Raw genomic sequence first — 57,671 nt, forward strand, 5'->3', positions numbered from 1 at the left:
GAATCCCCCAACCCCCACCCACACAGCACTTTTGGAACGATGGTGCGGAAATTGCTATCACTGTGATGTCGGGCCGCGACCGGTAACGGTGCACGGCCATACCTCATATCCGCCGCTTCACAAGGACTCCACGATGAAAAAAGCATGGCTGACGCTTTCCGCTGTTGCTCTGTGTCTGGCTGCCGGCAGTACCTTCGCCAAGGAATACAAAGAGCTGCGCTTCGGCGTCGATCCTTCCTATGCACCCTTCGAGTCCAAGGCCGCCGATGGTAGCCTGGTGGGCTTCGATATCGACCTGGGCAACGCGATCTGCAAGGAACTCAAGGTCACCTGCAAATGGGTCGAGAGCGATTTCGACGGCATGATCCCGGGCCTGAAGGCCAACAAGTTCGACGGTGTGATCTCGTCGATGACCGTCACTCCGGCCCGGCAGAAGGCCATCGACTTCTCCGAAGAGCTGTTCAGCGGCCCGACCTCGCTGGTCTACAAGAAAGGTTCCGGCCTGAGCGCCGACCCCGCCTCGCTCAAGGGCAAGAGCGTCGGCTACGAGCAAGGCACCATCCAGGAGGCCTACGCCAAGGCCGTGCTGGACAAGGCCGGGGTCAAGACCGTGGCCTACCAGAACCAGGACCAGGTCTACGCCGACCTGCTGTCGGGCCGCCTCGATGCCTCGATCCAGGACATGCTGCAAGCCGAACTGGGCTTCCTCAAGTCCGAAAAAGGCGCCGGCTATGAGGTGAGCGAGCCGGTGGACAGCGAACTGCTGCCTTCCAAGACCGCCATCGGCATCCGCAAAGGTAACACCGAGCTGAAGGAACTCCTGAACAAAGGTATCAAAGCGTTACACGACGACGGCACCTACGCCGAAATCCAGAAGAAACACTTCGGTGAGCTGAACCTCTACAGCGGTAAATAACCGTTGAAACAGTGCCCGCCTCACAAGGGCGGGCATTTTTATTTCTGCCTCGGGGTTCGCCTCCATGCTCGACCAATTCCTCGCCCTGCTCGGGCTTTCCGCTTTCAGCCTGCGGGGCTTCGGCCCGCTGCTCTGGCAAGGCACCCTGATGACCGTGCAACTGGCGTTCATGTCCCTGCTGGTGGCGGTCGCCATCGGCCTGGTCGGCGCCAGCGCCAAGCTTTCGCCGATCCGCATGCTGCGCCTGCCGGCCCAGCTCTACACCACGCTGATCCGCGGCGTGCCGGACCTGGTGCTGATGCTGCTGATCTTCTACAGCCTGCAAACCTGGCTCACCAGCCTCACCGACTACATGGAATGGGAATACATCGAGATCGACCCGTTCGCCGCCGGGGTCATCACCCTCGGTTTCATCTACGGCGCCTATTTCACCGAGACCTTCCGCGGCGCCATCCTTGCCGTCCCCCGGGGCCAGGTGGAAGCCGCCACGGCCTATGGCCTCAAGCGCATGCAGCGCTTTCGCTTCGTGGTCTTCCCGCAGATGATGCGCTTCGCCCTGCCGGGCATCGGCAACAACTGGATGGTCATGCTCAAGGCCACCGCGCTGGTCTCGATCATCGGCCTCGCCGACCTGGTCAAGGCCGCCCAGGACGCTGGCAAGAGCAGCTACCAACTGTTCTTCTTCCTGGTGGTCGCGGCGCTGATCTACCTGGCCATCACCAGCACCTCGAACCTGGTCCTGCGCTGGCTGGAACGGCGCTATAACGTCGGCACCCGGGAGGCGCTGCGATGATCGAACTGCTCCAGGAATACTGGCGGGCCTTCCTCTACACCGACGGCACGCATATCACCGGGCTGGCGATGACGATGTGGCTGCTTAGCGCCTCGCTGCTGATCGGCTTCCTCGTTTCCATCCCGCTGTCCATCGCCCGGGTCTCGCGCAAGCTCTGGGTGCGCTGGCCGGTGCAGTTCTACACCTACCTGTTCCGCGGCACGCCGCTGTATATCCAGTTGCTGATCTGCTACACCGGGATCTACAGCATCGCCGCAGTGCGCGAGCAACCGCTGCTGGATGCGTTCTTCCGCGATGCGATGAACTGCACCATCCTCGCCTTCGCCCTGAACACCTGCGCCTACACCACGGAGATCTTCGCCGGGGCGATCCGCAGCATGCACCACGGTGAAATCGAGGCGGCCCGCGCCTATGGCCTGCACGGCTGGAAACTCTATGCTTACATCATCATGCCGTCGGCGCTGCGCCGCTCGCTGCCGTTCTACAGCAACGAGGTGATCCTGATGCTGCACTCGACAACGGTGGCCTTTACCGCCACGGTGCCGGATATCCTCAAGGTCGCCCGGGACGCCAACTCGGCGACCTTCATGACCTTCCAGTCGTTCGGCATCGCGGCGCTGATCTACCTGTGCATCACCTTTACCCTGGTCGGCCTGTTCCGCCTCGCCGAACGGCGCTGGCTGGCCTTCCTCGGCCCCGCTCACTAGGACTGACTTGCAATGCACCACAAGACCCATGACCTGCTGGCCCCGGTGCCCGGTATCGCCCGGCAGATCCACAGCTTCCACTTCGGCCCGCGGGCCGGCGGCAAGATCTATATCCAGGCCTCGCTGCATGCCGACGAACTGCCCGGCATGCTGGTGGCCTGGCACCTGAAACAGCGCCTGGCCGACCTCGAAACCCGCGGCCTGCTGCGCAAGGAGATCGTCCTGGTGCCGGTGGCCAATCCGGTGGGCCTGGAGCAGGTGCTGATGGACGTGCCCCTGGGCCGCTACGAGCTGCAGAGCGGCGAGAACTTCAACCGCCGCTTCGTCGACCTCAGCGACCAGATCGGTGACCAGATCGAAGGCCACCTGCGCCAGGACCCGCAGCACAACCTGGCGCTGATCCGCGAGTACCTGCGCCGTGGCCTCGACGCCCACCCGGCCAATACCCCGCTGCAATCCCAGCGCCTGACCCTGCAACGCCTGGCCTGCGACGCCGACATGGTCCTCGACCTGCATTGCGACTTCGAGGCGGTCGAGCACCTCTACACCACGCCGGAAGCCTGGGCCCAGGTCGAACCGCTGTCACGCTACCTCGGGGTGCAGGCCAGCCTGCTGGCCACCGACTCCGGCGGGCAGTCGTTCGACGAGTGCTTCACCCTGGTCTGGTGGCAGTTGCAACAGCGCTTCGGCAAGCAGTTCCCGATCCCCATGGGCAGCTTCTCGGTGACCGTCGAATTGCGCGGCCAGGGCGATGTCAGCCACCCGCTGGCCGAGGCCGACTGCGAGGCGATCATCCAGTACCTGACCCGCTTCGGCGCCATCGAAGGCGAGCCGGCGCCGCTGCCTCCGCTGCTCTACCCGGCCACGCCACTGGCCGCCGTGGAGCCGGTCGCCACGCCGATGGGCGGCCTGCTGGTGTTCCATGTCACTCCAGGCCAGTACCTGGAAGCCGGGCAACTGGTGGCCGAGGTGATCGACCCGCTCAACGACCGGGTCACCCCGGTGCGCAATGTCCAGGCCGGTTTGCTCTATGCCCGCTCACTGCGGCGCATGGCAACCGCCGGGATGGTCATCGCCCATGTCGCCGGCCGCGAGGCCTACCGTAGCGGCTACCTGCTGTCGCCTTGAGGAATTGCGTGTGTACAAACTGACCATCGAAGACCTGCACAAGAGTTACGGCGAGCACAAGGTGCTCAAGGGCGTGTCCCTGAAGGCGAAGACCGGCGACGTGATCAGCCTGATCGGCGCCAGCGGCTCGGGCAAGAGCACCTTCCTGCGCTGCATCAACTTCCTCGAACAGCCCGACGACGGGCGCATGACCCTGGATGGCAAGGACATCCGCATGGTCCACGACCGCCACGGCATGCACGTGGCCGACGCCGACGAGCTGCAACGCCTGCGCACGCGCCTGGCCATGGTGTTCCAGCACTTCAACCTGTGGAGCCACCTCAGCGTGCTGGAAAACATCTGCATGGCCCCGCGCCGGGTGCTGGGGATCAGCAAGCAGGAAGCCGAGGAACGGGCGCGGCGCTACCTGGACAAGGTCGGCCTGGCGCCACGAGTGGCCGAGCAGTACCCGGCCTTCCTCTCCGGCGGCCAGCAACAGCGGGTGGCCATCGCCCGGGCCCTGGCGATGGAGCCGGAAGTGCTGCTGTTCGACGAACCGACCTCGGCCCTCGACCCGGAACTGGTGGGCGAAGTGCTGAAGGTGATCCAGGGCCTGGCCGAGGAAGGCCGGACCATGATCATGGTCACCCACGAAATGGCCTTTGCCCGCCAGGTGTCGAGCCAGGTGATGTTCCTGCACCAGGGGCTGGTGGAGGAGCAAGGTACGCCGGCAGACGTGCTCGGCCAGCCAAAAAGCGAACGCCTGCAACAATTCCTGCGCGGCAATCTGAAATAAAACCAACCCGGGCGGCCGGCGGTCTGTAGAGACACAGCCCTTGCCGAGCCGCCCATGCCCGCCTCTCCCAACCTTGCCGATGCCTGGTTCGCCACCCGTGGCTGGACACCGTTCGCCTTCCAGCGTCAGGTCTGGGCGGCGGTCGGGCGTGGCGAGTCCGGCCTGCTCCACGCCAGCACCGGGGCGGGCAAGACCTATGCGGTGTGGCTCGCCGCCCTGCGCGCCTTCGCCAGCCAGGGCGCGCAGCCTGCGCCCTTGCAGGTGCTGTGGATCACGCCCATGCGTGCCCTCGCGGCCGATACCGCCCGGGCCCTGCAAGCACCGCTGGAGGATCTCGAACTGCCCTGGACCGTCGGCGTGCGCAGCGGCGACACCTCCAGCGCCGAACGCGCCCGCCAGGCCCGGCGCCTGCCTTCGACCCTGATCACCACTCCGGAAAGCCTGACCCTGCTGCTGACCCGCGCTTCGGCGCACAACGACTTCGCCAGCCTGCGCATAGTGGTGGTCGACGAATGGCACGAGCTGCTCGGCAACAAGCGCGGCGTGCAGTTGCAATTGGCCCTGGCGCGCTTGCGCCGGTGGAATCCCGGGCTGGTGGTCTGGGGGCTGTCGGCGACCCTGGGCAATCTCACTCATGCCCTGGAGGTGCTGCTGCCCGAGGGCGGCCGGCTGATCGAAGGCAAACAGGACAAGAAGCTGCTGGTGGATTGCCTGCTGCCCAGGGCCATCGAGCGCTTCCCCTGGGCTGGACACATGGGCCTGAGCCAGTTGGAGCAGGTCGCCGGCGAGATCGATGCCTGTCACAGCTGCCTGGTCTTCACCAATACCCGGGCCCAGGCCGAGCGCTGGTACCAGGGCTTGCTGGAAGTACGACCGGAGTGGGCCGGATTGATCGCCCTGCACCATGCGTCGCTGGCTCGCAGTACCCGGGACTGGGTCGAGCGCAGTCTCAAGGACGGCGGGCTGAAGGCCGTGGTCTGTACGTCCAGCCTCGATCTCGGGGTGGATTTCCTGCCGGTGGAGCGGGTGCTGCAGATCGGCTCGGCCAAGGGCGTGGCGCGCCTGATGCAGCGGGCCGGACGCTCCGGACACGCGCCAGGGCGGGCCTCGCGGATCACCCTGGTGCCGACCCATAGCCTGGAGCTGGTGGAAGCGGCGGCAGCGCGTCAGGCCCTGGCAGCCGGGCAGATCGAGGCAAGGCAGTCGCCCCGGCTGTGCCTGGATGTGCTGGTCCAGCATCTGGTCAGCATGGCGTTGGGGGCGGGCTTTCGACCCGAAGAACTGCTGGCGGAAGTCCGCAGCACCTGGGCGTTTCGTGATCTGCGCGACAGCCAGTGGCAATGGGCGCTGGATTTCGTCCGGCATGGTGGCAGCTCGCTGACCGCCTACCCCGATTACCAGCGGGTCGAGCCGGGCGAGGATGGCGTCTGGCGGGTGGTCAGCGAACGTCTGGCCCGCCGCCACCGCATGGGCATCGGCACCATCGTCAGCGATGCCAGCATCCAGTTGAAGTTCTGGAGCAAGGGCGGTGGTGGCGCCAACCTCGGCAGCGTCGAGGAGGCCTTTATCGCCCGGCTGCGTCCGGACGATGCTTTCGTTTTCGCCGGCCGGGTGCTGGAACTGGTGCGGGTGGAGAACATGACCGCCTATGTGCGCCGCAGCACCTCGCGCAAGGCCGCGCTGGCGCGCTGGAATGGCGGGCGCATGCCGCTTTCCAGCGAGCTGGCGGACGCCCTGGTGGCGCAACTGGATGCCGCGGCCCACGGGCGCTTCGACGGCCCGGAAATGCGCGCCGTGCGGCCACTGCTGGACGTGCAGGCCGAGTGGTCGGCGTTGCCCACCCAAGCCAGCCTGCTGGCCGAGACCTGGCATTCGCGCCAGGGCTGGCATCTGTTTCTCTATCCGTTCGCCGGGCGCATGGCCAACCTCGGCCTGGCCAGCCTGATCGCCTGGCGGGCCAGCCGGGTGCGGCCGCTGAGCGCATCCATTGCGGTCAACGACTACGGTTTCGAATTGCTGACACCCACGGCGGTGGACTGGGCTGCCCTGCTGCCGGAAGCGCTGAGCCCGGACAACCTTCTGGAGGACGTGCTCGCCAGCCTCAACGCCGGGGAAATGGCCCAACGGCGCTTTCGCGAGATCGCGCAGATTTCCGGGCTGGTGTTTGGCGGCTATCCGGCGGCACAAAAAAGTACCCGACAGATCCAGGCCTCCAGCGGATTGTTCTTCGAGGTATTCCGTCGCCATGACGCGGACAATCTGCTGCTGGGCCAGGCCCGGGACGAGGTGCTGCGCGAGGAACTGGAGATCGAGCGCCTGCAGCGCCAGTTGCTGAAGATGAATGCGCTGCGCCTCGACCTGCACGACCTGCGCCGCCCGGGCCCGCTGGCGTTCGCCCTGGTGGTCGAGGGCATGCGCGAGACCCTGAGCACGGAAAAGCTGGCGGACCGCATCGCGCGGATGGTCGCCGATCTGGAACAGGTTGCCGACGGGAGGCCGCGCCGTGCCCGCTCACGTTGAGATCGAACTCTGCGGGGAACGCCTGTGGCTGCTGGCGGACCGCGCCCTGTACTGGCCCGCGCGCAAGGCGTTGCTGGTGGCGGACGTGCATATCGGCAAGGCGGCCAGCTATCGCGCGCTCCACCAGCCGGTGCCGCGCGGCACCACGGCCGCGACCCTGGAGCGGCTGGACAGCCTGCTGGGGGCTTATCCGTGCGAACAGATGATCGTCCTGGGAGATTTCATTCACGCCCGTTCAGGGCGCGCACCGGCGACCCTGGCCTTGCTCACGGCCTGGCGCGAACGTCATGCGGGGGTGCATTTCCGCCTGATTCGCGGCAATCACGACCGCCATGCGGGTGATCCTCCGGCGCAACTGGGTATCGAGGTGCTCGACGAGCCCTGGGTCATGGACCCCTTCGCCCTGCAGCACGAGCCCCAGGTGCATCCGTCACGGCCGGTGCTGGCCGGGCATGTACACCCGGTCTGCGTGCTGCGCGGGCGGGCGCGGCAACGGCTACGCCTGCCGTGCTTCGTGATCGACGAGCAGGTCAGCCTGCTGCCGGCCTTCGGCGAGTTTACCGGGGGCTGGGAGGTGAAGCCTGATGCGCCAGCGCGCCTGTACCTGGCGGGCGACGGCCAGGTCTGGCCGCTGGCGCCCTGAATTCAGGCTACCGGAGCAGGTGGTGGTTCATCGGGAAGGGTGGGTTCACCGGGCTCCATCGGCGGGTTTTCACCCGGCTGAGGCGGTTGCGGAGTGTCCGGATCCGGCTGCCCGGGTACACCACCGGCATGCAGCGGAGGATGGGCCAGCAACGACCACGCCAGCAGCCCGATCTGGTTGGGCTGCAGGATGGCAAGCTTGGCGCTGATGGTGGGGTCCAGTTTCATCGGCTGCTCCTGACGAGAGGTTTCAATCTCTTGGAGTGCCAAACGCCGGGGGAATTCCCCCGGCTCGTCGGATCAGGTGCGCGGCAGGGTGACGCCGCGCTGGCCCTGGTACTTGCCGCCACGATCCTTGTAGGACACTTCGCATTCTTCATCGGATTCGAGGAAGAGCATCTGTGCCACGCCTTCATTGGCGTAGATCTTCGCCGGCAGCGTGGTGGTGTTGGAGAACTCCAGGGTCACGTGGCCTTCCCACTCCGGTTCCAGCGGGGTGACGTTGACGATGATGCCGCAGCGCGCGTAGGTGCTCTTGCCCAGGCAGATGGTCAGGACGTTGCGCGGAATGCGGAAGTACTCGACGGTACGGGCCAGGGCGAAGGAGTTCGGCGGGATGATGCACACGTCGCTCTTGACGTCGACGAAGCTGCCGGCATCGAAGTTCTTGGGATCGACGGTGGCCGAATTGATGTTGGTGAACACCTTGAATTCGTCGGCGCAGCGCACGTCGTAGCCATAGCTGGAGACACCGAAGGAGATCAGCTTGTCATTGCCGTCGTTGCGCACCTGGCGCTCGACGAACGGTTCGATCATGCCGTGTTCCTGCGCCATGCGGCGAATCCACTTGTCCGATTTGATGCTCATGGCGGGGTATCCTGAAATAGCGGGGTGAAAAAGGTGACGCGCATCTTACCGGGACGAGCGCCCGCTTCAAAGATTTAGCCTGCATCCATTTGCCGGACGGAGCCCTGCAGGCCACGAACGGCGCCGTCAGTCATGATTTGTGCAAAAGCCCCACGAGACCATTGGCACGTTGGGGAAAAAGGGTTAAGGTGCCGCCACTGTGCTGCACGTTGTCACTGAGAATCTCTACTTGATGCAAGATTTCGATCGCCCATCCATGAATTTTCTGTCTTTTTGCACTCAGTCCCGGCCAGGGCGTTTCCTGAGCCGTTAACTACTTTGTCCAAGGAGACAGACCATGTCCAATCGCCAAACCGGTACCGTTAAGTGGTTCAACGATGAGAAAGGCTTCGGCTTCATCACCCCACAATCCGGTGACGACCTGTTCGTACACTTCAAAGCCATCAAGGCTGACGGCTTCAAGAGCCTGAAAGAAGGCCAACAGGTTTCTTTCATCGCTACCCGCGGTCAGAAAGGCATGCAAGCTGAAGAAGTCGAAGTTATCTAACTTCTGCTGATTCGCTTACATAGCGTTCAAAAAAACCCGCCTCACGGCGGGTTTTTTTATGCCTGGGTTTTGTGGTGTGGCTACTGGCCCCATCGCTGGCAAGCCAGCTCCCACAGGGATCGCGTGCACCGCTGAACCTGTGGGAGGCCAGTACAGGCTCAATCGTCGCTAATGGTGATATTCGGCATCGCCGGCGCCGCCGCTTCCTGCAACACCAACCGCGCGCCCACCGACCGCGCCAGTTCCTGGTAGACCATGGCTATCTGGCTTTCCGGCTCGGCAATCGCCGTCGGCTTGCCGTTATCAGCCTGCTCGCGGATCAGCATCGACAGCGGCAGCGAGGCCAGTAGCTCGACCCCGTACTGCGACGCCAGCTTCTCGCCACCGCCCTCGCCGAACAGATGCTCGGCATGCCCGCAGTTCGAACAGATATGCACGGCCATGTTCTCGACCACGCCCAGCACCGGGATATTCACCTTGCGGAACATCTCCACGCCCTTCTTCGCGTCGAGCAAGGCCAGGTCCTGCGGCGTGGTGACGATCACCGAGCCGGCCACCGGGACCTTCTGCGCCAGGGTCAACTGGATGTCGCCGGTGCCTGGCGGCATGTCGATCACCAGGTAGTCGAGGTTGTCCCAGGCGGTCTGGGTCACCAGTTGCAGCAGCGCCCCGGAAACCATCGGGCCACGCCAGACCATCGGCGTGTTGTCATCGGTGAGGAAGGCCATGGACATGACTTCCACGCCATGGGCCTTGATCGGCACGAACCACTTCTGCTCCTTGACCTGCGGCCGGGTGCCCTCGGCGATGCCGAACATCACGCCCTGGCTCGGGCCATAGATATCCGCGTCGAGAATGCCCACCCGCGCGCCCTCGCGGGCCAGGGCCAGGGCCAGGTTGGCGGCGGTGGTGGACTTGCCCACGCCGCCCTTGCCGGAGGCCACGGCGATGATGTTCTTCACATTGGCCAGGCCGGGAATCTGCGCCTGGGCCTTGTGCGGCTCGATCACGCAGTCGATGGTCACCTTCGCCGCGCTGACGCCGTCCAGCCCTTCGATGGCGGTTTTCAACACCTGGGCCCAGCCGTTCTTGAACAGGCCGGCGGCATAGCCCAGTTGCAGCAGCACGCCAACCCGGTCGTCCTCGATGACGATGGCGCGCACGCAGCCGGCGCTGACCGGGTCCTGGTTCAGGTACGGATCGGTGTATTGACGAAGGACGGCTTCAACCGCTGCGCGAGTGACGGCGCTCATGGAGACTCCCGATAAAAGACTGGTCTGGATAGCCCGCTATGCTAACCCGTGTGTCAGCGACGGGACGTCCACGGGGTGAAATATATTTCCCGGCGCTTTATAGTGGCCGATCATCGTTTTCCCCTGAATAGCCGAATTAAGTAGCCGAGCCCCCATGTCCGAGCCACGCCAGATCCTCGTTACCAGTGCCCTGCCCTATGCCAATGGTTCCATCCACCTTGGCCACATGCTCGAGTACATCCAGACCGACATGTGGGTGCGTTTCCAGAAGCACCGTGGCAACCAGTGCATCTACGTCTGCGCTGACGACGCACACGGCTCGGCGATCATGCTGCGCGCGGAAAAGGAAGGCATCACCCCGGAACAACTGATCGACGGCGTACAGAAGGAACATGCCGGCGATTTCGCCGACTTCCTCGTCGATTTCGACAATTTCCATTCGACCCACGCCGAGGAAAACCGCACGCTGTCCAGCAGCATCTACCTGGCGCTGCGCGATGCCGGCCATATCGCCACCCGTTCGGTGACCCAGTACTTCGACCCGGACAAGAAAATGTTCCTGGCCGACCGCTTCATCAAGGGCACCTGCCCGAAATGCGCGGCCGAAGACCAGTACGGCGACAACTGCGAGAAATGCGGCGCCACCTACGCCCCGACCGAACTGAAGAACCCGAAGTCGGCGATCTCCGGCGCCACCCCGGTGCTCAAGGATTCCCAGCACTTCTTCTTCAAGCTGCCTGACTTCCAGGCCATGCTCCAGGAATGGACCCGCAGCGGCACCCTGCAGGACGCCGTGGCCAACAAGCTGGCCGAATGGCTGGACTCCGGCCTGCAGGAGTGGGACATCTCCCGCGATGCGCCGTACTTCGGCTTCGAGATCCCGGACGCGCCGGGCAAGTACTTCTACGTCTGGCTGGACGCGCCGATCGGCTACATGGCCAGCTTCAAGAACCTCTGCGCACGCCGCCCGGAACTGGACTTCGACGCCTTCTGGAACAAGGACTCCACGGCCGAGCTGTACCACTTCATCGGCAAGGACATCGTCAACTTCCACGCCCTGTTCTGGCCCGCCATGCTCCAGGGCGCCGGCTACCGCAAGCCGACCGCGATCAACGTGCACGGCTACCTGACCGTCAACGGCCAGAAGATGTCCAAGTCCCGCGGCACCTTCATCAAGGCGCGCACCTACCTGGACCACCTGCCGCCGGAATACCTGCGCTACTACTACGCCTCCAAGCTGGGCCGCGGCGTCGACGACCTCGACCTGAACCTCGAGGACTTCGTGCAGAAGGTCAACTCCGACCTGGTCGGCAAGGTGGTCAACATCGCCAGCCGCTGCGCCGGGTTCCTCCATAAAGGCAACGACGGCGTAATGGTCGCCGGCGATGCCGCGCCAGAGCTGACCGAAGCCTTCCGCGCCGCCGCACCGAGCATCGCCGACGCCTACGAGGCCCGCGACTTCTCCCGTGCCATGCGCGAAATCATGGCCCTGGCCGACCGCGCCAACGCCTGGATCGCCGACAAGGCGCCATGGTCGCTGAACAAGCAGGAAGGCAAGCAGGACGAAGTCCAGGCCATCTGCGCCCAGGGCATCAACCTGTTCCGCCAGCTGGTGATCTTCCTCAAGCCGGTGCTGCCGGTGCTGGCGGCGGAGGCCGAAGCTTTCCTCAATGTCGCGCCACTGACCTGGAACGACCACCAGACCCGCCTGGAAAACCACAAGCTGAACCCGTTCAAGGCGCTGATGACGCGGATCGAGATGGCCAAGGTGGAAGCCATGGTCGAAGCCTCCAAGGAAGACCTGGCCGCCAGCCAGGGCGCGCCTGCGGCCCCGGCCGGCAATGGCGAGCTGGCCAAGGACCCGCTGTCGCCGGAAATCGAATTCGATGCCTTCGCCGCGGTGGACCTGCGGGTCGCCCTGATCGTCAAGGCCGAAGCCGTGGAGGGTGCCGACAAGCTGCTGCGCCTGACCCTGGATATCGGTGACGAACAGCGCAACGTGTTCTCCGGGATCAAGTCGGCGTATCCGGACCCGGCCAGGCTGGAAGGTCGCCTGACCATGATGATCGCCAACCTGAAGCCACGTAAAATGCGCTTCGGCGTATCCGAGGGCATGGTCATGGCCGCCGGTCCTGGCGGTGAAGAGATCTACCTGCTCAGCCCTGACAGCGGCGCCAAGCCGGGCCAGCGCATCAAGTAACCCCGTCGCCCCGGCCTTACCCGCCGGGGCGTTTTCATTGCATGGTCGGTGCCGGATGCCATGACCGAACTGATCCTCGCCCTGATCGGCGCCGCGCTGGTCAATAACATTGCTTTGCAGCACCTGCTGGCGATCGATCCCCTGCTGCGCCGCGGACCCTGTGGGAGCTGGCTTGCCAGCGATGACGATGGTGGGCTCACCATCGCAATCGCTGCGGTTCGGCGGTCCGACAAGCCAGCTCCCACAGGGTTCGCGTCGCGTCTGAGAGTGCATGCATTGGGGCTGGCGACGCTGGTGGCGATGCTGCTGGTCAGCGTGCTTGGCCAGTTGCTTTATCGCTACGCCCTGCAACCTCTGCAACTCGACTACCTGCGTCTGTTCGTTTTCCTTCCGCTGTGCATGCTGAGTCCCGCCCCCATTCTCGCTGGCCTGCAACGCTGGCTGAAAGACTGGCCATTCAGCAACCTTCAGCCCCTTTTGACCGGCAACGCCGCCCTGCTTGGCCTGTGCCTGCAACTGAGCGACGAGCATCAAGGCGTGCTGCACGCCGCCATGGTCGGCCTCGGCAGCGGCCTGGGTTTCTGGCTGGTACTCGCGCTGTTCGACGATCTGCGCCAGCGCAGCCAGCATGAAGATGTTCCCCAGGCCTTTCGCGGTCTCCCCATCGAACTGATGGGCGCCGGGATCATGGCCATGGCGTTTCTTGGCTGGAACGGATTGTTCGCCTCATGAACACCGACCCGCGCCTGCGTAATGCCATGCAACAGGTGCTGCTGGCCTGCCTGCCCGGGGTGCTGGTGCTGTTCTGGGTGTATGGCTGGGGCGTGCTGTTCACTCTTCTGCTCAGCGCAACCGCCGCCTTGCTGACCGAAGCGGCATTGCTGCGCCTGCGCGGGCTTCCTGTGCTGCCTGCATTGAACGATGGCAGCGCGCTGGTCAGCGCCTCCCTGCTGGCGATCGCCCTGCCCGCCTATGCGCCCTGGTGGATACCGGTGATCGCGGCGAGCAGCGCCATCGCCCTGGGCAAGCAGCTGTATGGCGGGGTCGGGCGCAACCCGTTCAATCCGGCGATGCTCGGCTATGCCGTGGTCCTGCTGTCATTCCCGCTGCACATGACCCATTGGCCGGCGCCCCAGGCGCTGGACCTGGGCCATGCTCTCGACGCCGTGTTCGGCCTGGGCGAACAACCGGATGCCTGGGTCCAGGCCACGGTGCTGGACGGCCTGCGGCAGAATCGCAGCCTGACCATCGACGAGCTGTTCGCCAGCCATCCCGGCTTCGGCCAACTGGCCGGACGCGGCAGCGAATGGGCCAGCCTGGCCTTTCTGGCGGGCGGGCTGTTTCTCCTGCAACGCAAGGTGATCAGTTGGCAGGCTCCGGTGGCCATGCTCGGCAGCCTGTTCCTGATCAGCCTGCTGTGCTGGAACGGTTCGGGCTCGGACTCCAACGGCTCGCCACTCCTGCACCTGCTGGCCGGCTCGACCTTGCTGAGCGCCTTCTTCATCGTCACCGAGCCGGTCAGCGGGCCGAAAACCCCGTGGGGCCGGCTGGTGTTCGGCGCAATGGTGGGTGTGCTGATCTACCTGATCCGCACCTGGGGCAACTACCCCGACGGCGCGGCCTTTGCGGTGCTGCTGATGAACCTCTGCGTGCCAGCGCTGGATCGCTGGGCACAACGTCGGCGTCCGGAGGCGGCATGAACGCACGCGGACTGCTTGTCGTGGGCCTGCTGGCGGTGATCGGCAGCGGCGCCAGCATCGCCTGGCAGCACTACTGCGCGCCGCGGATCGCCGCTGCCGAACAGGATCAAAAGGCCCGGGCCTGGCTCGCGGTGTTGCCTGAAGCGAGCTATGACAACCAGCCACTGCAACGACCGGTCGCCCTGCCGGATCCTGACCTGCCCCATAGCCGCATCCAGGCCGGCTACCTTGCTACCTTGCATGGCCAGCCCAGCGCTGTGCTGCTGCTGAGCCGTTTCCCGGGCTACGCCGGGCCGGTCGACCTGCTGATCGCCATCGACCGCGACGGCCGGGTGATCGCCAGTCGCGTGCTGCAACAGCAGGAAACCCCCGGTCTGGGCGCACGCATCGCGGAGCCGGGCAATACCTGGCTGCAAGGCTTCAACGGCCACGGCCAGGGCAACACTGCGCAAAGCGCCTGGGCGCTGAAGCGCGATAATGGCCAGTTCGACCAGTTGGCCGGCGCGAGCATCACCTCCCGCGCCGTGATCCACGCGATCCAGGACGCCTTGCGCTACTTCGACCAGCATGCGCCGCAATGGCTGCAGGAGGCCCCGGCCCATGAATAGATCCTCGCTGGCCGCCCTCAGCCTGGCGCCACTGCTGGGCGCCAGCCAGACGCTATTGCAAGCCACGACCATGGCAGCGCTGAGCATCATGGCAATCGTCGTGCACCGGGCCCTGATGCTGCCGCTGCGCCGGCAACTGGATGCCACCTGCACGGTGATCGCCAGCGTACTGCTCGCCGCCACGGTGGTGACCTGCCAGACCCTGGCCCTGCACGCCTGGGCGCTGGAGCTGCGCCAGGCCCTGGGCATCTATCCGGAATTGATCGCCGTGTCCTGCCTGCTGGTCGAGCAACGTCTCGGCGCGCCCACCCAGTGGCGTCGCCTGGGGCTGCTCCTCGCCGGCTACGGCGCCCTGTTTCTGCTGCTCGGTGCCTGCCGCGAATTGCTCGCCAACGGCTCCCTGCGCCTCGCCAGCCTGGCACCGGGAGCACTGATGCTGCTCGGTGTGCTGCTGGCCCTGATCAAACGAGCCTGTCCGAAACAGGCCGCTCCGACCGTGAAGGAAACCGCTGAAAGATGAATGCCACCAAACGCCTGGAGATTTTTCGCCGGCTGCATGAAGACAATCCCGAACCCAAGACCGAACTGGCCTACGACTCGCCCTTCGAACTGTTGATCGCCGTGATTCTGTCGGCCCAGGCCACTGACGTCGGGGTCAACAAGGCCACGGCGAAACTCTTCCCGGTGGCCAACACCCCGGCGACCATTCATGCCCTGGGTGTGGAAGGGTTATCGGAATACATCAAGACCATCGGCCTGTACAACAGCAAGGCGAAGAACGTTATCGAGACCTGCCGCATCCTCGTCGAACAGCATGGCGGCGAGGTGCCGGAAACCCGCGAAGCGCTGGAAGCCCTGCCTGGAGTCGGACGCAAGACCGCCAACGTGGTGCTCAACACCGCCTTCCGCCAATTGACCATGGCGGTGGACACCCATATTTTCCGCGTCAGCAACCGCACCGGCATCGCCCCCGGGAAGAATGTGCTGGACGTGGAAAAGGCCCTGCTCAAGTTCGTGCCCAAGGCCTATCTGCTGGATGCCCATCATTGGCTGATCCTGCACGGGCGCTATGTTTGCCAGGCGCGCAAACCCCGTTGTGGAAGTTGCCGGATCGAGGATTTGTGCGAGTACAAGCACAAGACCTCCGACGATTGAAGAAATAGGGAAATCCAGCCGCTCCGATTGAAAAAATCTTTTTTACCAGTCTCTGGAATATCGATATAAGGGGCGCCAATGGCCCTCTTGGAACGGAGTGACACATGAGCACTGATAAAGAAGACCTGGATATCGACGATGACTCCCCCGCGGCCGAAGAGTTTGTCAGCGACAACACGGCGCAGGCCGCGAAAACCAACCTGATCAAGCGCCGCACCATCGATAACCTGCTGGAAGAACGCCGTCTGCAAAGGCAATTGGCGGACTACGATTTCGATCTTTGAAGCCTGCCGGACTGAAAAAACAAAAGCCTCCTTTTTATCGGAGGCTTTTTGCGTTATGCAGCAGGATCAGACCAGGCCGTTGCGCTGCGCCAGTTCGATCAGGTCGACGAGAGAGCGGGCATTGAGCTTGAGCAACAGGCGGGTCTTGTAGGTACTGACCGTCTTGTTGCTGAGAAACATGCTGTCGGCGATTTCCTTGTTGGACTTGCCTTTGGCCAGTTGTTGCAGAACCATCATTTCCCGCCCCGACAGACGCCCGACCATATCCGCCTCGCTGGAGCCCCCGAGGTTGGTGCGCACCGAGTGCAGGGCCTGGTTGGGGAAGTAGCTGTAGCCGGACAATACCGCCTTGATGGCGCTGAGCAGCTCGGTGAGGTCCTGTTGCTTGCTGACATAACCGGCGGCCCCCGCCTGCATGCAGCGCATGGAAAAATGCCCGGGCGCCTGGGACGTCAGGACCAGCACCTTGATCACGATGCCGTTGGCCGTCAGCCGCCCGATGACCTCCAGGCCATCGAGCTTGGGAATCCCGATATCGAGGATGACGATGTCCGGCAAATGCTCCCGGGCCAGCTGCAACGCATCCACGCCGTTGTCCGTTTCCCCAATCACTTCATAACCATGCCGGTCCATCAGCATGCGCACGGCCAAGCGAATGACAGGATGGTCATCGACGATCAGCACTTTATTCATGGGCAAGATCCATTCTTAAACTATTCGACTTATTAGAAGCCCGCACAATAGCCCAGTCGGTAGAAGCAATGCATGATCATAACCACACGCATATGCACGCTAGGAAAGGGACTACCCGAATAAAGGAAAGCTCCTACGGATATTTCCTACAGGCCGTTTGTTTGAGAACAACTTCGCGCCTTGTTTGCATTAAAAAAGGCATCTCCGGATGCTAGCCGGAGGCATCGAAAATATCGCTACGAATATCGGCTAATCATTTGCAGGAAATATCCGTAATACCCCCGAAATAAGTCTGAATGCGCCTGCCGCATTCATCGGCAGCGGTTTCCTGCCCCTGGAAATGCTGCTCCAAGCAGAGCCATCGCCCCCTGATAAACCCGTCCACGACGCTGCACACTGCCGGCACCCTTCTTATTTTCCGCCGCCCAGGCACCGCCGCAAGACCGCGAAACAGAGAGCAGGCCCATGAGCAGCCCAGAACCGAAGAGCCCCCTGACCATCATCGCCATCTTCGCCGGGATCATCGAAGCATCGGCGCTGGCCTCGCTGCCGTTTCTCGATGAAAGCAGCCAGGGTATCTACACTTGGTTCCTCGTCGGTTTTCCGCCGTTTCTGACATTGCTGTTCTTCCTCACCCTGAACTTCAACAGCAAGAGTCTCTACGTTCCCGAAGAGTCGAGCAGCGAAAACCATTTCCCGGACAACGAAACGCTGCCACCCGATATGTCGGAGAAAACGTCCCGCCCTCAAACTTCTCCGACACTTGCATTTGCCTTTTCACACCGCCAGGAACATTCCAGCGTGGTGATTTCCGGGCCCCGCGCCCAGGCATTGCTGGAAGTTGTCGCGCGCCATGCCCTGCGCAAATCCATCCCCGGAGGCGTGACCCTGCATAACCTGGACCGGGGCACCCGGGTCAGCATCGTTACCGAGGCTCCACCCGATGATTGCGTGGCCGCTGGCCAAAAAAAAACCCGGCAATGAATGCCGGGTTTTTGCTGTCGAGGCGCCGAATCAGAGCGGCGAACGACCCTTGCCCGCGGCGATGCGCATGCGCAAGGCGTTGAGCTTGATGAAGCCGGCGGCGTCAGCCTGGTTGTACGCACCGCCGTCTTCTTCGAAGGTCGCGATGTTGGCGTCGAACAGCGAATCGTCGGACTTGCGGCCAGTGACGATGACGTTGCCCTTGTACAGCTTCAGGCGCACCACGCCGTTCACGTTGACCTGCGAAGCGTCGATCATCTGTTGCAGCATCAGGCGCTCCGGGCTCCACCAGTAGCCGGTGTAGATCAGGCTGGCGTACTTCGGCATCAGCTCATCCTTCAGGTGAGCGACTTCGCGGTCCAGGGTGATCGACTCGATGGCACGGTGAGCCTTGAGCATGATGGTGCCGCCAGGGGTCTCGTAGCAGCCACGGGACTTCATGCCGACGTAACGGTTCTCGACGATGTCCAGACGGCCGATGCCGTTGGCGCCGCCGATGCGGTTCAGTTCGGCGAGGACGGTGGCCGGGCTCATCTCGACGCCGTCGATGGCGACGATGTCACCATTGCGGTAGGTCAGCTCGAGGTAGGTTGCCTGGTCCGGAGCGTTCTCCGGGGCAACGCTCCAGCGCCACATGTCTTCCTCGTGCTCGGTCCAGGTATCTTCCAGGACACCGCCTTCGTAGGAGATGTGCAACAGGTTGGCGTCCATCGAGTACGGCGACTTCTTCTTGCCGTGGCGCTCGATCGGGATGCCGTGCTTCTCGGCGTAGTCCATCAGCTTCTCGCGGGACAGCAGGTCCCACTCGCGCCATGGGGCAATGACCTTGACGCCCGGCTTCAGCGCGTAGGCGCCCAGCTCGAAGCGCACCTGGTCGTTGCCCTTGCCGGTAGCACCGTGGGAAATGGCGTCGGCGCCGGTTTCGTTGGCGATTTCGATCAGGCGCTTGGCGATCAGCGGACGGGCGATGGAAGTACCCAGCAGGTACTCGCCTTCGTAGACGGTGTTGGCGCGGAACATCGGGAACACGAAGTCTCGGACGAACTCTTCGCGCAGGTCATCGATGTAGATCTCTTTCACGCCCATGGCCTGTGCCTTGGCGCGGGCCGGCTCGACCTCTTCGCCCTGACCCAGGTCGGCGGTGAACGTCACCACTTCACAGTTGTAGGTATCCTGCAGCCACTTGAGAATCACCGAAGTATCAAGGCCGCCGGAATACGCCAGTACGACCTTTTTTACGTCCGCCATGCCATCACTCCACGGGGTTGTACGGAAAACCCCGGATTCTACCGCTCTCGCGCTTGAATTTACAGTGGGGCGACAGCTTGTGACGACAAAGCGACAGGAACTGTCGTGAGCGCGACGGGTGGTCGCACTCAGGACTTCGGTACGGGCTTGGCGGGCTGGGCCTGGGCGGCCGGGGTCACTGGCGCAGCAGGTGCAGCCGGGTTCGCCGATGGCGCCGGAGCAGCCGGAATCACTGGATCAGCCGGTTTTTCCGCCGCTGGCTTCTCGACTGGCGTGACCCGGTCGAGCTGGATGTTCACCCGGCGGTTGCGCGCCCGGTTGCCCGCGGAGTTGTTGGCCGCCAGCGGATAACGCTCGCCATGGAAGCGCACGACAATGTTCTCTTCCGGTACACCGTGGGCCTTGAGGTAGTCCTGCACGGCCAGGGCGCGACGGCGCGACAGGTCGCGGTTGGTCAGGCGGTTGCCGCTGTTGTCGGAGTGGCCGTCCAGTTCGATATGGTTGACCGTCGGGTCGGCCTTGAGGAAATCGAGGATCACGTCGAGACGCGCGCGGGCGTCGGCGTCCAGGTCGATGCCGTTGCCCGGGAAGCCAATGCGGGCCTGGCGGATCTGGTCGAAGTTCATCGGCAGCAGTTTGGCCGCGCACGCCTGGTAATCGGCGTAGGCCTTGTTGAAGCGCACCGGCAGCAGGTGCACTTCCATGGTCTGCCCGCCTTCGCCGGCGTAGTTGCGCACCACCGTGCTGCGTCCGTCCATCAGGCCATTGATCAGGCGGCTGGCCTGGCCCTGGGAGCTGTTGAACAGCACGCCGCTGCGGGCCATGCGGATCGAACCGAGGTTGATATCGCCACGCCCCGGCTGCCACGGCGCGGCGGCCGCCAGCAAGGTTGCCGAGCCGCTGCCGAGCATGTTGTTGCTCGAACGCAGGCGGAACGTCGCCTGCTCGCCCGCACGGCGCACGAACTCGCCCGTGCCGAAATCGGCAATGGGCTGGATCAGGCGGCACTCGAACTGATCGCCTTCGACCTTCCATTCGATATTTTCCACCCGCGTCTGGAACACGAGGGCGCTGGCCGGAAGGCTGGCAAACAGACTGAGCAGGGCTAGATAACGCTGGCGCACGGGCGGCTCCACTTAAATTCCATCACTTACCAGCAGGCTATCGGACGCCTTCGGCAAAACTTGATAGCGAGTGCTCGGGGAAGGCTTTTCCGGTAGCATTCGCCCAGAGTTCGAACCGCCTGGAAACCCCAATGTCCGATCGCCTGACCCTCCTGCGTCCCGACGACTGGCACATCCATCTTCGTGATGGAGCCGTGCTGCCTCATACCGTCCGGGACGTGGCGCGCACCTTCGCCCGCGCCATCATCATGCCCAACCTGGTCCCGCCGGTGCGCAACGCCGCCGAAGCCGAGGGTTATCGCCAGCGCATCCTCGATGCCCGCCCGACGGGTAGCCCGTTCGAGCCGCTGATGGTCCTGTACCTCACCGACCGCACCCAGCCGGAAGACATCCGCGCAGCCAAGGCCAGCGGTTTCGTCTACGCGGCCAAGCTGTACCCGGCCGGCGCGACCACCAACTCGGATTCCGGCGTCACCAGCATCGACAAGATCTTCCCGGCCCTGGAAGCCATGGCCGAAGTCGGCATGCTCCTGCTGGTCCACGGTGAAGTGACCCGCGGCGAGATCGACGTGTTCGACCGCGAGAAGCTGTTCATCGACGAGCATCTGCGTCGTCTGGTGGAACGCCTGCCGACCCTGAAGATCGTCTTCGAGCACATCACCACCGCCGAGGCCGCGCAGTTCGTCAAGGAAGCCCCGGCCAACGTCGGCGCGACCATCACCGCCCAGCACCTGCTGTACAACCGCAACCATATGCTGGTCGGCGGCATTCGCCCGCACTTCTATTGCCTGCCGATCCTCAAGCGCAATACCCACCAGGTCGCGCTGCTGGATGCGGCCACCAGCGGCAACCCGAAGTTCTTCCTCGGCACCGACTCGGCGCCCCACGCCCGTCACGCCAAGGAAGCCGCCTGCGGCTGCGCCGGTTGCTACACCGCTTATGCGGCCATCGAGCTGTACGCGGAAGCCTTCGAACAGCGCAATGCCCTGGACAAGCTGGAAGGTTTCGCCAGCCTGCACGGCCCGGCGTTCTACGGCCTGCCGGCGAACACCGACAGCATCACCCTGGTCCGCGAGGACTGGACCGCCCCGGACAGCCTGCCGTTCGGCGACAACACCGTGGTTCCGCTGCGCGCCGGTGAAACACTGCGCTGGCGCCTGCTGGAGGAAAGCAAGTGAGTGATGATCAGTTCGACGACGACCTGGAAGGTTCCGGCGGCGGCGGTGGCTCGCGCCACCCGATGGCTGAGCGCTTCCGCGGCTACCTGCCGGTCGTGGTGGATGTCGAGACCGGTGGCTTCAACAGCGCCACCGACGCACTGCTGGAAATCGCCGCGGTCACCATCGGCATGGATGAAAAGGGCTTCCTGTTCCCGGAGCACACCTATTTCTTCCGTGTCGAACCGTTCGAAGGCGCCAACATCGAACAGGCGGCCCTGGAGTTCACCGGGATCAAGCTCGACCACCCGCTGCGCATGGCGGTGAGTGAGGAAGCGGCGCTGACCGACATCTTCCGTGGCGTGCGCAAGGCGCTGAAGGCCAACGGCTGCAAGCGCGCGATCCTGGTCGGGCACAACAGCAGCTTCGACCTCGGCTTCCTGAATGCTGCCGTGGCGCGCACCGACCTCAAGCGCAACCCGTTCCACCCGTTCTCCAGCTTCGACACCGCCACCCTGGCCGGCCTCGCCTATGGCCAGACCGTGCTGGCGCGGGCCTGCCAGAGCGCCGACATCGACTTCGACGGCCGCGAGGCGCACTCCGCCCGCTACGACACGGAGAAGACGGCCGAGCTGTTCTGCGGCATCGTCAACCGCTGGAAGGAAATGGGCGGCTGGCACGATTTTCACGACTAAGCTGCAAGCTGCAAGCTGCAAGCGACAAGAAAAAGCAGATCGCACGCGGTCCCGCTTTTTCTTATAGCTTGAAGCTTAAAGCTTGAAGCAAAAAAAACCGGCCTCAATCAGGCCGGTTTTTTTGTGCTTGGCGAAATTACAGCTTGCCAGCGTTCTCGCTCAGGTAGGCAGCTACGCCTTCTGGCGAAGCGGTCATGCCCTTGTCGCCTTTTTTCCAGTTGGCAGGGCAGACTTCGCCGTGCTCTTCGTGGAATTGCAGGGCGTCGACCAGACGCAGCAGCTCGTCCATGTTACGGCCCAGCGGCAGGTCGTTGACGATCTGCGAACGCACGACACCGTTGGTGTCGATCAGGAACGCGCCACGGAAGGCGACGCCGCCTTCGGATTCAACGTCGTAGGCCTTGCAGATCTCGTGGGAGATGTCGGCCGCCAGGGTGTACTTGACCGGGCCGATACCGCCGTTGTTGACCGGGGTGTTGCGCCAGGCGTTGTGGGTGAAGTGCGAGTCGATCGAAACGCCGATGACTTCGACGTTGCGCGCCTGGAACTCAGGAATGCGGTGGTCCAGGGCGATCAGCTCGGACGGGCAGACGAAGGTGAAGTCCAGTGGGTAGAAGAACACCAGGCCGTATTTGCCCTTGATAGCGGAGGCCAGGTTGAAGCTGTCGACGATTTCGCCATTGCCCAGTACAGCGGCGACGGTGAAGTCCGGGGCTTTTTTGCCAACGAGTACGCTCATTCGATATCTCCTGATGGTGTTTGGAAACTGACTACGCAGAAGGCCGCAGCCTTCTGACACGGGTTGAGCATCATACACGGCCCCGGGCGGGACGCCGAGTCATGGCGATCCGACTCTTTTTCCTACCGGCGGTCGCTCTGTTTCGCATGTTCGAGAAAGAGCTTTGACAAGCATTCTCATTACCATTAGGCTTCACTGCATTCGAGCCTAACGCCCAAATGGTTTTCTTCTATGTATGTGTGTCTTTGTGTTGGTGTAACCGACGGACAGATCCGCGATGCGATCTATGAAGGATGCTGTAGCTACAAGGAAGTGCGCGCCGCCACCAATGTGGCAAGCCAGTGTGGCAAATGTGCGTGCGTCGCCAAGCAGGTGGTACGCGAGACCTTGGCCGAAATCCAGATCAGCCAGGCAGCCGCCCTGCCCTACCCGGTGGAATTCACCGCGGCCTGAAAAATAATTTTCCCCTCTTTATAAAGAACCGGACCCTGCGTCCGGTTTTTTTATGCCCGAAATTCAAGCAGTTAGCGTTAAAACGAGGAATAAAAACATTCTTATTCCTATTAAATTTCACTTATTATTCAATAACTTAGGTTTGACAGAGAAAGTTGCCAGGCTCAAACTCCCGCTTATTGGCACATAGACAGGGCGGGACCCCACCATGAAAGGCGACGTAAGCGTCATCCAGCATCTCAACAAGATCCTCGGAAACGAGCTGGTCGCGATCAACCAATACTTCCTGCATGCGCGCATGTACGAAGACTGGGGTCTGGAAAAGCTCGGCAAGCACGAATACAAAGAATCCATCGACGAGATGAAGCACGCTGACAAGCTGATCAAGCGGATTCTCTTCCTCGAAGGCATCCCCAACGTCCAGGACCTGGGCAAGCTGCTAATCGGCGAGCACACCCGCGAAATGCTGGAATGCGACCTGAAGATCGAGCAGAAAGGCCTGATCGACCTGAAAGCCGCGATCGCTCACTGCGAAACCGTCGGCGACTTCGGTAGCCGTGAGATGCTGGAAGACATTCTCGAGTCCGAGGAAGAGCATATCGACTGGCTGGAAACCCAGCTGGGGTTGATCGACAAGGTCGGGCTGGAGAACTATCTGCAATCGCAGATGGGTGAGTGAGCGGCTGCAAGCTTTAAGCGGCAAGCGGCAAGAAAGAGCAGTGGCGCATCGGCCGCTGCTTTTTTTTACCCAGGTTTTGTGTTGTTGCTACTGACCTCATCGCTGGCAAGCCAGCTCCCACAGGGTTCGGCAGCGACGCGGACACTGTGGGAGCTGGCTTGCCAGCGATGAGGCCCTGAAGAGCAACACAGATACGAAAAAGCCCCGCATTCGCGGGGCTTTTCGATGTTGCCAGGCAATCAGGCTTCGGAAGCCTTGGCCTTGGCGGCTGCGTCCTTGATCAGGGTCTGCAGCTCGCCGTTCTGGAACATCTCGATCATGATGTCGCTGCCGCCGACCAGCTCACCGGCGACCCACAGTTGCGGGAAGGTCGGCCAGTTGGCGTATTTCGGCAGGTTGGCGCGGATTTCCGGGTTCTGCAGGATGTCGACGTAAGCGAACTTCTCGCCGCAACCCATCACGGCCTGCGCCGCTTTTGCCGAGAAGCCGCACTGCGGGGCATTCGGCGAGCCTTTCATGTACAGCAGAACGGTGTTGTTGGCGATCTGCTCTTTGATTGTTTCGATGATATCCATGAAGCACCTCGGCTGAACTTTCCGACCTGGTTGTCGGCACGGTGGCGCATTGTATCGGAAAGCCGAGACGCACGCTCGGTCTTGCCGACAATCAAGCAGCAACCACTTCCACCGGCACGCCATTGAGCACCGCATTGCCCGACAACGCGTCGATCAGACGCTCGTCGGTCAGGTCATTGGCACTGGCCCCGCCCTGCACACTGGCGATATCCAGCAGCACGCCGGGACGGGCATGACCGAAGCCATGAGGCAGGCTGACCACCCCGGGCATCATGTCGGTACTGGCCAGCACTTCCACCTCGATGGTGCCGACCCGCGACGTCACCCGCACCCGCTGCCCGTCCTGCAACTGGCGCCCGGCCAGGTCCTGCGGGTGCATCAGCAACTGATGCCGCGGCTTGCCTTTGACCAGGCGATGAAAGTTGTGCATCCAGGAATTGTTGCTGCGCACATGGCGCCGGCCGATCAGCAGCAATTGCGCGGCGCTTGGTGGCTGCTGCGCGGCAAACCGCTGGAGGTCGGCGAGAAGCGCTGCGGGTGCCGCTTCGATGGCCTTGCTCTCGGTCTTCAGGCGTGATGCCAGGTTCGGCTGCAACGGCCCGAGATCGACGCCGTGAGGGTGCTGATCGAGAGTCTTCAAGGACAGGTCGAACGCCGAGCCTTCGCCATAGCGCCCGCCACGCAGCCCCAGATCGATCATCTTCGCCGGCGGGATCGTGGGCTTCAGCGGCTTGTCGGCGACCCGCGCAAAGGCCTCGGCCAGGCCGACGAAAATCTCCCAATCATGCAGCGCTCCCTGCGGCTTGGGCAGGATGGCGCGGTTGAAGCGGGTGACATTGCGCACCGCGAAGAGGTTGAAGGTGGTGTCGTAGTGATCGTTCTCCAGCGCCGAGGTGGACGGCAGGATCAGGTCGGCATAGCGGGTGGTCTCGTTGATGTAGAGATCGATGCTGAGCATGAACTCCAGCCCGTCCAGCGCCTGCTCCAGTTGCCGGCCATTGGGCGTCGACAGCACCGGGTTGCCGGCCACGGTGACCAGGGCCCGCACCTGGCCCTCGCCTTCGGTGAGCATTTCCTCGGCCAGGGCCGAGACCGGCAGCTCGCCGCCATACTCCGGCAACCCGGAAACCCGGCTCTGCCAGACATTGAAATGCCCGCCGCTGGTGGTCGCCACCAGGTCCACCGCAGGCTCGGTGCACAGTGCACCGCCAACCCGGTCGAGGTTGCCGCTGACCAGGTTGATCAGTTGCACCAGCCAGTGACAAAGCGTGCCGAACGCCTGGATCGACACGCCCATGCGCCCATAGCAGACCGCCTTGTCGGCAGCGGCGAAGTCCCGGGCCAGTTGGCGGATCAGACCGGCGTCGATCCCGCACAGTAGGCTCATGACCTCCGGGGTGAACGGTTGCAGCGCCGCACGCACCTCATCCAGGCCGCTGACCGGCAGCGGGCTGGCCCGGGTCAGGCCTTCCTCGAACAGGGTATTGAGCAGACCACAGAGCAGCGCCGCATCGCCGCCCGGACGGACGAACAGATGCTGGTCGGCCATGGCCGCCGTCTCGCTGCGCCGCGGATCGACGACTACCAGCTTGCCGCCTCGGGCCTGCAAGGCTTTCAGACGTTTCTCCACATCCGGCACGGTCATGATGCTGCCGTTGGAGGCCAGCGGGTTGCCGCCGAGGATCAGCATGAAGTCGGTGTGGTCGATGTCCGGGATCGGCAGCAGCAGGCCGTGACCGTACATCAGGTAGCTGGTCAGATGATGGGGCAACTGGTCGACCGAGGTGGCGGAAAAACGGTTGCGGGTTTTCAGCAGGCCGAGGAAGTAGTTGCTGTGGGTCATCAGCCCGTAGTTGTGCACGCTGGGATTGCCCTGGTACACCGCCACCGCGTTCTGCCCGTGGCGCTGCTGGATCTCGTGGAGCTTGCGCGCCGCCAGTTCGAAGGCCTCGCCCCAGGCGATCGGCAGCCATTGTTCGCCCACCCGTACGACCGGGCCGCGCAGGCGGTTGGGATCGTTCTGGATATCCTGCAGGGCCACCGCCTTGGGGCAGATGTGCCCGCGGCTGAAGCTGTCCTGGGGGTCGCCCTTGATCGAGGCGATGCGCGGCGCGCCGCTGTCGTCGGTGTCGAGCTCGAAAGTCAGGCCGCAGATGGCCTCGCACAGGTGACAGGCTCGGTGGTGCACGGTCTTGGTCATGGCCGCCTCTTGTTCTGGATCGGGGGGAGTGCCGTCCCCGACTATGGCCCCGGCTCCGAAGGGCCGCCAGCGATGTTCGCCCGCTGAATTGCCCGCCATCAGCCGGGACGATGGTCCCAGGAGACCGACAAAGCCCCGTCCCTGCGTTGCAAAGTCCTTCCGGGGCAGTGTAAAAAGCTCTCTTGCTCTGGAAAAAGGAGCAGACAGACGGCACGCGTTGTATTCGACCAAGACCGTCGAAGCAGCCCCCACTTGGTAAGACGCGACATTTAATTATAGTATTGCGCCTTCCCCTATTTCGTCGCCCCGTGCGGCTTACGCCGCAGGTCCCCTCCGTGTTTCCGAAAAACCGGTAATGGCTGATCTGCGGTCTGTTGCAAAAAGGTAGTCAATGATGAGCGCTAGGCACTTTCTCTCCCTGATGGATTTCACCGCCGATGAACTGGTCAGTGTGATCCGCCGAGGGATCGAGCTGAAAGACCTGCGTAACCGCGGCGTACTCTTCGAGCCCCTGAAAAACCGCGTGCTGGGCATGATCTTCGAGAAATCCTCGACCCGTACCCGGCTGTCCTTCGAAGCCGGCATGATCCAGCTCGGCGGCCAGGCGATCTTCCTCTCCCCGCGTGATACCCAGCTGGGCCGCGGCGAGCCGATCGGCGACTGCGCCATCGTCATGTCGCGCATGCTCGATGCAGTGATGATCCGGACCTTTGCCCACAGCACCCTGACCGAATTCGCCGCCAACTCCCGCGTGCCGGTGATCAACGGCCTGTCCGACGACCTGCACCCGTGCCAGCTGCTGGCCGACATGCAGACCTTCCTCGAACACCGCGGCTCGATCCAGGGCAAGACCGTGGCCTGGATCGGCGACGGCAACAACATGTGCAACAGCTATATAGAAGCGGCGATCCAGTTCGACTTCCAGCTGCGCGTCGCCTGCCCGGAAGGCTACGAGCCGGATCCGCGCTTCGTCGCCCAGGCCGGTGACCGCGTGCAGATCGTCCGCGATCCGAAGGAAGCGGTGCGCGGCGCCCACCTGGTGAGCACCGACGTCTGGACCTCCATGGGCCAGGAAGACGAAACCGCCCGCCGCCTGGAGCATTTCGCACCGTATCAGGTGACCCGCGAGTTGCTCGACCTGGCCGCCGCCGACGTGTTGTTCATGCACTGCCTGCCCGCCCACCGTGGCGAGGAAATCAGCATGGACGTACTCGACGACCCGCGTGTCGTCGCCTGGGACCAGGCTGAAAACCGCCTGCACGCCCAGAAGGCACTTCTCGAATTCCTTGTTGAACCGGCCTATCACCACGCATGAGTCAGCCTCTGTTGCTCAACCTGCGCAACCTCGCCTGCGGCTATGGCGAGGCGCGCATCGTCCAGAACCTCAACCTGCACCTGAACGCCGGCGATATCGGCTGTTTGCTGGGCTCCTCGGGTTGCGGCAAGACCACCACCCTGCGCGCCATCGCCGGCTTCGAGCCGGTGCATGGTGGCGAGATCAGCCTCGCAGGCGAAGTCATTTCCAGGGCCGGGTTCACCCTGGCTCCGGAAAAGCGCCGGATCGGCATGGTGTTCCAGGACTACGCCCTGTTCCCGCACCTGACCGTGGCGCAGAACGTCGCCTTCGGCATCGGCAAGCACCCGCGCCAGCAGGACGTGGTCAAGGACATGCTGGAACTGGTCAAGCTCGACGGTCTTGGCGGGCGCTATCCCCATGAACTGTCCGGTGGCCAGCAGCAACGGGTGGCCCTGGCCCGTGCCCTGGCGCCCGAGCCGCAGTTGCTGCTGCTCGACGAGCCGTTCTCCAACCTCGACGTGGAACTGCGCCGGCGCCTCAGCCATGAGGTCCGCGACATCCTCAAGAGCCGCGGCACCAGTGCCATCCTGGTCACCCACGACCAGGAAGAAGCCTTCGCCGTCAGCGACCATGTCGGGGTGTTCAAGGAAGGCCGCCTGGAGCAGTGGGATACGCCATACAACCTGTACCACGAGCCGGCCACGCCGTTCGTGGCGAGTTTCATTGGCCAGGGTTACTTCATCCGCGGGCAGTTGCTCAGCCCGGAAACCGTGCAGACCGAACTGGGTGAACTGCGCGGTAATCGTGCCTATACCCTGCCGGTGGGCGGTGCGGTGGACGTGCTGCTGAGGCCTGACGATATCGTGCATGCCCCGCAAAGCGCCCTGAACGCGCAGGTCATCGGCAAGAGCTTCCAGGGGGCTTCGACCCTGTATCGGCTGCAATTGGCGACCGGTACCCAGCTGGAAGCGATTTTCCCGAGCCATCTGGATTACCAGATGGGTCAGGATGTGGGGATTGCAGTGGCGGCGGATCACCTGGTGCTGTTTGCGGCGTCGGGTAGTGTCGAGGCCAGGCTGCCTGCCGGCGAGAACGGCGTTCGCCGCTACAGTTCCGCTAGTTGACTCGTTCCCTGTGGGAGCTGGCTTGCCAGCGATTTGGCCAGATCTGACAACATCATTGCTCAGGCCGGCCTCATCGCTGGCAAGCCAGCTCCCACAGGGGTTTGTGTGAAGGCTACTTTTTCTACTCTTTGCCGATCGCCGCAAACTTGCCCTGGGTATGCTCCGCCAGCACCCCCGCCGCCAACTCCACTTCCAGCCCCCGCCGCCCGGCACTGACGTGGATGGTCGGAAATTCCTCCGCAGATTTATCGATAAACGTCCTCAGACGTTTCTTCTGACCCAGTGGGCTGATTCCTCCAACCAGGTAGCCGGTTGAACGCTGCGCCGCCGCCGGATCCGCCATCTCGCACTTCTTCGCCCCTGCCGCCTGTGCCAGAGCCTTCAAGTCCAGGGTCCCCACCACCGGCACCACCGCCACCAGCAACTCGCCTTTCTCGGTCGCTGCCAGCAACGTCTTGAACACCTGCTGCGGGTTCAGATTCAGCTTCTCGGCCGCCTCAAGGCCGTAGGACGCGGCTTTCGGGTCGTGTTCATAACTGTGAATGCGATGTTCGGCGCGAACCTTCTTCAACAGATCCAGGGCAGGGGTCATGCAGGGCTCCAACAGCGATGTTCGGTTTCGATTCGCTGGCTACTGTAGGACAAATCCCGACACACAACCATCCGCTTGTAGGACAAGGCCTGGACGACTTGTGGGCCACCAGTCAGTTTATGAATCACGGTTCGCTTTCGACCTTTGACATCAGCGTTTCTTGTCTATATTTTTTCGTTTCTGAATATAGGTGCCCTTATAAAGTGCACCCGCACACCCCGCCTGACCGGAAATGGGGATTTCCGCCGGGCTTTCCGTCGAGCGCTCACTGCGCCTCACAACAACAAGAACCGAGGTATCGAATGACGACTGCTCTACAACAACCGACGTTGTCCAGCCAATGCATGGCGGAATTCTTCGGCACCGCGCTGCTGATCTTCTTCGGCACCGGGTGCGTCGCCGCGCTCAAGGTCGCGGGTGCCAGCTTCGGCCTGTGGGAAATCAGCATCATCTGGGGGATCGGCGTGAGCATGGCGATCTACCTGACCGCCGGGATCTCCGGCGCGCACCTGAACCCGGCCGTGAGCATCGCCCTGTGCCTGTTCGCCGGTTTCGAAAAAGGCAAACTGCCCTTCTATATCCTCGCCCAGGTCGCCGGCGCCTTCTGCGGCGCGGCGCTCGTATACGCGCTGTACAGCAACCTGTTCTTCGATTACGAACAGACCCATGCCATGGTCCGCGGCAGCCAGGCCAGCCTCGAGCTGGCCTCGGTGTTCTCCACCTACCCACACCCGGCCCTGTCCACCGGCCAGGCCTTCCTCGTCGAAGTGGTGATCACCGCAATCCTCATGGCCGTGATCATGGCCCTGACCGACGACAACAACGGCCTGCCCCGCGGCCCGCTGGCACCGCTGCTGATCGGCCTGCTGATCGCCGTGATCGGCAGCGCCATGGGCCCGCTGACCGGCTTCGCGATGAACCCGGCACGGGATTTCGGGCCCAAGCTGATGACCTTCCTTGCCGGCTGGGGCGAAGTGGCCTTTACCGGCGGTCGTGATATTCCCTACTTCCTCGTTCCGGTGTTCGCGCCGATCATGGGAGCCAGTCTCGGTGCCGCCCTGTACCGCGGCGTGTTCGCCCGCAGCCTGCCCGATGCCGCTGCGGCAACCGCCCCGAGCGACGACAACGCTCAAGGCAAGACCCAGGCGTCCTGATCCGCACCGCGATCAGCGAACCCTGACTCCTACCCTATTCACTGCAAGGCCAACGACATGACAGACCTTCAGAACAAGAACTACATCATCGCCCTTGACCAGGGCACGACCAGTTCGCGGGCCATCATCTTCGACCGTGACGCCAACGTGGTCGGCACCTCCCAGCGCGAGTTCGCCCAGCACTACCCGCAAGCCGGCTGGGTCGAGCACGACCCGATGGAAATCTTCGCCACCCAGAGCGCGACCATGGTCGAAGCCCTGGCCCAGGCCGGGATCAGCCATGACCAGGTCGCCGCCATCGGTATCACCAACCAGCGCGAAACCACCGTGGTCTGGGACAAGGAAACCGGGCGCCCGGTCTATAACGCCATCGTCTGGCAGTGCCGGCGCAGCACCGAGATCTGCGAGCAGCTCAAGCGTGACGGCCTGCAGGACTACATCCGCGAAACCACCGGCCTGGTCACCGACCCGTACTTCTCCGGGACCAAGCTGAAGTGGATCCTCGACAACGTCGATGGCGTGCGCGAGCGCGCCGAACGCGGCGAACTGCTGTTCGGCACCGTGGATACCTGGCTGATCTGGAAGTTCTCCGGCGGCAAGGTGCATGTCACCGACTACACCAACGCCTCGCGGACCATGCTGTTCAACATTCATACCCTGCAATGGGATGAAAAAATGCTCGAAGTGCTGGGCATCCCGAAACAGATGCTGCCGCCGGTACGCCCGTCCTCCGAGATCTACGGCCACACCAAGAGCGGTATCGCCATCGCCGGTATCGCCGGCGACCAGCAGGCCGCGCTGTTCGGCCAGATGTGCGTGGAACCGGGCCAGGCCAAGAACACCTACGGCACCGGCTGCTTCCTGCTGATGAACACCGGCGACAAGGCGGTGCAGTCGTCCCACGGCCTGCTCACCACCATCGCCTGCGGCCCCCGCGGCGAAGTGGCCTACGCCCTGGAAGGCGCGGTGTTCAACGGCGGCTCTACCGTGCAGTGGCTGCGCGACGAGCTGAAGATCGTCAACGACGCCCATGACACCGAGTACTTCGCCAGCAAGGTCAAGGACAGCAACGGCGTGTACCTGGTGCCGGCCTTCACCGGCCTCGGCGCGCCCTACTGGGATCCGTATGCCCGCGGCGCCCTGTTCGGCCTGACCCGCGGGGTCAAGGTCGATCACATCATCCGCGCCGCCCTGGAGTCCATTGCCTACCAGACCCGCGACGTCCTCGACGCCATGCAGCAGGACTGCGGTCAGCGCCTCAGCGCCCTGCGCGTGGACGGCGGCGCGGTAGCCAACAACTTCCTCATGCAGTTCCAGGCGGACATCCTCGGCACCTGTGTCGAGCGCCCGCAGATGCGCGAAACCACGGCCCTCGGCGCTGCCTACCTGGCGGGCCTGGCCTGCGGTTTCTGGAGCGGCCTGGACGAGCTGCGCGGCAAGGCGCTGATCGAGCGCGAGTTCACCCCGCAACTGGAAGAGGCGGCGAAGGAGAAGCTGTACAGCGGCTGGCTCAAGGCGGTCGATCGCACCCGCGATTGGGAGCCGCACGAGGAATAACGTTTCAGCAGCGTGGCGCAGTCTGTTCGATCAGCAACAGACTGCGCTGCATGCCATGCCGAAGCCGCGTTCAGACTGGTCCCCGGCCCCTTCCTCCGGCATCATTGCAGCATTTTTCGGCCGCCCTGAAGGACGCCCATGAATCTGCCTCCCCGCCAACAACAAATTCTCGAACTGGTCCGTGAACGCGGCTACGTCAGTATCGAGGAAATGGCGCAGTTGTTCGTCGTCACCCCGCAAACCATCCGCCGCGATATCAACCAGTTGGCGGAGGTCAATCTGCTGCGCCGCTATCACGGTGGCGCGGCCTACGACTCCAGTATCGAAAACACCGCCTATGCCATGCGCGCCGACCAGATGCGCGACGAGAAGCAGCGCATCGCCGAAGCCGTGGCCCGGCAGATTCCCGATCATGCTTCGCTGTTCATCAATATCGGCACCACCACCGAATCCATCGCCCGCGCCCTGCTCAACCACAACCACCTGAAGATCATCACCAACAACCTGCATGTGGCGTCGATCCTCAGTGCCAAGGACGATTTCGAAGTGCAACTGGCTGGCGGCACCGTGCGCCGCGACGGCGGTGTGGTGGGCCAGGCCAGCGTCGATTTCATCAGCCAGTTCAAGGTCGACTTCGCCCTGGTCGGCATCAGCGGCATCGACGAGGACGGCAGCCTGCTGGACTTCGACTACCAGGAAGTGCGGGTGTCCCAGGCGATCATCGCCAACGCGCGCCAGGTGATTCTGGCTGCCGACTCCAGCAAGTTCGGGCGCAACGCCATGGTGCGCCTGGGTTCGATCAGCCTGATCGACTGCCTGGTGACCGACCAGGCACCGGTCAGCGCCCTGACCCAGTTGCTCAACCAGCACAAGATCCGCCTCGAAGTCGTCTGATCCCGCCTCCGGCCGCCACCGCACCCGGTGGCGGCGTCAATGTTCGAAATTTTTCATTTGTTTGTAACCCGATCAGTATTTTCTATGAAAAGTCACTGGCCGGCGGCTTTTCGTTCGGCTAACATTTTCGAATACGAACATTCATGTTCATAAAAGATATCAAAACGACTTTCGAGAGGCCGTGCCGTGTCCCATTCCAGCGCTCCCATCCTTGCCGAAATCTATGACGTCGCCGTCATTGGTGGCGGCATCAATGGTGTCGGCATCGCCGCCGATGCTGCCGGACGCGGCCTGTCGGTGTTCCTTTGCGAAAAGGACGACCTGGCCAGCCACACCTCCTCGGCCAGCAGCAAGCTGATCCACGGCGGCCTGCGCTATCTCGAACATTACGAATTCCGCCTGGTGCGCGAGGCCCTGGCCGAACGCGAGGTGCTGCTGGCCAAGGCGCCGCATATCGTCAAGCCGATGCGTTTCGTCCTGCCGCACCGCCCGCACCTGCGCCCGGCCTGGATGATCCGTGCCGGCCTGTTCCTCTACGACAACCTCGGCAAGCGCAAGAAACTCGGTGCCTCACGCAGCCTGCGCTTCGGCGACGGCAACCCGCTGAAGGCGGAGATCACCCGCGGTTTCGAATATGCCGACTGCGCCGTGGACGACGCCCGCCTGGTGGTGCTCAACGCCATGGCCGCCCGTGAACGCGGCGCGCACATCCTCACCCGCACCCGCTGCGTCAGCGCCAGCCGCCACGGCAAGCTGTGGAACGTGCAGATCGAGCGCGCCGACGGCAGCCTGCAAAGCATCCAGGCCCGTTCGCTGGTGAATGCCGCCGGCCCGTGGGTGGCGAAGTTCATCAAGGATGACCTGCATCTCGACGCGCCCTACGGCATCCGCCTGATCCAGGGCAGCCACCTGATCGTGCCGAAGTTCTACGAGGGCGAGCACGCCTACATCCTGCAGAACGAGGACCAGCGCATCGTCTTCTGCATCCCCTACCTGGAACGCTTCACCCTGATCGGCACCACCGACCGCGAATACAGCGGCGACCCGGCCCGGGTGCAGATCACCGAGGAAGAAACCGGCTACCTGCTCAAGGTGGTCAACCAGCACTTCAAGCAGCGCCTGAGCCGCGACGACATCCTGCACACCTATTCCGGCGTGCGCCCGCTGTGCAACGACGAGTCGGACAACCCTTCGGCGGTGACCCGCGACTACACCCTGGCGCTGTCCTCCGAGGACGGCCAGGCGCCGCTGCTGTCGGTATTCGGCGGCAAGCTGACCACCTACCGCAAGCTGGCCGAATCGGCCATGGGCGAACTGGCGCCGTGGTTCACCCAGATGACCGGCAGCTGGACCGCGACTGCGCCGCTGCCGGGCGGTGAAGGCATGAGCACGCCACAGGCCCTGTGCGACGAGATCCTCGCGCGTTTCGGCTGGCTGCCGGCGGCGCTGGCCAAGCGCTGGGCGCTGACCTACGGCAGCCGCACCTGGCAGTTGCTGGACGGGGCGAAGGGGCCGGAAGACCTGGGTGAGGCGCTGGGCGGCGGGTTGTTTGGCCGGGAAGTGGATTATCTGTGCAGGGAAGAGTGGGCGGTATCGGCCGAGGACATCCTGTGGCGGCGCAGCAAGTTGGGCCTGTTCATGAGCGAGGGTGAGCAGCAGAACCTGGTTGGTTATCTGCAGCGCCGGGAGTTGAGCCAAGCTGCCTAATTTTTCAGTGCTGCTGAAGGCCCTATCGCTGGCAAGCCAGCTCCCACAGGTTCACCACTGTTCTTGAGAACACCGCTGTACCTGTGGGAGCTGGCTTGCCAGCGATAGGCATAGGTATCTACACATCTCTCGCTCAGAAACGGATGGCGGGTCAACGCAGAATCTGTAGGAGCGTGGCTTGCCCGCGAAGGGCCGCAAAGCGGCCCCAAAACCATCCAGCACGAGCTAGATGGAGAGCGCTTTTCTGGAATCAGCGCCTGCTCGACTGCTGTACTCCAGATACTCGGCGTGGCAGGTTTTGGGGCCGCTTTGCGGCCCTTCGCGGGCAAGCCACGCTCCTACCTGAATTGCGTCAGCCTTCAGCCCTAGTTGTGTAGATACCCATGCAGCGATAGGGCCCGAAAGAGCAACACATGAAACAAGATGTTTACTCGGCGTTCGGTTTCCCGAACGCTCTACCCCGCCCCATTCGGCCTACCGGATATCCCGCGCTGTAAAACCCCCGTCAAAAACCTCTGCTACCCCTGTAGGACGGGCTTCGCTGATCGAAATCACGGCCTGGCACGACTCATGCTCTACACTCACAACCCGAATGCGCCGATGTGGAAACGCAGCGGTCGCTGAACGAACGGCCGGCCAACGGCCTCATAAGAAAAACAAACACACCTCGAGGAAAATTCGATGCGTATCGTTCGTCATCTGTTGGGCGCTGCAATCGCGGCCGCCGTGATCTCTTCCCCTGTCATGGCCGAAGAGCTCACCGGCACCCTGAAAAAGATCAAGGACTCGGGCACCATCACCCTGGGCCACCGCGACTCTTCCATTCCGTTTTCCTACCTGGCCGGCAAGCCGGAGCCCGTGGGCTACTCCCATGACATCCAGGTCGCCGTGGTCGAACACCTGAAGAAAGAGCTGAACGCTCCGGACCTCAAGGCCCGCTACAACCTGGTCACCTCCCAGACCCGTATCCCGCTGGTGCAGAACGGCACCGTCGACCTGGAATGCGGCTCCACCACCAACAACGTCGAGCGCCAGCAGCAGGTTGCCTTCTCCGTCGGCATCTTCGAAGTCGGTACCCGCCTGCTGACCAAGGTCAAGGACGGACAACCCACCTACAAGGACTTCCCGGACCTGGCCGGCAAGAACGTGGTGACCACCGCCGGTACCACCTCCGAGCGCCTGCTCAAGGCGATGAACGCCGACAAGCAGATGAAGATGAACGTGATCTCCGCCAAGGACCACGGCGAAGCCTTCAACATGCTGGAAAGCGGCCGCGCCGTGGCCTTCATGATGGACGACGCCCTGCTCGCCGGCGAAATGGCCAAGGCCAAGAAGCCGGCCGACTGGGTCATCACTGGTACTCCGCAGTCCTACGAGATCTACGGCTGCATGGTGCGCAAGGACGACCCGGCCTTCAAGAAAGCCGTGGATGACGCCATCGTCGCCCTGTACAAGTCCGGCGAGATCAACAAGATCTACGACAAGTGGTTCCAGCAGCCAGTACCGCCAAAAGGCCTGAACCTGCAGTTCCCGATGAGCGAAGAACTGAAGAAGCTGATCGAGAATCCGACCGACAAGGCTGCGGACGAAAAGCAGTCCTGATCCACGCCTGATGCCGGACGTGGCTGATCCGAATGCACGAATCAGCCACACGGCCACTCACTAGTGTCTAACCTTTCCCCCGAGGGCGCGCGCGCCCCCGGTGCGGGAAGGTGCCCGTGAAACAACCTATCCGAGGGGAGACCCCGATGAATTACAACTGGGACTGGGGCGTATTCTTCAAGTCCACCGGCGTGGGCGACGAAACCTATCTGGACTGGTACATCACCGGCCTGGGCTGGACCATCGCCATTGCCATCGCCGCCTGGATCATCGCCTTGCTGCTGGGCTCGGTGCTCGGCGTGATGCGCACCGTGCCGAACCGCCTGGTATCGGGCATCGCCACCTGCTACGTGGAACTCTTCCGCAACGTGCCGCTGCTGGTGCAGCTGTTCATCTGGTACTTCCTGGTCCCCGACCTGCTGCCCGAAGGCCTGCAGGAGTGGTTCAAGCAGGACCTCAACCCGACCACCTCGGCCCTGATCAGCGTGGTCATCTGCCTCGGCCTGTTCACCGCCGCGCGGGTCTGCGAACAGGTGCGCACCGGCATCCAGGCCCTGCCCCGCGGCCAGGAAGCCGCCGCCCGGGCCATGGGCTTCAGCCTGTCGCAGATCTACCGCAACGTCCTGCTGCCCCAGGCCTACCGGATCATCATTCCGCCGCTCACCTCGGAATTCCTCAACGTCTTCAAGAACTCGTCGGTAGCCTCGCTGATCGGCCTGATGGAACTGCTCGCGCAGACCAAGCAGACCGCCGAGTTCTCCGCCAACCTGTTCGAAGCCTTCACCCTGGCGACGCTGATCTACTTCACCCTGAACATGGGCCTGATGCTGCTCATGCGCATGGTCGAGAAGAAGGTCGCGGTCCCCGGCCTGATTTCCGTGGGAGGTAAATGATGGAACTGGACTTCAGCGAAATCATCCCGGCCCTGCCCGCCCTGTGGGACGGCATGCTGATGACCCTGAAACTGATGGTCATGGGCGTGGTCGGCGGTATCGCCCTGGGCACCATCCTCGCCCTCATGCGCCTGTCGTCGAGCAAGCTGCTGGCCAACGTGGCCGGTGCCTACGTCAACTACTTCCGCTCGATCCCGCTGCTGCTGGTGATCACCTGGTTCTACCTGGCAGTGCCGTTCGTGCTGCGCTGGATCACCGGCGAAGACACCCCGATCGGGGCGTTCACCTCCTGCGTCGTGGCCTTCATGATGTTCGAGGCGGCCTACTTCTGCGAGATCGTGCGTGCCGGCGTGCAGTCGATCTCCAAGGGCCAGATGGGTGCGGCACAGGCCCTGGGCATGACCTACGGCCAGACCATGCGCCTGATCATCCTGCCCCAGGCGTTCCGCAAGATGACCCCGCTGCTGCTGCAGCAGAGCATCATCCTGTTCCAGGACACCTCGCTGGTGTACACCGTCGGCCTGGTGGACTTCCTCAACTCGGCTCGCGCCAACGGCGACATCATCGGACGCTCCCATGAGTTCCTGCTGTTCGCCGGCGCCGTCTACTTCGTCATCAGCTTCTCCGCTTCCTTCCTGGTCAAGCGTCTGCAGAAAAGGATAACCGTATGATTTCCATCAAGAACGTCAACAAGTGGTACGGCGACTTCCAGGTGCTGACCGACTGCAACACCGAGGTCAAGAAAGGTGAAGTGGTGGTGGTCTGCGGGCCGTCCGGCTCCGGCAAGTCGACCCTGATCAAGTGCGTCAACGCCCTGGAACCCTTCCAGAAGGGCGACATCATCGTCGACGGCACCTCGATCGCCGACCCGAAGACCAACCTGCCCAAGCTGCGCTCCCGGGTCGGCATGGTGTTCCAGCACTTCGAGCTGTTCCCGCACCTGAGCATCACCGAGAACCTGACCATCGCCCAGCGCAAGGTGCTCGGCCGCAGCGAAGCGGAAGCGACCAAGAAGGGCCTGGCCCTGCTCGACCGCGTCGGCCTCTCGGCCCACGCCAAGAAGCACCCCGGCCAGTTGTCCGGCGGCCAGCAACAGCGCGTGGCGATTGCCCGGGCGCTGTCCATGGACCCGATCGTCATGCTCTTCGACGAACCGACCTCGGCGCTGGACCCGGAAATGGTCAACGAAGTACTGGACGTGATGGTCGAGCTGGCCCACGAAGGCATGACCATGATGTGCGTGACCCACGAAATGGGCTTTGCGCGCAAGGTCGCCAACCGGGTGATCTTCATGGACAAGGGCAACATCATCGAGGACTGCCAGAAGGATGACTTCTTCGGCGATCCGTCGGGCCGCCACGAGCGCACCCAGCACTTCCTCAGCAAGATCCTGCAGCACTAAGCAAACAGCGCCCCGCACACGCGGGGCGCTGGTCGTTACAAGGCCTCTGTGATGAAATGCGACCCTACGCTTTTTCGCCCAGCCAAGCCTGCCCTTGCCGTGAAACCCCGTCTCATCCGCCAACTGCTGATTCCGCCGCTGATCCTGCTGCTGACGATCGGGCTCGGTGTCGCCGGTTACCTGGTCAGCGAGCACAACGGCATCCGCACCTTGAGCGACAACGGCGAGCGCCAGCTCGAGCTGCACGCGCGCACGGTCGAAAGCGAAATCAGCAAGTACACCTACCTGCCCAGCCTGCTGGAGCTGGAAGACAGCGTGTCGAAGCTGCTCACCGAACCCGACGGCGAACACCGCCAGGCGGTCAACGAATACCTCGAGGGCCTGAACCGCCGCAGCCGCAGCCGGGCGATCTTCGTCCTCGACACCACGGGCCGGGTCCAGGCCACCAGCAACTGGCGCGACGTCGACAGCTTCCTCGGTGAAGACCTGTCCTTCCGTGCCTATTTCCAGGACGCCGTGCGCGGCCAGCCGGGGCGTTTCTACGGTATCGGCAGCACCACCGGCGAACCCGGCTACTTCCTCGCCCACGGTCTGGAAGAACACGGCAAGATCATCGGCGTCGCAGTGATCAAGGTGCGCCTCGAAGCCCTTGAAGAACGCTGGCAGCGCGCGCGCCTGGAAGCCTTCGTCACCGACGAGAACGGCATCATCATCCTGTCCAGCGATCCGGCCCGGCGCCTGAAGTCGGTACGCCCGCTGACCGCGGAAGTGAAAGAACGCCTGGCCCGCAGCCTGCAGTACTACTGGTTCTCCCTCAACGAGCTGCAACCGCTGGCCCGGGAAAAACTCGGCGACGACCAGGAGAAGCTGACCTTCCCGGCCAACGCCCGCCTGGAGGACGGTACCCATGAGGTGTCCTACCTGGCCCAGACCCGCCGTCTTGCCGATACCCCCTGGCACTTCACCCTGCTGACCCCGCTGCAGGACCTGCGCCGCGAATCGATCATCCAGGGCGTACTGGTTGCCATCGCCTTCGCCCTGCTGACCATCCTCGCCATCGCCTGGAACGAGCGGCGCAAGGTGATCGCCACTCGCCTGGCGGCCCGGGAAGCCCTGGAAGAAGCCAACAACCAGCTGGAACGCAAGATCGCCGAACGCACCGCCGACCTGCGCGCCAGCAACGACCGCCTCAAGGCGCAGATCCGCGAACGCCGCCAGGCCGAGGAAACCCTGCGCCATGCCCAGGACGAACTGGTCCAGGCCGGCAAACTGGCGGCCATCGGACAGATGTCCACCAGCATTGCCCACGAGCTGAACCAGCCGCTGGCGGCGCTGCGCACCCTGTCCGGCAATACCGTGCGCTTCCTCCAGCGCGGCTCCCTGGAAATCGCCAGCGCCAACCTGCTGACCATGAACGACCTGATCGACCGCATGGGCCGCATCACCGCCAGCCTGCGCTCCTTCGCCCGGCGCGGCGACGACCGCGGCCAGGCCTCGCTGGCCAAGGCGGTGGACGCCACCCTGCAGGTGCTCGCCGCGCGTATCGAAGGCTGCCACCTGAAGCTGCACAGCAATTACAGCGAGCAACAACTGAAGATCGACCAGACCCGCCTGGAGCAGATCCTCGTCAACCTGATCGGCAACGCCCTCGACGCCATGGCCGCGGTGCCGCTGCCGGAGCTGTGGCTGGAAGGCGAGGTGCAGGACGGCAAATACCGCCTGCGCGTACGCGACAACGGCCACGGCATCGATGACGAGGCGCGCAAGCACCTGTTCGAACCCTTCTTCACCACCAAACCCGGCGAGCACGGCCTGGGCCTCGGCCTGACCCTGTCCGCCAGCCTCGCCGCCGCCGCCGGTGGCAGCCTGAACGTCGAGCACCCCGCCAGCGGCGGCACCGCGTTCGTCCTCAGCCTGCCGCTGCTCCCCGCGCCCACTGAACCCGCCGAGTCCTTATGAACACATCGCCCCTGACCGTTTTGATCGTCGAAGACGACCCGCATGTGCTGCTCGGCTGCCAGCAGGCGCTGGCCCTGGAAGATATCGTCAGCGAAGGCGTGGGCAGCGCCGAACAGGCCCTGGAGCGGATCGGCGACGATTTCGCCGGGATCGTCGTCAGCGACATCCGCCTGCCCGGCATCGATGGCCTGGAACTGCTGACCCGGCTCAAGGCCCGCGACAGCAGCCTGCCGGTGGTGCTGATCACCGGCCACGGCGATATCGACATGGCGGTGGGCGCCATGCGCAACGGCGCCTACGACTTCATGGAAAAGCCCTTCTCGCCGGAGCGCCTGGTCGACGTGGTGCGCCGCGCCCTGGAACAACGTGGCCTGGCCCGGGAAGTCTTCGCCCTGCGCCGCCAACTGGCCGAGCGCAGTACCCTGGAAGGCCGGATCATCGGACGCTCGCCGGCCATGCAGAACCTGCGCGAGCTGATCGCCAATGTCGCCGACACCTCGGCCAACGTGCTGATCGAAGGCGAGACCGGCACCGGCAAGGAGCTGGTCGCCCGTTGCCTGCACGACTTCAGCCGCCGCCAGGGCCAGCCCTTCGTCGCCCTCAACTGCGGCGGGATGCCTGAGAACCTGTTCGAGAGCGAGATCTTCGGCCATGAGGCCAACGCCTTTACCGGTGCGGGCAAGCGACGCATCGGCAAGATCGAGCACGCCAATGGCGGCACGCTGTTCCTCGACGAGATCGAGACCATGCCGATCAACCTGCAGATCAAACTGCTGCGGGTCCTGCAGGAACGCACCCTGGAGCGCCTCGGTTCGAACCAGAGCATTCCGGTGGACTGCCGGGTGATCGCGGCGACCAAGTCGGACCTGGAAGCCCTGGGCCAGAGTGGCCAGTTCCGCAGCGACCTGTACTACCGGCTCAACGTGGTGACCCTGGAACTGCCGCCGCTGCGCGAGCGCCGCGAAGACATCCTGCAGTTGTTCGAGCACTTCCTCCAGCAATCCTCGCTGCGCTTCGACCGCGAGGCGCCGCAACTGGACAGCCAGACCCTGTCACGTCTGATGAGCCACGACTGGCCGGGCAACGTGCGCGAGCTGCGCAACGTCGCCGAGCGCTTCGCCCTCGGCCTGCCGGCGTTCAAGAAGGCCGGCGCCGCCACCTCGCAGGGGGTGGGTTTCGCCGAGGCGGTGGAAGCCTTCGAGCGCAACCTGCTGAGCGACGCGCTGCAACGCACCGGGGGCAATCTCAGCCAGGCCAGCCAGGAGCTGGGCATGGCCAAGACCACCCTGTTCGACAAAGTCAAAAAGTACGGACTGGGCTGAGGACGAAGCGAATGGACCTGATACTCAAGGCCTGTCTCGGCGCTGCGGTGGTGGTGATCCTCGCCATGCTGGCCAAGACCCGCAACTACTACATCGCCGGGCTGGTGCCGCTGTTTCCCACCTTCGCCCTGATCGCCCACTACATCGTCGGCAAGGGCCGTTCGCTGGACGATCTGAAGACCACCATCGTCTTCGGCATGTGGTCGATCATTCCGTACTTCGTCTATCTCGCCGCGCTGTATTTCCTCGTGGATCGCCTGCGCCTGGAAGCCTCGCTGGCCCTGGCGGCGCTGGCCTGGCTGGTCGCGGCAGGCATTCTCGTCAGCGTTTGGGTGCGCCTGCACTAACGCTGGGCGATATGACGGATATCGTCGGCCCGGTGTGATTGCAGGTACGGCAGCACCGCGGCCAGCAGCGCCGCCTTGAACGGCTCCTGGAAACGATGGGCCAGGCCGGGAATCAGGGCCAGTTGGCTGCCCTGGATATGCGCCGCCAGGTGCACACCATGCATCACCGGCAACAGCGGGTCGGCGGTGCCGTGGACCACCAGGGTCGGCACCCGCAGGCGATTGAGCAGCTCGACCCGACTCGGCTCGGCGAGGATCGCCATGATCTGGCGCTTCACCCCGTCCGGATTGAAGGCGCGGTCATAGGACAGCGCCGCCTGATGCAACAGCACCTGACGATCATCCTTCACCTGCGGGCTGCCCAGCGCGGCCAGCAGGTCGGCCTGCTGCTCGATGGCCACCTCGCGGTTCGGCGCACTGCGCTGGGCCAACTGGCGGATCAGCGCCGGGCTCGGGGCCGGCAGGCCCTGGGCGCCGGAGCTGGACATGATCAGGGTCAGGCTCTCGACCCTGTCAGGCGCCATGGCGGCGACATGCTGGGCGATCATCCCGCCCATGCTCACGCCCAGTACGTGGAAGCGTTCGGCGCCCAGGTACTGCATCAGTTCCAGGCCGTCCTCGGCCATGTCTTCAAGGGTATAGGGCGCATTCACCGACAAGCCCAGGCGATAGCGCACCAGCTCGTAGGTCAGGCTGGCGTCGGCGGGCGGCTGGTTCCAGTGCGACAGGCCGACATCGCGGTTGTCGTAGCGGATCACCCGGAAGCCCTGGTTGCACAACGCCTCGACCACCTCGTCGGGCCAGTGGATCAGTTGCCCGCCCAGGCCCATGACCAGCAGCAGGGCCGGATCGCTGGCGCGGCCGACGCTTTGGTAGGCGAGGCTGACCTGTTGCAGTTGAGCCTGCTGGACCGGCGCGTGCACATCGCAGCGCGGCGCGGCCCACGAAGAACAGGCGCATAACAGCGCCAGAAGAAATAAATAAACCCGCATGGAAGAAACACCGAAAACGAAATCCCCAGTAGAGCGCGAGTGTGATGATGTTTGTGCCAGCGCGCTGCCACAGTTCGGTGACAATTTCATGAACCCTGCCGAGTGGCCTTGTGTTGCCATTGCGGGCCCTATCGCTGGCAAGCCAGCTCCCACAGGGACCGCAGGCGCCGCAAAACCCTGTGGGAGCTGGCTTGCCAGCGATAGGGCCGGGAAGAACAACACATAACTACCGCCCTGCCCCTGATGGCTTGCCCTGAAATCCGCCTTTCCCGGCCCACTCTCAAGGACAAGCCCCCATGCTCGACACCCCGGACCACCCCCTGACGGACGTGGTCGATTTCGACCTCACCCGCCACCTCGATAGCCCCCGCCACCTCGACGAAAACCTGTTCCTCGCTGCCACCCGCGCCTTGCAGCAAAGCCGCCAGCGCCTGTTCGAGCTGCTGCGCGACGCCCCGGCCATCGATATCGGGCAAACCCGCGACGAACGCGACCATCAGTGGCAGGCCTGGTGGAACGGCCGCGCGCGCCATACCGCCGTCGCCCGCCACACCGACGCCGCCGGCCATTTTCGCCGGCATTACCAGGCGGCCTGCGCCCTTGCCTTCGCCGAGGGCCGGGTGAACAGCGAACACCTGCCAGACCTGCACCACACCCGCCAGGCCAGCATCCCCCACGGCCGCCTGGCTTCTGGCAGCCAGCGCTCCCTGCCCGGCGCACTGGTGATCGCCGGACACCTGCTCTACCTGCCGGGCCATAGCCCGGCGTTGCAGGCGTTCGACAACCACACGGCGCTGGAGCAATACCTGCTGGACCGCCAGGACCTGCTCGACGGCTGCGTCGGCATCGACCACGAAAGCGTTGCCGCGCCGCTGGACAGCGCCTTCAAGCGCCTGCTCGGTGCCGTGCGCATCCGGCGCCTCGACGCCGACACGGCAGAGGCCGCCCTTGCCTTCGATCACTGGCGCTGCAGCACGCCCTTGCTGGCCGAGGCCCCGGCCATCCCCCTGCTCGACGACGAAGCCCCGCGCAGCGCCGACAGCTTCGGCAGCCTCTATCACGACCTGCCCTTCAGCGCCCGGGTGGCCAAGGTCGAGCAACAGCTCGCCGCCTTCGAAACCCTGGCCGAGGCCAACGCCGGACAACTGCCGGCCAGCCTGCTCGACACCCTCGATACCCTCGACGGCACGGAAGCCGCCAGCTTCGCCGCCGCCTCGGCCTTGCTCGCCGCAACCGTCCCCGACCGCACCAGCGAGCATTACCAGGCACTGAAACAGGCGCGGATCACCGGCCTGCGCGCGGAGGCGGATATCCAGCAGGCGCTGGGCTTGCTGGACAACCCCCACCGCGCCCTGCTCGACGCCGTACTGCTGGCCCCGCAAGCCGCACAACGCCTGGACCCGGTGATTGCCGCCACGCTCTACCTGCAACGCCACGACCAGCTCGGCGTGCATGAGCTGGAGGGCGTGCTGCTGCTCGGCCACAGCGATGACCAGGGCCAGTTGTCCGCCGCCCAGCCGGTGTTGCTTTGCTGGCCGGGCGCTGGCGGCGGTCTGCAAGGCTTCGCCTCGCGCCAGGCTCTGGAGCGGGAGTTCTTCAAGCTGGCGCCTGGCACCAACAGCCTCGGCGTCCTGCCCCTGGCCGAAGATGCCTTCGACCACAGCCTCGCCCGGCAGCTATCAAAATATGAAGCCGCCCTGCGCGAGTTGCAGGCCATCAGCAGCGGTGCATCTCTTGAAGCGGGCCTGCACGCCTTGCGCGAGGACGCCCTCGACACACTGCGGGTACCGGCCCATGCCGCTCGCGATAGCGCGCGCCAGCATCTGCTCGAACAACAGCGCAGCCTGATCCTCTCCCGCCAGGCCCCGGCCTGGTTGCACCGGCTCGGCGCCAGCGAGCGCCAAGCCTTCAAGGGCCTGATCGAGGACTATCTCGGCGCCGTGCACCGCTCGCGCAGCTACCTGGCCGCCGCCCTGCCGTTGCGCGGCGAATTCGCCCGCCACCAGGTCGCCGGACGCCTGCGCCAGGCCTTCGACCTGAGCCGCGACGTACAGGTGCAACTCGACCTGCCGGACAGCGTCACCTACGGCCGCGACCCTGTCCCTGGCTCGGGCGCGCCGGGGACACCGGTCAAGCTGATCACGGTGCCGAGCAGCGCGCGCAGTCGTCTGAGCCTCGAGGATCTGGCGCTGCAGAACATCGACCTGCCCATGCAGCAGCGCCTGCACTTCATGCAGGTGCTGGTCAGCGGCGGTGACAGCGCCGAGCAGGCCCGGGTCCTGGCCGGCATCACCCAAGACTGGCTGGGCGCCATGGTCAGCGATCTGGACGTGGCCCAGCGTTATGAGCAGAAAATCCTCGGCGCCTTCATGGGCACCGGCAACGAAGCCACCTTCGCCGCCGAGCATCGCGAAGAATGCCTGCTCGACCCGCTGCGCCTGATGTTGCGCATCCAGGGCGAAGCGGCCCTGCGCCAGCAGCGGATCGACGCACAGGGCAAGGCGTTGCTGGATGCCGCCATCGACCAGGGCAACCACCACGCCAGCCTCCTGCCGGTGCTCCTGGCCAGCGGCGGTGAGGACACCGAAGGCCACGCCAGCGGGCTTTCCGGTGTCACCCTGATCCACGCTGCCGACACCACCCTGCTCTACCTCCCGGACAGCCCCGACGGCCAGTTCCTGCGCCAGTTCGACAGCCTGGAAAGCGCGCGCAAGGCGCTGTTCCGCCTGTGCTTCGACGCAAGCATGGCCGAGTACCTGGCCGGCCGCGCCCTGGAGGGCGAGGTCGCCGCCCATGTCAGCCGGATCAATGCGGCCTGTGTCCGCCAGTTCGACGGCTTCATCGCCATCGGCCTGGCCTGGCCAACGGGCACCGGGCTGGCTGCGCACCTGTGCGATGCGCACAAGGGCCGGTTGATCGTCGCCCACCGCTCCACCTCGCGCTCGCGCCACGACCTGTTCATGGAGCGCTACGCCCTGGAAAGCGGCATGGTCTTCAACTACATCAGGATGGCCCTCGGCGCGGTGCCCTTCGTCGGCACCCTGGTGGCGGCCTTCGATGGCTGGCTGGCGGCCAACCAGGCGGCCGCGGCGTTTCAGCGCGGCGACAGCGGCGAGGCACTGCAACAGCTCGAGTGGGTCTTGATGAGCCTGCTCGACGGCGTGATGGACCTGCTGCCGGGGTTCAGTATCGATCCGGCAGTGCTGCGCCGGATCACCCGCCAGCGCACGCTGAACGGCCTGGCCCGCCTGCCCGCCCGGCGTATCGCCGGACGCACGGCAGTCCAGCGTTTCAGCGGCTACGAATACGCCGACGAACTGTCCCTGGCCGGCATCCTCCCGGACAACGACGGTATCTACCGGCACGCCCAGGGCAATTTCATCGTCAATCATGGCCGCCCGTACCAGGTGACCTTCGACCAGGCCCGGCATACCTGGCGCCTGGCCGGCACCCCGGCGAAACGCTACCCGCAACCGATCGCCCGCGACGACAGCGGCCAGTGGGACACCCATGGCGCGCTCTACGGCGTCAACGTGATCAGCCCGGTCAGCGGCGGCGGCAACGTCATCGGGGTGATCGCCGACGGCCTCGACCCACTGTGGCCGGCGGTGATCCGCGAGCGCCTGCCGCGCTGGTGGGTCGATCCCGGCCTGCGCCGCCTGCGGGCCCTGCAACACAGCACCGACTACCAGTTGCGCGAACTGCACCGGCTGAACCTGAGCACCGGCGAGGAGCAGCGCCTGTTCAACCGCATGACCGACGATGGCCAGCGCTACCGCCAGGCGGAAAAGCTGGCCAACCAGTACGCCTGGGAGCGGCAGATCGCCGACAAGGTCTACCCCGAACTGGAGGAACTGGCGCAACTCAGCGCCGGCAACAACCGTACCCGCGCCCGCGACCTGATGAGCCGGGTCGCCTGGCTGCAGGTCAACCGCATGGCCAACGAGCTCAACGGGGTCAAGCGCAGCGCCACGGAAATCCTCGACCAGGTCGACAAGCTGGTCGACCAGACCCGCAACACCCCGGCCACCGACGTCGCCCGCCATCTCGAGATCATGAAGCGGCGCAAGGTCCTGCGGGTCCAGTTGATCGGCAAGCTGCAGGCGGTGGCCAACTACACCCACGCCATCGAGCTGTGGAGCAAGCGCATCACCAACGCCACGCAGAAAGCCAAGGTCGCCGCCGACATCAGCTACGCACGGCGCAACTTCAACCAGGCCACCTGCGACATCCTCAAGGTGCGCAACTACCTGGAAGTGATCAACCGCTACGAAACCGCCACCGACGAATCCTGGTTCTACCTGCAGATTCCGGTGGCCCAGGCGCGGACCGAAGTCGACCGCAGCCTCAACAACCTGTTCCACCTGCCGGAAGTCCGCAGCAGCGGCGACCAGCGCAAGCGCATGCTGGAAGCCTGCATCGACACCTTCGAGCGCTACGGCTACAACCTGCGGGCCTGGTCCACCAGCTACGCACACTGCTTCGACCATGACTTCGTCGAGCCGCTGCTGGAGCACCTGCAATCGATCAGCGAACTGGCCGAGCGCTGGAAACAGAAGATTCCCGAGCCCGCCGCGAAACCGGCCGCGGTGCCCGGACGCGGTCCATCGGTGGCGCGTAAACTGTTCGAGACCGAGGACCACCAGTTCTTCATCGGCATTGAGGAAGATGCCGGCGGACCGCAACGGCGCATCACCATCAACCGGGTCAATGACCGCACCGAGGTTTATGTCCCTGGCAGTGCCGGGCGCTGGCGCCGGCTTGACGAGCCGGGCAGTTCGAAGCCGGGAACACCGGTGGACATCCACCGCCTGCTGCGCGAAGCCCGCGAACGCCTGGACAAGCTGCCGGCCTACCGGGACAAGGTCGACAGCTACGCCCGCAGCGACATGCTGCCGCGCGACCTGGAGCATCTGCTGCTCAGCGAGGCGGGCGAACTGCGGGTCCGCGCCGAGCGTATCGCCGAACAGAACCCCCAGGCCGAGCTGATCGCCACCCTGCGGCACACGGCCGACGAACTGGTCGCCAGCGGACGGACCCTGCGCATCCGCCAGTCACTGGCGAGCAAGACGCCCAACGAGGGCATGCTCGATTACCTCATCGAGCACAAGGCCGTGGATATCCGCAAGATCGGCACCCTGGGCAAACTGCCCAAGCGCATCGAAGGGCAAGCGGATTACCTCCTCGAATACGAGGTCCGCGACCTGACCCGGGGCCAGCCCTACAGCCTGTGGTACGCGCATTTCCACTACCCGTCGCAGAGCCCGGGCTTCGAGCGTTTCACCAAGGCCCACCTGAAGACCGCCGAGCAGCGCCGCCTCGGCCTGCAATGGCAACTGGCCCAGGGCGAGGGCGCCGAGCGCATCTGGCGCGGTGATATCGGCCGGCCGATGGCGAAAAAGCACTTCGCCGAGCTGTTCCGCCTGCCGGCCTCGCAATAACCGTTCGGGCAGCGCCGGTCGACAGCCGGCGCTGCATGAGACAAACTCACCGCCATTCCGTTTTCCTCAAAAATTCCTCATGGAGAATGCCGGGTGCTGGAAATCCGCCATCTGAAAACCCTGCACGCCCTGCGCGAAGCCGACAGCCTGGTGGAGGCCGCCGAGCGCCTGCACCTGACCCAATCGGCGCTGTCGCACCAGTTCAAGGAGCTGGAAGAACGTCTGGGCATGCAGTTATTCGTGCGCAAGACCAAGCCGATTCGCTTCACTAGCGCCGGCCTGCGCCTGCTGCAACTGGCCGACGCCACCCTGCCGCTGCTGCGCGGTGCCGAACGGGATATCGCCCGCCTCGCCGGTGGTACCGCCGGGCGCCTGCACATGGCGATCGAATGCCACAGCTGCTTCCAGTGGCTGATGCCGACCATCGACCAGTTCCGCGATGCCTGGCCGGAAGTCGAGCTGGACCTCGCCTCGGGCTTCGCCTTCGCGCCGCTGCCGGCCTTGGCCCGGGGCGACCTCGACCTGGTAGTGACCTCCGACCCGCTGGACCTGGCCGGGATCACCTATGTGCCGCTGTTCACCTACGAGGCCATGCTTGCCGTGGCCAACCAGCACGCGCTGGCCAGCAAGCCCTACGTGGTACCGGAGGACCTGGCCCGGGAAACCCTGATCACCTACCCGGTGGAGCGTGATCGCCTGGATATCTTCACCCGCTTCCTGGAGCCGGCCGATATCGAACCGGCGCAGGTGCGCACCTCGGAGCTGTCGGTGATGATGATGCAGCTGGTGGCCAGCGGCCGTGGCGTGTGCGGCATGCCGCACTGGGCGCTGCACGAGTACAGCTCGCGGGGCTATGTGAAGGCCAAGCGCCTGGGGGAGAAAGGCCTGTTCGCCACGCTCTATGCGGCGGTGCGCACCGATATGCTCGATGCGCCGTACATGCGCGATTTCCTGCTAACTGCCAAGGACACCTCATTCTCCACGCTCGATGGTGTCAGTGCGGTGAGGTAAAGCTGCAAGCCAAACGCAGATTACTTGCCGCTTGCAGCTTGGCGCTTGAAGCTCCGGATCAAGCCAGCTTGCGCTGCTCCTGCACCAGGCGCAGCGCCAGGGCGGCGAGGACAAAGCCCATCACATAGCGTTGCAGCATCAGCCACAGCGGATAGCGCATGAACCAGGCGGAAATGCCGGCGGCGAACAGCGCGATCAGCAGGTTGAAGGTGAAGCTCACGCTGATCTGGGTAAAGCCAAGGATCAGGCTCTGGGCCAGCACCGAGCCGTGCTCCGGGGTGATGAACTGCGGCAGGATCGACAGGTAGAACATCGCCACCTTGGGATTCAGCAGGCTGGTGAGAAAGCCCATCAGCACCAGCTTGCGCGGCGAGTCCGGGACCAGCTCGCGCGGCTCGAAGGGCGAACGGGCACCGGGTTTCACGGCCTGCCAGGCCATCCACAACAGGTAGGCGGCACCGGCCCAGCGCAGGATGTCGTAGCCCAGCGGCACGGCCATGAACAGCGCGGTCAGGCCGATGGCGGCGGCGGTCATATGGATCAGGAAGCCGGCGACCACACCGAGCAACGAGGTCACCCCGGCCATGCGGCCCTGGCAGATGGAGCGGGAGATCAGGTAGATCATGTTCGGTCCCGGGGTCAGGACCATGAGCAGGGCGGCGCCGGTGAACAGCAGCCAGTCGTTGAGGGGGATCATCGAGAGCACTCCTTTGCAGTGGGTTCTTTGTTGTTCTTCAGGGCCTCATCGCTGGCAAGCCAGCTCCCACAGTGTCCGCGGCGCCGCTGAACCTTGTGGGAGCTGGCTTGCCAGCGATGGTGGTTCAGTCACCACGATATAGCGGCAGAATCAAATCCCGGGTCAACGGCGCCAGCTCCAGTTCCCCGGCACTCACACCATCCACCCACACCGCCTCTTCGATCTCGGCAGCAGGCTTGACCTCCCCCGCCGTCTCCACCCGAAACAGCTCGCACACCACCTCGAACCCCGGCTCGTTCGCGGCCGGTGCGCTGAAGTTGCCGAGATAACTGGCCTGCGCCTCATCGATGCGCAACCCCAGCTCCTCGAACAGCTCCCGCGCCAGCGCCTTGACCGGCGCTTCGTCCGCCTCGATCTTGCCCCCCGGCTGCATGAACGCCAGGGTGCCGCGCTTGCGTACCAGCAGGGTCTGTCCGCGCGGGTCGATCAACAGGGCGGCAGCGATACGGATGGTCTTGCTCATGGCGACAGCTCACAGCGAAAAAAAAGACGGGCAAGGATCCCACGCCCGCACTACAGCTGACCAGTGGCCTCTTGCAAGCCTTCGACAAAGGCCGCATAACCAGAGGATGAATCTTCCCGCCCTCGACCATCCGGTACTGGACGCCTTTCACCCGGCGGTGCGCGCCTGGTTCCGTCGCAGCTTCGCCACGGTCACCGCCGCCCAGGCCCGCGCCTGGCCGCTGATCCACGCCGGTCAGTCGCTGCTGGTGGCGGCGCCCACCGGCTCCGGCAAGACCCTCACCGCCTTTCTCGCCGTGCTCGACGAATTGTTCGAACAGGGCCTGGAGCACGACGGCCAGTTGCCGGACGAAACCCGGGTGGTCTACGTCTCGCCGCTCAAGGCGCTGTCCAACGACATCCAGATCAACCTGCAGAACCCGCTGGCCGGGATCAGCGCCGAGCTGGAACGCGCGGGCCTGCCGGTGCCGCGCATCCGCACCGCCGTGCGCACCGGCGACACGCCGCAGAAAGAGCGCACGGCGATGCGCCGGCAAGCGCCGCATATCCTGGTGACCACCCCGGAATCGCTGTATGTGCTGCTCGGTTCGGAATCCGGGCGCAAGGGCCTGAATACCGTGCACACGGTGATCGTCGACGAAATCCATGCCATCGCCGGCGCCAAGCGCGGCAGCCACCTGAGCCTGACCCTGGAACGCCTCGAAGCGCTGTGCGAGCGCCCGCTGCGGCGCATCGGCCTGTCAGCGACGCAGCGTCCGGTGGAACGGGTGGCGCAGTTCCTGGTCGGCGCCGAGCGCACCTGCGCCATTGTCGATATCGGTCACGCCCGCCAACGCGACCTGGGCATCGAAGTGCCGCCGCAGCCACTGGGCGCCGTGATGGCCAACGATGTCTGGGACAGCGTCTACGACCGCCTCGCCGTGCTCGCCCGCGAGCACCGCACCACCCTGGTCTTCGTCAATACCCGGCGCCTGGCCGAGCGCCTGGCCCGGCACCTGAGCGATCGCCTCGGCCGCGAAGCCGTGGCCGCGCACCATGGCAGCCTGGCCAAGGAAGCCCGCCTGGACGCCGAACAACGCCTCAAGCGCGGCGAGTTGCAGGTGCTGGTGGCCACCGCCTCGCTGGAGCTGGGTATCGATATCGGCGACGTGGAACTGGTCTGCCAGATCGCCTCGCCGGGCTCCATCGCCGCCTTCCTGCAAAGGGTCGGGCGTTCCGGACACCAGGTCGAGGGCACGCCCAAGGGCCGCCTGTTCGCCACCAGCCGCGATGACCTTATCGAGTGCGTCGCCCTGCTCGACTGCGTGCGCCGCGGCGAGCTGGACGAGGTGGTGATTCCCCGTGCGCCGCTGGATGTGCTGGCCCAGCAGATCATCGCCGAAGTCAGTTGCCAGCCCTGGCCGGAGCAGGCGCTGCTCGACTGCTTCCGCCGCGCCCAGCCCTACGCCGGGCTCGATGACAAACACTATTTCGCCCTGCTGCGCATGCTCGCCGAGGGCTACAGCGGGCGCCAGGGTGTGCGTGGCGCCTACCTGCATCGTGATGCAGTGAGTGGCGAGCTACGTGGTCGCCGCGGCAGCCAGCTGACCGCCCTGACCAGCGGCGGGACCATCCCCGACAACGCCGACTACGCCGTGCTCCTGGAGCCCCAGGCGCTGACCATCGGCAGCGTCAACGAGGACTTCGCCGTCGAGAGCATCGCCGGGGATATCTTCCAGCTCGGCAATGCCTCGTACCGCATCCTGCGGGTCGAGCCGGGCAAGGTGCGGGTCGAGGATGCCCGGGGCCTGCCACCGAATATCCCGTTCTGGCTCGGTGAAGCGCCGGGGCGCAGCGATGATCTGTCCCGTGCCGTGGCCCGCTTGCAGGCGGAGATCGACCAGCGTCTGCAACACAGCGAGGGTCGCGAACAGCCGCTGCTGGACTGGCTCGCTGCGACCCTCGGACTCGGTCCGGACAGCGCCGAACAGCTGCTGGATTACCTTGGCCGCACCCGCCAGGTCCTGGGCGCCCTGCCGTCCCAGGACACCCTGGTGATGGAGCGTTTCTTCGACGAGTCCGGCGGCACCCAGTTGATCATCCATTCGCCCTTCGGCAGCCGCATCAACCGCGCCTGGGGCCTGGCCCTGCGCAAGCGCTTCTGCCGCACCTTCAACTTCGAATTGCAGGCGGCGGCCAGCGAGGACGCGATCATCCTGTCGCTGTCGGCCGGACACAGCTTTCCCCTGGAAGAAGTCTGGCGCTACCTGCCCAGTGCCAGCGCCGAGCACATCCTGATCCAGGCGGTGCTCGATGCGCCGCTGTTCGGCGTGCGCTGGCGCTGGAACGCCGGGGTCGCCCTGGCCCTGCCGCGCTTTGCCGGCGGCAAGCGCATCGCCCCGCAGATCCAGCGCATGCGCAGCGAAGACCTGACGGCGGCGGTATTCCCGGACCAGTTGGCCTGCCTGGAAAATATCGTCGGCGAACGCGAGGTGCCGGATCACCCGCTGGTGGAACAGACCCTCGACGACTGCCTGCACGAAGCCATGGACGCCGAGGGCTGGCTGGCGCTGTTGCGGCGCATCGAAAGCGGCGATATCCGCCTGATCTGCCGCGACCTGCCGGCACCCTCGCCGCTTGCTGCGGCGATTCTCAATGCCCGGCCCTATGCCTTTCTCGACGATGCGCCGCTGGAAGAACGGCGTACCCAGGCCGTGCTCAACCGACGCTGGAGCGAGCCGCAGAGTGGCGATGAATTGGGAGCGCTGGACCGCGATGCGATTGCCGCCGTGGCCGCCGAAGCCTGGCCGACGCCGAATCGCAGCGACGAGATGCATGAAGCGCTGATGACCCTGGCGGCCATCAGTGCCGACGAAGTGACGGCCAATCCCGGTTGGGAAGAATGGCTGCAAGCGCTGGCCAAGGCTGGACGTGCCTGTCGGGTCAACGGACTGTGGCTGGCACGGGAGCGGCTGAACCTGCTGCTGGCGGTCTATCCCGAATCCATTGTCGAACCGCCGCTGGACCTGCTGCCGGGTTTCGATGAGGCGATCGACGAAGACAGCGCCGTGCTGGAACTGGTCCGTGCCCGCCTCAGTGGTTTCGGCCCGCTGACGCCGGAGCAGATCGCCGCGCCGCTGCTCCTGCCGCTGTCCGCCGTGAACCAGGCGCTGGCCCGACTCGAAAGCGAAGGCTATGTGTTGCGTGGGCAGTTCCACCCGGACCAGCCGCTGGAGCAATGGTGCGAACGGCATCTGCTGGCGCGCATCCACCGCTACACCATCAAGCGCCTGCGCCGGGAAATAGAGCCGGTCAGCCTTCAGGATTTCATGCGTTTTCTCTTCGACTGGCAGCACCTTTCCAGCGCTGGGCGCCTGCAAGGCAATGCCGCGCTGGGCGAAGTGCTGGAGCAGTTCGAAGGCTACGCCGCTGCTGCCGGGGCCTGGGAAAGCGATCTGCTGCCGGCACGCCTGAGCGACTACAGCCCGCGCTGGCTTGATGAGGCCTGTCGTGCCGGCAAGTTTGCCTGGGCCCGGCTCGGCCCTTCGGCCAAGGCGGCGGCCAATACCTTGCGCAGCACGCCACTGGTGCTGCTGCCCCGTAGCCGGCTCGGATTGTGGCAAGGGCTCGGGCAACCGTTCGCTATCGAAGCGCTGTCGCCTCGTGCGCAGAAGGTTCATGCCGCGCTGAGCGAGCATGGCGCGCTGTTCTACGACGAGCTGCGCGACGAGGCCCGGCTGCTGCCCACCGAACTGGAAAACGCCCTGCAGGAGCTGGTCGCCGCCGGGCTGGTCAGCGCCGACAGCTTCGCCGGCTTGCGCGCATTGATCACCCCGGCGAGCAAGCGTCAGGCCCACAGCAGCCGGCGCGGACGCGGGCCGCTGTTCGGCGGCATGGACGATGCCGGGCGCTGGGCCTTGCTGCGCCGGGGCAGCGCCGACCGCGAGGACAGCCACGAACATATCCCCCGGGTCCTGCTGCGCCGCTATGGCGTGGTGTTCTGGCGCCTGCTGGAACGCGAGGCTGACTGGTTGCCGAGCTGGCGGGAATTGCTGCGCACCTTCCATCGTCTTGAAGCACGGGGCGAAATCCGTGGCGGTCGTTTCGTCAGCGGGCTGGCCGGGGAGCAGTTCGCCCTGCCGGAAGCCATCGCCGTGTTACGCGGGGTTCGCCGGCGGCCATTGGATGGCAGCCTGATCGTGGTCAGCGGCAGCGATCCGCTGAACCTCAGTGGCAGCCTTCTGCCAGGTAGCAAGGTGCCGGCGCTGGCGGGGAATCGGTTGCTGTATCGGGACGGCTTGCCGGTGGGGGCGCTGGTGGCAGGGACGGTACAGCTGTGGCCGGAGGTCGATCCGCAAGATGAAAATTCGCTGCGGGAGCGTCTGATCCGCGGCATCTGACTGGATACAATTCCCCATCCGCTATATGGTTTATGGCTTGCCTGACGTGCCCCACAAGGAAACCGTATGAGCCTGTCACTCCTGAGCCGCTACGCCTTCTTCGTCGCCTGCGTCATCTTCACCCTCGCCTGCCTGCCCTTCCTGCATCACGACTGGCTCTGGCCGTTCGCCCTGACCACCGGGGTGCTGAGCCTGATCGGGCTGTTCGACCTGCTGCAGAAGCGCCATGCGGTACGGCGCAATTATCCGATCCTCGGCAATATCCGCTACCTGGTCGAAGGCATCCGCCCGGAGATCCGCCAGTACCTGCTGGAATCCGACAGCGATGCCCTGCCGTTTTCCCGGGCGCAGCGTTCGCTGGTGTATGCCCGCGCAAAGAACGAGCAGTCGGACAAGCCGTTCGGCACCCTGATCGATGTGTACCAATCCGGCTTCGAGTTCATCGGCCATTCCATGCGCCCGGCACCGCTGACCGACCCCACCGCGTTCCGGGTGATCGTCGGCGGGCCGCAGTGCACCCAGCCGTATTCGGCGTCGGTGTTCAATATTTCGGCGATGAGCTTCGGCTCGCTGAGCGCCAACGCGATCCGCGCCCTGAACATGGGGGCCAAGCTGGGCAATTTCGCCCATGACACCGGCGAGGGCAGCATCAGCCCCTATCACCGCGAACATGGCGGCGACCTGACCTGGGAGCTGGGCAGCGGCTATTTCGGCTGTCGCACCGCCGATGGCCGCTTCGATCCCGAGCGCTTCGCCGCGCAGGCACAGAACCCGCAGGTGCGCATGATCGAGATCAAGATGAGCCAGGGCGCCAAGCCCGGCCATGGCGGCATCCTGCCCAAGCACAAGGTGACCAAGGAAATCGCCGAGACCCGCGGCATCATGATGGGCGAGGACTGCGTATCGCCGTCACGGCACAGCGCGTTCTCCACGCCGATCGAACTGATGCACTTCATCGCCCAGTTGCGTGAGCTGTCCGGCGGCAAGCCGGTGGGCTTCAAGTTCTGCCTGGGCCATCCGTGGGAGTTCATGGGCATCGCCAAGGCCATGCTGGAGACCGGCATCCTCCCCGACTTCATCGTGGTCGACGGCAAGGAAGGCGGCACCGGCGCGGCGCCGGTGGAGTTCACCGACCATATCGGCGTGCCGCTGCGCGAGGGCCTGCTGTTCGTGCACAACACCCTGGTCGGCCTGAACCTGCGCGACAAGATCAAGCTCGGTGCCAGCGGCAAGATCGTCAGCGCCTTCGATATCGCCAGCGTCCTGGCCATCGGCGCCGACTGGGCCAACTCGGCGCGGGGCTTCATGTTCGCCATCGGCTGCATCCAGTCGCAGAGCTGCCATACCAACAAATGCCCGACCGGCGTCGCCACCCAGGACGGCCTGCGCCAGCGCGCCCTGGTGGTGCCGGACAAGGCCGAGCGGGTGTTCAACTTCCATCGCAATACGCTCAAGGCCCTGGCCGAGATGCTCGCCGCCGCCGGTCTCGATCACCCGTCGCAACTGGAGGCCAAGCACCTGGTGCGGCGCATGTCGGCCACCGAGATCAAGCTGTTCTCCCAGTTGCATGTGTTCCTCAAGCCGGGTGAGCTGCTCAGTGGCGAGATCAGCGGCGAGTTCTACCAGCGCATGTGGCGCATGGCGCGGGCGGACAGCTTCGAGCCGCACAGCGAAGCGGCGGCTTGAGAGACATCCAGTAACATCCCACCGTTGCAATCTCCGCCAAAACTGCCCACCCTCCGCGCCGCCGATCGGTAAAGACCGACGGCGCGGAACCGGGGATCGCTGCCGTCGATCCTCTACTGAAACACCCTGTGCAAGAGCCCTCGCCATGACCAACGCCCGCGACCATCGAATCGACTTCTTCCGGGGCCTGGCGCTGGTCTTCATCTTCTGGGACCACATTCCCGGCAACCCGCTGGCCAACCTGACCGTGCGCAATTTCGGCTTCAGCGATGCGGCGGAGATCTTCGTGTTCCTCGCCGGCTACGCGGCGGTGCTGGCCTATGGCAAGGTGGCGCTGCGCGATGGCTGGGTGGTGGCCTGCGTGCGCATCCTGCGCCGGGCGTGGGTGCTGTACGTGGTGCATATCTTCCTGCTGGTGCTGCTGATGGGCATTGTCTTCGTCGCCAACAAC

The 57,671-nt window shown here is 64.4% G+C and carries 51 protein-coding genes (1 of these 51 running past the window's edge); 38 read left to right on the forward strand and 13 right to left on the reverse strand.

Features of this window, described 5'->3' with window-relative positions; translation table 11 throughout:
• The first annotated feature begins 133 nt into the window (after positions 1–133).
• From PSEMO_RS00855 to pdeM, 7 genes are all read left to right on the forward strand, one after another.
• Positions 134–916 (forward strand): transporter substrate-binding domain-containing protein, encoded by a 783-nt coding sequence (locus PSEMO_RS00855; RefSeq protein ID WP_075801296.1) that lies wholly within the window; start codon positions 134–136, stop codon positions 914–916.
• A 64-nt stretch (positions 917–980) separates the two neighbouring features.
• Positions 981–1,709: an ABC transporter permease gene (locus PSEMO_RS00860; RefSeq protein WP_075801297.1), complete on the forward strand. Its 729-nt coding sequence runs from the start codon at positions 981–983 to the stop codon at positions 1,707–1,709.
• Entirely contained in the window at positions 1,706–2,416 is a 711-nt protein-coding gene (locus tag PSEMO_RS00865) for an ABC transporter permease (RefSeq protein WP_075801298.1), read from the forward strand. Before PSEMO_RS00860 ends, PSEMO_RS00865 begins: the two co-directional genes overlap by 4 nt.
• Before the next feature lie 12 nt (positions 2,417–2,428).
• Entirely contained in the window at positions 2,429–3,544 is a 1,116-nt protein-coding gene (locus PSEMO_RS00870; protein WP_075801299.1) for a succinylglutamate desuccinylase/aspartoacylase family protein, read from the forward strand.
• 10 nt (positions 3,545–3,554) lie between these two features.
• Entirely contained in the window at positions 3,555–4,319 is a 765-nt protein-coding gene (locus PSEMO_RS00875) for an ABC transporter ATP-binding protein (RefSeq protein ID WP_075801300.1), read from the forward strand.
• A gap of 54 nt (positions 4,320–4,373) precedes the next feature.
• Positions 4,374–6,839, forward strand: a complete 2,466-nt coding sequence (locus tag PSEMO_RS00880; RefSeq protein WP_075801301.1) for a ligase-associated DNA damage response DEXH box helicase — start codon at positions 4,374–4,376, stop codon at positions 6,837–6,839.
• Positions 6,823–7,482, forward strand: a complete 660-nt coding sequence (gene pdeM / locus PSEMO_RS00885) for a ligase-associated DNA damage response endonuclease PdeM (protein WP_075801302.1) — start codon at positions 6,823–6,825, stop codon at positions 7,480–7,482. The genes PSEMO_RS00880 and pdeM overlap by 17 nt, the downstream gene beginning before the upstream one ends.
• Positions 7,483–7,484: 2 nt before the next feature.
• Here pdeM and PSEMO_RS00890 read toward each other — a convergent pair whose 3' ends face one another.
• Both PSEMO_RS00890 and dcd read right to left on the reverse strand, forming a co-directional pair.
• Positions 7,485–7,709 carry a hypothetical protein gene (locus PSEMO_RS00890; RefSeq protein WP_075801303.1) on the reverse strand — a complete coding sequence of 75 codons (225 nt, stop codon included), beginning with the start codon at positions 7,707–7,709 and terminating at the stop codon, positions 7,485–7,487.
• A gap of 72 nt (positions 7,710–7,781) precedes the next feature.
• The gene (dcd, locus tag PSEMO_RS00895) at positions 7,782–8,348 is read right to left on the reverse strand and encodes a dCTP deaminase (protein WP_042122772.1); all 567 of its coding nucleotides are present in this window, start codon (positions 8,346–8,348) and stop codon (positions 7,782–7,784) included.
• Between the two features lie 337 nt (positions 8,349–8,685).
• On the opposite strand from dcd, the gene PSEMO_RS00900 reads away from it, so the two are divergent.
• Entirely contained in the window at positions 8,686–8,895 is a 210-nt protein-coding gene (locus PSEMO_RS00900) for a cold-shock protein (protein WP_028943495.1), read from the forward strand.
• A gap of 158 nt (positions 8,896–9,053) precedes the next feature.
• On the opposite strand, the gene apbC is transcribed toward PSEMO_RS00900, so the two are convergent.
• Positions 9,054–10,148: an iron-sulfur cluster carrier protein ApbC gene (apbC, locus tag PSEMO_RS00905; protein ID WP_075801304.1), complete on the reverse strand. Its 1,095-nt coding sequence runs from the start codon at positions 10,146–10,148 to the stop codon at positions 9,054–9,056.
• Between the two features lie 154 nt (positions 10,149–10,302).
• On the opposite strand from apbC, the gene metG reads away from it, so the two are divergent.
• From metG to PSEMO_RS00940, 7 genes are all read left to right on the forward strand, one after another.
• A complete protein-coding gene (metG, locus tag PSEMO_RS00910) occupies positions 10,303–12,348 on the forward strand; it encodes a methionine--tRNA ligase (protein WP_075801305.1) in 2,046 nt (681 codons plus the stop codon).
• A 60-nt stretch (positions 12,349–12,408) separates the two neighbouring features.
• Entirely contained in the window at positions 12,409–13,080 is a 672-nt protein-coding gene (locus PSEMO_RS00915) for an Rnf-Nqr domain containing protein (protein WP_075801306.1), read from the forward strand.
• The gene (locus PSEMO_RS00920; protein WP_075801307.1) at positions 13,077–14,048 is read left to right on the forward strand and encodes an RnfABCDGE type electron transport complex subunit D; all 972 of its coding nucleotides are present in this window, start codon (positions 13,077–13,079) and stop codon (positions 14,046–14,048) included. Before PSEMO_RS00915 ends, PSEMO_RS00920 begins: the two co-directional genes overlap by 4 nt.
• Positions 14,045–14,656, forward strand: coding sequence for an RnfABCDGE type electron transport complex subunit G (locus PSEMO_RS00925; RefSeq protein WP_075801308.1), 612 nt, complete (start codon positions 14,045–14,047; stop codon positions 14,654–14,656). The genes PSEMO_RS00920 and PSEMO_RS00925 overlap by 4 nt, the downstream gene beginning before the upstream one ends.
• Complete coding sequence (locus tag PSEMO_RS00930; protein ID WP_075801309.1) at positions 14,649–15,176, forward strand: Rnf-Nqr domain containing protein; 528 nt, start codon at positions 14,649–14,651, stop codon at positions 15,174–15,176. The genes PSEMO_RS00925 and PSEMO_RS00930 overlap by 8 nt, the downstream gene beginning before the upstream one ends.
• Positions 15,173–15,811 carry an endonuclease III gene (gene nth / locus PSEMO_RS00935; RefSeq protein ID WP_075801310.1) on the forward strand — a complete coding sequence of 213 codons (639 nt, stop codon included), beginning with the start codon at positions 15,173–15,175 and terminating at the stop codon, positions 15,809–15,811. Before PSEMO_RS00930 ends, nth begins: the two co-directional genes overlap by 4 nt.
• Before the next feature lie 104 nt (positions 15,812–15,915).
• Positions 15,916–16,095: a PA3496 family putative envelope integrity protein gene (locus PSEMO_RS00940; protein WP_075801311.1), complete on the forward strand. Its 180-nt coding sequence runs from the start codon at positions 15,916–15,918 to the stop codon at positions 16,093–16,095.
• A gap of 66 nt (positions 16,096–16,161) precedes the next feature.
• On the opposite strand, the gene PSEMO_RS00945 is transcribed toward PSEMO_RS00940, so the two are convergent.
• Positions 16,162–16,788, reverse strand: a complete 627-nt coding sequence (locus tag PSEMO_RS00945; RefSeq protein WP_075801312.1) for a response regulator transcription factor — start codon at positions 16,786–16,788, stop codon at positions 16,162–16,164.
• Positions 16,789–17,253: 465 nt separating this feature from the next.
• Between PSEMO_RS00945 and PSEMO_RS33700 the strand changes: the two genes are divergently transcribed.
• Positions 17,254–17,772: a hypothetical protein gene (locus PSEMO_RS33700; protein WP_075801313.1), complete on the forward strand. Its 519-nt coding sequence runs from the start codon at positions 17,254–17,256 to the stop codon at positions 17,770–17,772.
• Positions 17,773–17,802: 30 nt separating this feature from the next.
• On the opposite strand, the gene PSEMO_RS00955 is transcribed toward PSEMO_RS33700, so the two are convergent.
• On the reverse strand, positions 17,803–19,020 hold the full coding sequence (locus tag PSEMO_RS00955; protein WP_075801314.1) for an argininosuccinate synthase: 1,218 nt from the start codon (positions 19,018–19,020) through the stop codon (positions 17,803–17,805).
• Between the two features lie 128 nt (positions 19,021–19,148).
• Entirely contained in the window at positions 19,149–20,144 is a 996-nt protein-coding gene (locus tag PSEMO_RS00960) for a flagellar protein MotY (protein WP_075801441.1), read from the reverse strand.
• 131 nt (positions 20,145–20,275) lie between these two features.
• Here PSEMO_RS00960 and pyrC point away from each other — a divergent pair, with 131 nt between their 5' ends.
• Complete coding sequence (gene pyrC, locus PSEMO_RS00965; RefSeq protein ID WP_075801315.1) at positions 20,276–21,322, forward strand: dihydroorotase; 1,047 nt, start codon at positions 20,276–20,278, stop codon at positions 21,320–21,322.
• Positions 21,319–21,996: a ribonuclease T gene (gene rnt / locus PSEMO_RS00970; protein WP_075801316.1), complete on the forward strand. Its 678-nt coding sequence runs from the start codon at positions 21,319–21,321 to the stop codon at positions 21,994–21,996. The genes pyrC and rnt overlap by 4 nt, the downstream gene beginning before the upstream one ends.
• Positions 21,997–22,132: 136 nt before the next feature.
• Here rnt and PSEMO_RS00975 read toward each other — a convergent pair whose 3' ends face one another.
• Complete coding sequence (locus PSEMO_RS00975) at positions 22,133–22,735, reverse strand: peroxiredoxin (RefSeq protein ID WP_009399747.1); 603 nt, start codon at positions 22,733–22,735, stop codon at positions 22,133–22,135.
• A gap of 231 nt (positions 22,736–22,966) precedes the next feature.
• On the opposite strand from PSEMO_RS00975, the gene PSEMO_RS00980 reads away from it, so the two are divergent.
• Together PSEMO_RS00980 and bfr are read left to right on the forward strand one after the other, a co-directional pair.
• Positions 22,967–23,188: a bacterioferritin-associated ferredoxin gene (locus tag PSEMO_RS00980; RefSeq protein ID WP_042122752.1), complete on the forward strand. Its 222-nt coding sequence runs from the start codon at positions 22,967–22,969 to the stop codon at positions 23,186–23,188.
• 208 nt (positions 23,189–23,396) lie between these two features.
• Complete coding sequence (bfr, locus tag PSEMO_RS00985) at positions 23,397–23,867, forward strand: bacterioferritin (RefSeq protein WP_075801317.1); 471 nt, start codon at positions 23,397–23,399, stop codon at positions 23,865–23,867.
• A 239-nt stretch (positions 23,868–24,106) separates the two neighbouring features.
• Here bfr and grxD read toward each other — a convergent pair whose 3' ends face one another.
• Both grxD and PSEMO_RS00995 read right to left on the reverse strand, forming a co-directional pair.
• Positions 24,107–24,442 (reverse strand): Grx4 family monothiol glutaredoxin, encoded by a 336-nt coding sequence (gene grxD / locus PSEMO_RS00990; protein ID WP_075801318.1) that lies wholly within the window; start codon positions 24,440–24,442, stop codon positions 24,107–24,109.
• 91 nt (positions 24,443–24,533) lie between these two features.
• Entirely contained in the window at positions 24,534–26,642 is a 2,109-nt protein-coding gene (locus tag PSEMO_RS00995) for a molybdopterin oxidoreductase family protein (RefSeq protein WP_075801319.1), read from the reverse strand.
• Between the two features lie 394 nt (positions 26,643–27,036).
• Here PSEMO_RS00995 and argF point away from each other — a divergent pair, with 394 nt between their 5' ends.
• Both argF and PSEMO_RS01005 read left to right on the forward strand, forming a co-directional pair.
• Positions 27,037–27,957, forward strand: a complete 921-nt coding sequence (gene argF, locus PSEMO_RS01000) for an ornithine carbamoyltransferase (RefSeq protein WP_075801320.1) — start codon at positions 27,037–27,039, stop codon at positions 27,955–27,957.
• Complete coding sequence (locus tag PSEMO_RS01005; protein WP_075801321.1) at positions 27,954–29,063, forward strand: ABC transporter ATP-binding protein; 1,110 nt, start codon at positions 27,954–27,956, stop codon at positions 29,061–29,063. Before argF ends, PSEMO_RS01005 begins: the two co-directional genes overlap by 4 nt.
• 121 nt (positions 29,064–29,184) lie before the next feature.
• On the opposite strand, the gene ybaK is transcribed toward PSEMO_RS01005, so the two are convergent.
• Complete coding sequence (gene ybaK, locus PSEMO_RS01010) at positions 29,185–29,655, reverse strand: Cys-tRNA(Pro) deacylase (RefSeq protein WP_075801322.1); 471 nt, start codon at positions 29,653–29,655, stop codon at positions 29,185–29,187.
• A 302-nt stretch (positions 29,656–29,957) separates the two neighbouring features.
• Between ybaK and PSEMO_RS01015 the strand changes: the two genes are divergently transcribed.
• The 11 genes from PSEMO_RS01015 to PSEMO_RS01065 all read left to right on the forward strand — a co-directional run bounded on the left by PSEMO_RS01015 (position 29,958) and on the right by PSEMO_RS01065 (position 42,492).
• Complete coding sequence (locus tag PSEMO_RS01015; protein WP_075801323.1) at positions 29,958–30,809, forward strand: MIP/aquaporin family protein; 852 nt, start codon at positions 29,958–29,960, stop codon at positions 30,807–30,809.
• A gap of 57 nt (positions 30,810–30,866) precedes the next feature.
• Entirely contained in the window at positions 30,867–32,366 is a 1,500-nt protein-coding gene (glpK, locus tag PSEMO_RS01020; RefSeq protein WP_075801324.1) for a glycerol kinase GlpK, read from the forward strand.
• 138 nt (positions 32,367–32,504) lie between these two features.
• Positions 32,505–33,260, forward strand: a complete 756-nt coding sequence (locus tag PSEMO_RS01025; RefSeq protein ID WP_075801325.1) for a DeoR/GlpR family transcriptional regulator — start codon at positions 32,505–32,507, stop codon at positions 33,258–33,260.
• A 186-nt stretch (positions 33,261–33,446) separates the two neighbouring features.
• Entirely contained in the window at positions 33,447–34,967 is a 1,521-nt protein-coding gene (gene glpD / locus PSEMO_RS01030) for a glycerol-3-phosphate dehydrogenase (RefSeq protein ID WP_086937192.1), read from the forward strand.
• Positions 34,968–35,648: 681 nt separating this feature from the next.
• Positions 35,649–36,569, forward strand: a complete 921-nt coding sequence (locus PSEMO_RS01035; protein ID WP_075801327.1) for a glutamate/aspartate ABC transporter substrate-binding protein — start codon at positions 35,649–35,651, stop codon at positions 36,567–36,569.
• 146 nt (positions 36,570–36,715) lie between these two features.
• Positions 36,716–37,462: an amino acid ABC transporter permease gene (locus PSEMO_RS01040; protein WP_075801328.1), complete on the forward strand. Its 747-nt coding sequence runs from the start codon at positions 36,716–36,718 to the stop codon at positions 37,460–37,462.
• The gene (locus PSEMO_RS01045) at positions 37,462–38,133 is read left to right on the forward strand and encodes an ABC transporter permease subunit (RefSeq protein WP_075801329.1); all 672 of its coding nucleotides are present in this window, start codon (positions 37,462–37,464) and stop codon (positions 38,131–38,133) included. The genes PSEMO_RS01040 and PSEMO_RS01045 overlap by 1 nt, the downstream gene beginning before the upstream one ends.
• Positions 38,130–38,864, forward strand: coding sequence for an amino acid ABC transporter ATP-binding protein (locus tag PSEMO_RS01050; protein WP_075801330.1), 735 nt, complete (start codon positions 38,130–38,132; stop codon positions 38,862–38,864). Before PSEMO_RS01045 ends, PSEMO_RS01050 begins: the two co-directional genes overlap by 4 nt.
• A 51-nt stretch (positions 38,865–38,915) precedes the next feature.
• Entirely contained in the window at positions 38,916–40,823 is a 1,908-nt protein-coding gene (locus PSEMO_RS01055; protein ID WP_075801331.1) for a sensor histidine kinase, read from the forward strand.
• Entirely contained in the window at positions 40,820–42,145 is a 1,326-nt protein-coding gene (locus PSEMO_RS01060; RefSeq protein WP_075801332.1) for a sigma-54-dependent transcriptional regulator, read from the forward strand. Before PSEMO_RS01055 ends, PSEMO_RS01060 begins: the two co-directional genes overlap by 4 nt.
• Before the next feature lie 20 nt (positions 42,146–42,165).
• Positions 42,166–42,492 carry a GlpM family protein gene (locus PSEMO_RS01065; RefSeq protein ID WP_178391954.1) on the forward strand — a complete coding sequence of 109 codons (327 nt, stop codon included), beginning with the start codon at positions 42,166–42,168 and terminating at the stop codon, positions 42,490–42,492.
• On the opposite strand, the gene PSEMO_RS01070 is transcribed toward PSEMO_RS01065, so the two are convergent.
• Positions 42,489–43,484 carry an alpha/beta fold hydrolase gene (locus PSEMO_RS01070; RefSeq protein ID WP_075801334.1) on the reverse strand — a complete coding sequence of 332 codons (996 nt, stop codon included), beginning with the start codon at positions 43,482–43,484 and terminating at the stop codon, positions 42,489–42,491. The two genes, PSEMO_RS01065 and PSEMO_RS01070, sit on opposite strands and share 4 nt — an antisense overlap.
• Before the next feature lie 296 nt (positions 43,485–43,780).
• Here PSEMO_RS01070 and PSEMO_RS01075 point away from each other — a divergent pair, with 296 nt between their 5' ends.
• Together PSEMO_RS01075 and metR are read left to right on the forward strand one after the other, a co-directional pair.
• Positions 43,781–48,925 (forward strand): dermonecrotic toxin domain-containing protein, encoded by a 5,145-nt coding sequence (locus tag PSEMO_RS01075; protein ID WP_075801335.1) that lies wholly within the window; start codon positions 43,781–43,783, stop codon positions 48,923–48,925.
• A 93-nt stretch (positions 48,926–49,018) separates the two neighbouring features.
• Complete coding sequence (gene metR / locus PSEMO_RS01080; RefSeq protein WP_075801336.1) at positions 49,019–49,936, forward strand: transcriptional regulator MetR; 918 nt, start codon at positions 49,019–49,021, stop codon at positions 49,934–49,936.
• A 58-nt stretch (positions 49,937–49,994) separates the two neighbouring features.
• Here metR and PSEMO_RS01085 read toward each other — a convergent pair whose 3' ends face one another.
• Positions 49,995–50,633, reverse strand: coding sequence for a LysE family translocator (locus PSEMO_RS01085; protein ID WP_075801337.1), 639 nt, complete (start codon positions 50,631–50,633; stop codon positions 49,995–49,997).
• Between the two features lie 124 nt (positions 50,634–50,757).
• Positions 50,758–51,156: an NUDIX hydrolase gene (locus tag PSEMO_RS01090; protein ID WP_075801338.1), complete on the reverse strand. Its 399-nt coding sequence runs from the start codon at positions 51,154–51,156 to the stop codon at positions 50,758–50,760.
• Between the two features lie 106 nt (positions 51,157–51,262).
• On the opposite strand from PSEMO_RS01090, the gene PSEMO_RS01095 reads away from it, so the two are divergent.
• The 3 genes from PSEMO_RS01095 to PSEMO_RS01105 form a co-directional block, all read left to right on the forward strand.
• The gene (locus tag PSEMO_RS01095) at positions 51,263–55,534 is read left to right on the forward strand and encodes a DEAD/DEAH box helicase (protein WP_075801339.1); all 4,272 of its coding nucleotides are present in this window, start codon (positions 51,263–51,265) and stop codon (positions 55,532–55,534) included.
• Positions 55,535–55,600: 66 nt separating this feature from the next.
• The gene (locus PSEMO_RS01100; RefSeq protein WP_075801340.1) at positions 55,601–57,220 is read left to right on the forward strand and encodes an FMN-binding glutamate synthase family protein; all 1,620 of its coding nucleotides are present in this window, start codon (positions 55,601–55,603) and stop codon (positions 57,218–57,220) included.
• 145 nt (positions 57,221–57,365) lie between these two features.
• Positions 57,366–57,671, forward strand: partial view of an OpgC family protein gene (locus tag PSEMO_RS01105; RefSeq protein WP_075801341.1) — the 5' end (the start) only. The gene runs 819 nt beyond the window's last position; 306 of the gene's 1,125 nt are visible here — the first part of the coding sequence; the start codon lies at positions 57,366–57,368; its stop codon lies off the right edge, out of view.

This window comes from Pseudomonas putida (assembly GCF_001941965.1).
Taxonomy (GTDB): Bacteria; Pseudomonadota; Gammaproteobacteria; order Pseudomonadales; family Pseudomonadaceae; genus Aquipseudomonas; species Aquipseudomonas putida_L.

Bases quoted from the DNA above. Each gene is read 5' to 3' on its own strand.
- pyrC (WP_075801315.1), top strand. From the start codon at position 20,276: ATGTCCGATCGCCTGACCCTCCTGCGTCCCGACGACTGGCACATCCAT.
- apbC (WP_075801304.1), bottom strand. From the start codon at position 10,148: ATGAGCGCCGTCACTCGCGCAGCGGTTGAAGCCGTCCTTCGTCAATAC.
- PSEMO_RS00855 (WP_075801296.1), top strand. From the start codon at position 134: ATGAAAAAAGCATGGCTGACGCTTTCCGCTGTTGCTCTGTGTCTGGCT.
- ybaK (WP_075801322.1), bottom strand. From the start codon at position 29,655: ATGACCCCTGCCCTGGATCTGTTGAAGAAGGTTCGCGCCGAACATCGC.
- PSEMO_RS01060 (WP_075801332.1), top strand. From the start codon at position 40,820: ATGAACACATCGCCCCTGACCGTTTTGATCGTCGAAGACGACCCGCAT.
- PSEMO_RS00880 (WP_075801301.1), top strand. From the start codon at position 4,374: ATGCCCGCCTCTCCCAACCTTGCCGATGCCTGGTTCGCCACCCGTGGC.
- PSEMO_RS01055 (WP_075801331.1), top strand. From the start codon at position 38,916: ATGAAATGCGACCCTACGCTTTTTCGCCCAGCCAAGCCTGCCCTTGCC.
- PSEMO_RS00915 (WP_075801306.1), top strand. From the start codon at position 12,409: ATGACCGAACTGATCCTCGCCCTGATCGGCGCCGCGCTGGTCAATAAC.
- PSEMO_RS00870 (WP_075801299.1), top strand. From the start codon at position 2,429: ATGCACCACAAGACCCATGACCTGCTGGCCCCGGTGCCCGGTATCGCC.
- PSEMO_RS01075 (WP_075801335.1), top strand. From the start codon at position 43,781: ATGCTCGACACCCCGGACCACCCCCTGACGGACGTGGTCGATTTCGAC.
- PSEMO_RS00940 (WP_075801311.1), top strand. From the start codon at position 15,916: ATGAGCACTGATAAAGAAGACCTGGATATCGACGATGACTCCCCCGCG.
- PSEMO_RS00890 (WP_075801303.1), bottom strand. From the start codon at position 7,709: ATGAAACTGGACCCCACCATCAGCGCCAAGCTTGCCATCCTGCAGCCC.
- PSEMO_RS00955 (WP_075801314.1), bottom strand. From the start codon at position 19,020: ATGGCGGACGTAAAAAAGGTCGTACTGGCGTATTCCGGCGGCCTTGAT.
- PSEMO_RS01040 (WP_075801328.1), top strand. From the start codon at position 36,716: ATGAATTACAACTGGGACTGGGGCGTATTCTTCAAGTCCACCGGCGTG.
- dcd (WP_042122772.1), bottom strand. From the start codon at position 8,348: ATGAGCATCAAATCGGACAAGTGGATTCGCCGCATGGCGCAGGAACAC.
- PSEMO_RS00920 (WP_075801307.1), top strand. From the start codon at position 13,077: ATGAACACCGACCCGCGCCTGCGTAATGCCATGCAACAGGTGCTGCTG.
- nth (WP_075801310.1), top strand. From the start codon at position 15,173: ATGAATGCCACCAAACGCCTGGAGATTTTTCGCCGGCTGCATGAAGAC.
- PSEMO_RS01015 (WP_075801323.1), top strand. From the start codon at position 29,958: ATGACGACTGCTCTACAACAACCGACGTTGTCCAGCCAATGCATGGCG.
- PSEMO_RS00945 (WP_075801312.1), bottom strand. From the start codon at position 16,788: ATGAATAAAGTGCTGATCGTCGATGACCATCCTGTCATTCGCTTGGCC.
- PSEMO_RS00865 (WP_075801298.1), top strand. From the start codon at position 1,706: ATGATCGAACTGCTCCAGGAATACTGGCGGGCCTTCCTCTACACCGAC.
- metG (WP_075801305.1), top strand. From the start codon at position 10,303: ATGTCCGAGCCACGCCAGATCCTCGTTACCAGTGCCCTGCCCTATGCC.
- PSEMO_RS00995 (WP_075801319.1), bottom strand. From the start codon at position 26,642: ATGACCAAGACCGTGCACCACCGAGCCTGTCACCTGTGCGAGGCCATC.
- PSEMO_RS33700 (WP_075801313.1), top strand. From the start codon at position 17,254: ATGAGCAGCCCAGAACCGAAGAGCCCCCTGACCATCATCGCCATCTTC.
- PSEMO_RS01070 (WP_075801334.1), bottom strand. From the start codon at position 43,484: ATGCGGGTTTATTTATTTCTTCTGGCGCTGTTATGCGCCTGTTCTTCG.
- PSEMO_RS01095 (WP_075801339.1), top strand. From the start codon at position 51,263: ATGAATCTTCCCGCCCTCGACCATCCGGTACTGGACGCCTTTCACCCG.
- glpK (WP_075801324.1), top strand. From the start codon at position 30,867: ATGACAGACCTTCAGAACAAGAACTACATCATCGCCCTTGACCAGGGC.
- PSEMO_RS01025 (WP_075801325.1), top strand. From the start codon at position 32,505: ATGAATCTGCCTCCCCGCCAACAACAAATTCTCGAACTGGTCCGTGAA.
- PSEMO_RS01035 (WP_075801327.1), top strand. From the start codon at position 35,649: ATGCGTATCGTTCGTCATCTGTTGGGCGCTGCAATCGCGGCCGCCGTG.
- PSEMO_RS00925 (WP_075801308.1), top strand. From the start codon at position 14,045: ATGAACGCACGCGGACTGCTTGTCGTGGGCCTGCTGGCGGTGATCGGC.
- PSEMO_RS01100 (WP_075801340.1), top strand. From the start codon at position 55,601: ATGAGCCTGTCACTCCTGAGCCGCTACGCCTTCTTCGTCGCCTGCGTC.
- bfr (WP_075801317.1), top strand. From the start codon at position 23,397: ATGAAAGGCGACGTAAGCGTCATCCAGCATCTCAACAAGATCCTCGGA.
- PSEMO_RS01050 (WP_075801330.1), top strand. From the start codon at position 38,130: ATGATTTCCATCAAGAACGTCAACAAGTGGTACGGCGACTTCCAGGTG.
- argF (WP_075801320.1), top strand. From the start codon at position 27,037: ATGAGCGCTAGGCACTTTCTCTCCCTGATGGATTTCACCGCCGATGAA.
- PSEMO_RS01045 (WP_075801329.1), top strand. From the start codon at position 37,462: ATGGAACTGGACTTCAGCGAAATCATCCCGGCCCTGCCCGCCCTGTGG.
- PSEMO_RS00980 (WP_042122752.1), top strand. From the start codon at position 22,967: ATGTATGTGTGTCTTTGTGTTGGTGTAACCGACGGACAGATCCGCGAT.
- PSEMO_RS00900 (WP_028943495.1), top strand. From the start codon at position 8,686: ATGTCCAATCGCCAAACCGGTACCGTTAAGTGGTTCAACGATGAGAAA.
- PSEMO_RS01005 (WP_075801321.1), top strand. From the start codon at position 27,954: ATGAGTCAGCCTCTGTTGCTCAACCTGCGCAACCTCGCCTGCGGCTAT.
- PSEMO_RS00860 (WP_075801297.1), top strand. From the start codon at position 981: ATGCTCGACCAATTCCTCGCCCTGCTCGGGCTTTCCGCTTTCAGCCTG.
- PSEMO_RS01085 (WP_075801337.1), bottom strand. From the start codon at position 50,633: ATGATCCCCCTCAACGACTGGCTGCTGTTCACCGGCGCCGCCCTGCTC.
- PSEMO_RS00975 (WP_009399747.1), bottom strand. From the start codon at position 22,735: ATGAGCGTACTCGTTGGCAAAAAAGCCCCGGACTTCACCGTCGCCGCT.
- grxD (WP_075801318.1), bottom strand. From the start codon at position 24,442: ATGGATATCATCGAAACAATCAAAGAGCAGATCGCCAACAACACCGTT.
- PSEMO_RS00930 (WP_075801309.1), top strand. From the start codon at position 14,649: ATGAATAGATCCTCGCTGGCCGCCCTCAGCCTGGCGCCACTGCTGGGC.
- PSEMO_RS01090 (WP_075801338.1), bottom strand. From the start codon at position 51,156: ATGAGCAAGACCATCCGTATCGCTGCCGCCCTGTTGATCGACCCGCGC.